We start from the raw sequence: 56,926 nt of genomic DNA, 5'->3' as shown, positions 1-56,926 counted from the left end.
GTGCTATACTTGATATTATGTCACATGACGATCTTGCGGAAGGGGTAACTACATTTGCAGATGTTGTACTGACACTCTCTGAAGATGGTGTGATTCGAGAATGTGTAGATACTGACCCATCGACACTTGAATACGAGACCGAGGAGTTAGTCAATTCCCCGGTAACAGCCTTGTTCGCTACGGACGCAGCCGTCACAAACAAGGCAGACTGCCACACAGCAACCGAGCTAAAAGTCAACATTCTTGAGAGCGAGCAAACGGAGTTCACCGCGCCAATCCAGACAGGTGACGGAGCTGTTGAATTACTGTCGTTCATCACTATCCCTCGTCAGTCAAACCCAGGAATGGTTTGTTTTGCACGAAGCAAAGAAGAGTTACCCGAACACACCCGCGCCCCGAGATTGATTGATTCGATTGCCGATCCATTGTATGTGGTTGATACAGACGGACAGCTAGAGACGGTAAACGAAGCAATGGTCGCATATACCGGCTACAAACGAGAAGAGTTGCGTGGCCGTGATATCGAGGAGTTGCTTCCAGCTGGCCACAAAGCCAAGAAGTTGCTACAGACCAACGAGTTTGAGAATGAGTCCAGTTCGTTTTCTCGGCAGGTCGAGGTAACAATAATCACAAAAGATGGTGATCGAATCCAGACAGAAGCACACGTCAGCAGTATAACTGGCGAAGATAGTGATACTGCGGGGTCTGTCGGTTTGTTACGTGATATTCGAGAACGTAATCGTCGCGAACAGAACCTGGATCTACTCAAGAAAATGTTCTCACGCGTATTTCGGCACAATATTCGAAATGAGTTATCTGTCATTACCTCACGGGCAGAGATTCTTGCCAATAACCACAGCAAGGAGATACAAACGGAGGCAACAGACATCATAGCATCAGCTGAACGTATCGAGAACCACAGCCAGAAAGCACGAACCATCCAGGGAATTGTCGAGACAACACAGTCTACGGAAGTCAATCTGGGAGAAGAGCTACAGCGTACTGTCGAACGAGCACAAGAAGACTACCCAGCTGCAGAGATTACTGTTGCGGAACCACCATTCACTGTATACGCTCATCCGAACATCGGGATGGCGTTCAAGGAACTTATCGAGAACGCGATTGTCCATGCGACCAATCAAGCAACCGTCGATATCTGGTTCGACAAAAAGGAGCAAGCACGAACTGTGTATGTTGAGGACGAGTCTGGTGGACTCTCTGAACACGAGATGACGATGCTGCAAAGAGGTGACGAGACTGAGTTGGAACATACGAGTGGTGTTGGTCTCTGGCTTGTCCGCTGGCTTACGGAATACTCGGATGCGGAGCTGATTATTCATCGAACAGGGTCGGGGACGCTAATGGGAATCCGGTTTCCAACCGACGAGACCGGAAGGCAGGGTCGGGCGACGGAGCTTGGCCAGCCACTCACAAAAGCGCCTGCCCATGTTCAGGACACTTCCGTTGAACGGGTTCACGATGAAACCGTTATCGGACGGGTAGAGCCACGACAACAACTCGAAGAGATATACGCTACGGTAGAGCGCACTGGCGGACAGACAGTGTTAATTACCGGGGAAGCCGGAATCGGCAAGACAACACTGGTCCGTCAGTTCAGAGAACAACTGTCCGAGAGCGGAGAACAGGTGGTCGCCACCGGTGTCTGTGATGAAGGCGACCAGCCGCCGTATCACGCCTTCAGACAGATGCTCGATGATTTGAACGATGTCGAGGAAATAGTTCAAACGCTCAACCAGCCGGTAGAAAGTCCGGTTGAGGATGCTGAGGACGTGACGGCAAAAAAACAGGCGATGTTTGCAGATGTCGCAGACGGGTTGCGAACGCTCGCAACAATGCAGCCAGTTGTACTGGTAATCGAAGATTTACAGTGGGCTGGTCAAGGAACAGTGGCCCTGTTCAAGCATCTTGTCGACGAAGTTGGAAGCTGGAGCTATCCGGTCATGTTTCTCAGTACATATCGGACTGGCAATATAGTGGCTAATACTCCTGCTCTCGAAATCGCTGAGTGGACATCTGAGGCAGGCCGTGGGACAGTTATCGAACTAGACCCATTAGAGCGAGAAGCCGTGCAGTCGTTGCTCGTAGATATTCTGGAGATACAAGACATGACAGAGTCGTTTGTCGAGTCAGTCTACAACCATACAGGCGGAACACCACTTTTCGTTAGCGAAATAGCGAGACACCTGCTGGAGACATTCGAGCCAGAGACCCACGCTGACCTTCCAGAGCATCTACACGAGATAGGAATCCCTGAAACGGTCGACCAAACAGTTACTGAACGACTTGAAAGGGTTCCCGACTCAGTGCAACCAGTACTGGAGACCGGTGCGGTTGCCGGAGGCGGGTTCAGATTTGATTTGCTTCAGGAGGTAACTGAGTTATCAACCGAGGGACTTGTCAGGGCAATCGAGACACTGGTGAGACGGCAGATTTGGACACAAAAAGCTGGCACAATCGAGTTCTCACATGGCGTCGTGCGCAACCAGGCTGTCGAACGAATTGACGACGGAGACCTGCCCGAAAAACATCGTCACGTTGCAGAAGCAATCGAGACTGTCAAGCAAGCAAATATCGATTCCCATGCTGGGCAGTTGGGGTATCACTACGAACAGGCTGGCCAGTATGAAACAGCTGTGTCGTATTACCGAGATGCTGGGGAATACGCTGCGGGGACCCATGCATATGACGAGGCAATCCAATACTATGAGCAGGCACGGGCACTCCTCAAGCAAGCTGATTCGACTGACAGGACCCAGCTGAAGCAGATATATATCTCCTTAGCAAACATCCATCATAGCCTGAGTGAGTATGACGCAGTCCTGGGACTGACAGATGTCGTCGACTATACTACCCCGTCACAGTCTGACTGTCAGCTAGTGTTTCGGCAGGCCACCGCCGAGGTGAGCCAAGGACAGTACGAACAGGCACAGAAAACAGCGAAGCAACTGCAGGAGTTAGCAAACGATTGTGATTCCGGGCGGTATCTGGCTGAATCGATCTATCTTCTTGGTCGGGTGAAATTTCATCAAGGTGATTTCACAATGGCCCGTGAACAGTATAAAAAGGCGCTACAGAGACTCCCAGAAGATAAGGATCAGTCGAGAAGACCCCAGATTGTCAACGATTTGGGCCTGAGTCTGTGGCGTCTCGGCGAGCTTGAGCAAGCAAAATCTCACTTCGACACCGCGCTTTCGATTGCACGAGAGAGCGACGACCGCATGCTGATTGCAGCAACACTAAACAACCAGGGAATCGTCGCGACAGAGAAATCTGAGTATGATCGCGCTCGGTCGATAATCGAAGAGAGCTTAGCTATCACCAAAGAGATACGCGATAAGCGTGGTACTGCATCACGACTGGGAAACCTTGGTCGGATTGCGTTCAAAATGGGGCGATATCAACGAAGCGAACAGTATTACGAGGAGAGCCTCACAGTCTCACGAGAGATTGGCAACCGGTTCTCCGAACTACTTAATCTCAACAATCTCGGAGATGTATATCGAAGACAAGGACGGTACGACCAAGCCAGAGAGTATTATGAAGCTGCCGAACCAATTGCCAAAGAGCTAGATAGTACTGGACAGAAAATCGAGAATCTACGTGGACGTGGGATATTAAAACAAAAGCGCGGAGAACACACAGCAGCAGTTCACTCTCTCAAAACGGCCCTTGATTGTGCCGAGGAGATTGACAACCCCACAGACGTATTTGAGGTCCGGATCGCACTGGCGAAACTCAAGCTGGATGAAGGCGAGACGAAGGCTGCACGACAACAGATTAGGACTGCCCGCCAACTCGCCGAAACGCTTGATAACCAACACAGTATTGCTCTTTGCGATGAAATTCGTGGGCGCATCGAACAGACCGACGGCAACACCGAATGTGCGGCCGAAAAGTGGACAGACGCAGTAGAACTATTTCACGAAACAGGAGTAAATAATGATGCACTCAGGACAATAAAACGGCTCGTTCGTCTACACAGTGAACAGGGGAACACGGACGCGATAGATTCCTGGTGTGACCGTGCGGAGACGCTGTTAGCGACTGCTCACGAAGAGATAAAAGCGAGACACACCGATTGGGTCGTTAGCTGTCCTAACAGAGCTGGGTAAAGGTGTAGCCAGAGTGTCCCGGTTGAACACGGCGTTCGTCCTCTCGTTTTGGCTCCCTTGCTATTTATTCATACACGACAGAGTTTCAGAGACGCGAGCTCGGGTACAGTTGAGTAGATTAGACGGGGAGTAGTCAATCGTCGGCCACTGACGATGACTCACCAGCAGTAATCTCAGTTCTTTCCCCGTACCGCCCACCAAGAAGCGTCGTTGCAAATAAAACGAGTGGTGAAAGGAACGCAAAGAAATAGTACGGGACGTATTCAACAGTTCCCACACCGAAGGCAGCAGACATGTAGACCGCGCCAGCGTGCCACGGGAAAAGCGCACCAGTTGGGGTCCCTGCAGCTTCAATTGCCTGTGATAGGTCGTCCCCGTTTAGCCCGTATTCGTCGTAGAGATTCCGAAGGGTGAGCCCCGGGACAACAATACTCATGTATTGCTGGGCAGAGAACGCGTTGACGAAGATTGCAGAGACGCCAGTTCCGACGACGAGACTACGCGGGCCTTGGATAGCCGATGCGAGCGCGTGTGCAAGTACTGCAAGAACACCAGTTCGCTCTAGAAGTCCGCCCAAAGAGAGTGCTGCAACCACGACCGAAATCGTCCAGGCCGACCCAGCAAGGCCATCGCTGTCCAGTAGATCTGTGACGAGCTTTACGTCAGTAACGGGACCCGTCCCGTTGAGGAAGATATCCCATGCAGCGGTGAACGTGGCACCCTGTACAAGGATTGTCGTAACGACCCCAGCGAAGACGCCAGCGACCAGCGTCGGAAGTGCGGGGACACCGTAAAGCGCCAGTCCGAAGGTAACAATTAGCGGGAGGAAAACTAGCCCCGAAAGGCCGTAGGTCCCGCTAAGGGCGGTCTGTATCTCAGCGACGCGCCCGGCTGGAATCGTTCCACCAGCCTGCAGACCCAGCCACGCATAGAGAAGCACTGACAGACCAAACGCCAATAGAGTCCCGTTACGCATCGCGCGGATGTGATCGTAGAGGTCAGTATTAGTAACTGCAGCCGCGAGGTTTGTCGTATCTGACAGGGGAGATTGCTTGTCCCCCGCGTAGGCACCCGAAAGGATTGCACCTGCCGTCATCGGTTCAGGTATACCGAGACCCGAGCCGATGCCGATAAATGCGACGCCAAGAGTTCCCGCTGCCGTCCATGACGATCCGACCGAAAACGCAACGGCCATCGAAAGCAGCGCTGTCGCTGGGAGAAAGACATTGGGAGTCAATACCTCCAGCCCGTAGTACATGAGCCCAGGAATTGTTCCGGCACTAATCCAAGTCGAGATGAGTGCGTAAATCACGAACAGAATAAGGATTGCTTGTAGTCCCATCAATAGGCTATCCGCGAGACCATTATAGAGATCATCCCACGAGTAGCCGAGCCAGTATTTACCGACCGCACCAGTCAGCACAATACTCCAAAGAAGCGGCCCATGTGGTGCTAGTTTCAGGTAGCCGGATCCGATTCCAAGGAACAAGATAACACCGAGGATAGGGACAAACGCCTGTAACAGACTCGGACGCTTTGCATCAGGAATGTCTTGGTACGTTAGCGGTTCGAAGTTTAGTGTTGGCATGCATCCTCTGTTATATTACTTTGGTGTATTAATGTTTTGCTTTATATTCGTGCAGTGCATGGAACTTGGTACCGAATCTCACAACAGCTCAGCTCTGTCTCATCCTTTAGTAGTCGCTGTCCGGGAGTATAGAGTCACTTCTTGACGTAGCACAGCCACGAGTATTTCCTGGATTTTGGTCGGTCACAGGGCGAGACAGCTGGGAGACAACCGTCGAAGAGCGTGTTCGCAGTATTCACCGCGACGAAACCGGGTTATCGTCGATACTCGTAACCGAGGAGGATATCGTAATCGAAAACCCAGAGCGTGCCGGCCAGATTCATCGCCGACTCGAAAACTCAGAGAGATAGTTTCCGAATTGGTGAAGGAGAACTGTTCCTGTGTGATATGCGTGCCATGACGCCCGCACAGCAGCCCACACGAGAGCGCACCAGACTAAAACGAACCTGACCGTGGTCCAGCCGAGGGCGAAAAGACGGGAGAAAGCAACGATATCCAGTACTGCTATAGATCTGTTCGTCGTCGAGAGCTTTGAACTGAGAACGTTAAGCCAGGGGTGGGATTTGAACCCACGTACTCCCGATTACAAGTCGGGTGCTTGAACCACCCAAGCTCCCCTGGCGCATTTTTCTGTTGAGGGTCGCCCTTTGAGTGTGTATCGCTTTTCGTCGGCTGTGTGAACTATTCACAAGAGCGTGGCGTTTGTTCCGTAATGAAGACTCCTATTGCCGTGATTATTGTCTCTCACCGTCTTTGATTGTCTTTTCGAGCTCTACGCGGTGTGGTTCGTAGTTCTGTTGTCGGTAGAACCGTCTCCCGGCTTCGTTTTTTGCCATAACCTCAAGTGCGATTACATCGACACCCTGTTGGCCAAGTTCTTGTTCTGCCTCGTGTAACAACCGCCCACCGACGCCCTCGTCTCGGTACGCTGGCTCAACGTAGATATTTTCGACGATGCCACGGCGAACATCCTGTTCGTATCCGCCAACCTCGACAGTAAACATGACAAACCCACAGATTTCGTCGGCTTGTGCGACCAGCAGCCGTTCGGTGGCGATATGGTTACAGACTGATTCACGGATTCGCGCCTGATTCTTGTCGACAAGAAGGTGCGATTCAAACCGACGTTGGCCCTCCGCCAGCGAGAGCCACATTTCCACGAGTTGGTCCGCCACAGAGAGTGAGGGATTGAATACGTCCATTGGGAACCTCTATTGCACTGTGGTCACTGCTACCCACCGCGAGTCCTTATATCGCTCGGCAGTCTGAGCACAGAAGCTGACCATTAAATACCGTAAGGTCGCTGGCAAATGTTCCACAACCTTCACAGATACTTTGGTCTTGAAACCCGCCGTTTGTGTCATCGGCAGTTTCTGGCTCTGTGTCACTCTCTCGTCCGACAAGCACTTGTGCTTCCTCAGTGTTCTCAGTTGCCGTATCCATGGTATGTGTCGCAAGCAGGTCGCGCTCAGAGACGATTCCAAGCGGTTCAGTACCGTTGGTTACGACAAGTCGACCAGACTCTTGTGTAGACATTCTGTCCGCTGCGACAGCGATGTCCACCCCCGGCGACACACTCGGGACGCTTTCAGTCATCGCATCGCTAACAGCCGCCTCCGCAGGGTCCGGCCCCTCTACGAGCAACGCAAGTACGTCTTCGTGAGTCAGGACACCGATGTGTTCGCTCCCCCGCTGGACGACGGCTGCATCCACGTCGTTTCGCAACAGTAACTCAACAGTCTCGACCAACCCATCTGACTCGCTAACCCCAACATATTCTCGGTCCATTACGTCCTGAACCGTCACATCCCTATTCATATATGGTACTATTTGACATACTGGGGCAAAAAGATACCTACAGTACGTTTATACCTATACCACACGTAGCATAGTAGTTGGAACCTGTATTTACTGTTTCTTGCGTTTAGGTTGCGATCGGGTAGTCACTAGAAATCTAGTTCAACTGTCTCCCCAGTTGCACGACAACTCTCTAGTGCGTGCTTTGCATCCATTCCTGCATCAGCAGGATTTTTGCCCTGACCGACGCCGACCTTGAGCTGTACATTGACTGTCTCACTGACGTGGTCTACAGCATCTTGATAGGCGTCGTTCCCAAGCTCAGGACAGACGGCAATGATGTTGTCACCGCCGACAAAAAACGAGAGCGAGTTATGTTCGTGGCGCATATACTTCATCAGTTCGGCGTAGCCTTGCTCAATGTTGATAAACGTATCAAACTCGTTGAGTTGGTCGGTGTATTTCTCGGTCGCGTTATCAACATCGAAATGAGCTAACTGCACGTCATCGGGCTGTCGAAACTCCTCGTCGATAACCCGCCCTTTGAGTATCTCCCGTCGGTGTTTGTCTTGTGCACTTCCTTCCTCCTGAAGCAGTTCCGTTGCTGTCCCAAGAGCAGTGACCGGACTCCGTCCGGTTGCAACACCGAGGCTCATCGTCACAGGATAACGGTTCGACACAGACTCCTGAATGAGCGCGTGGGCATCCATGTCAACGCCGTTCGAGACGGCAATCATGTTGTCGAACCGGGTGAAAAAGACGTAACCATTCCGGTTGCCAAAGAGTTGCGACAGGTCCGCGTATAGCCGAGACTGGAGCGTCTGAAGGTCAACTTCGCGTCGGGGCTCCGGTGTCACAGTCCATGGACCGTAGTTATCTATCTGGATATGGGTAACCTGCGTGTTCGTCACGGATACCCTACTGTTTGGCGTGGGCGAGTATCTTTCTTTGGAAACGGCCTAATATCATCGGTGGTTCGGTCAGGGTGGTTGCGAACAGCAGTGTCAGCGGGCCAAAAAGTGGAAGGCTATCACTTGGCGTCATGACTACGATACTTGGTGGTATCCACATACACTGGAATGTCATCGTAGTACTCGTACTCCTTGAGCCAGATTGTTGTCTTGACGAACGCAGGTGCGGTATTGACCACAGTATCGAAATGTACAGGGTCAGGAGTATCTTCCGCCGTTTCGCCGATGTACACAGTGAACTGAGCGCCTGTACGGGGACCCGGTCCCCCGATTCCGGATGCCAGCCCACTCGTATTGTCAAGCGTCGTACGTACGGTCTCGATAGCAGCCTGTCCACCGACATCCGCTGCGACCAATCGTCCCCAGTCTTCGAACGCGTGGGACTTGTACTTGGGTTCGCCTCCAACGTATCCGACAACAAAATCGACGGTTCCATTCTCGTTGACGCGCACTTCGTCATCATCGTCGAAACGCTCACTAGCAGAAATCGGAGCACCACCACCACATCGATATCCAACATCAGCATTCGGGTCAGGACACGACGACGGCAGAGTATCCTCGCCGGAAGTGGAGTTGTCAGTAAATCCGTCTCGGAGAACGGTCACACATCCCGAGCAAAAGGCAAGGGTCCCAACACCACACTTGCCAAGGTAACTGCGCCGGTCCATACGGCCACTATCGCCACATCACGTATTAACGATTTAGGTGGCACAAACAGGGGTTTAATCTAGTTACACAGGCAAGCCCCACGAGAAGATATTTCGGAACAGACAACTGCTGTGTTCCGAATCTGGCAACGGAGTCTGTGGTAGGCATCTGTTAGAAAGAACAGGAGAAATCGTCACTGCATACAACACGAGAAGGAGACAATCAGCGCGCAAGCGGCATCGAGTAGCTTCGCTCACGTTCTTGGACGGCTTCCCAAGTCGCCTCACAGTCACAAGAGACCTGCTCGAACACTGTGGGGTCCTGCCGGAGATTGAAGTCCTTGATTGCACGTTGGACGCGATCATCACACTCACCGCAGTTGTGCGGGCCACGGTCGCTTCCGTGGCCAACGGGGTCTGAAACGACAATTACGTCCTCTGTAGCCGTCCGATCAAGCACTTCGGCGACACTCCAGAGCCACGGTGGGCGGTAGCCATCACCGAAATAAAGGTCTTCAACCATCGTGTGGCGCTGGATGTTACAGGGATTCATCGAGACAGTATGACAGCCGTCGACAGCACCACAGCGCTTGACAGAGCTAACCATGTCTTCAAGCGCCTCCGACTCCGAGAGGAACGCAGGTTTCATCAGGAGATATGCTTTGATTCCAGCACCACAGGCAACGGCGGCTTCGGCTGCGCGCTCGAACTCAGCAAAGTCGAAGTACTTATTCACACAGTCATGCCGTACCCGGTCGGTGGCCGTCTCCAGTCCGATTGCGACGTCAGTTTCGACACCGTGGTCAGTGAAATCGGTAATCTTCTCGCGGTCGACAAAATCGGGTAATGACTCGACAACCATGCGGTCTCGGTCAGCAAATGTCTCAGCGATAGCCTTGCGTGTCTCTGCGGGCACCTCACGTTCGTCGAGGAACGAGCCGGATGTGTAGATTTTTATTTGGCCTGCTGGTTCATCGGCATTGTCTGCTTCGTGGTCGAGACACTTCTGGACCTGTGTCATAAGGTCTTCGTGGGCAACCGTACCACCCTCGACACTCTCGGCGACGTAGCCACACATCGTACAGCCACCCGCACGCGCCCACCGACAACCGCCAGTGTTGAGAATGATGGTAAGGGAATTGTAGACACCGTCAGGTGTGTTGTCCTCGTCGAGCCAGACCCGCGTGGGCTCAGTCGGGTCGTAGCTCTCGTCTTTGCGAGAGCGAATCTCTCGCATCGCTTGGTTGTGGGCGTCCATGCCCTTGCCCTCTTCGTAGACCTCGGGGCTTGGCTTGCTCATTACCGCCCGATAGCGGCCCAGGAACTAAACCCTCTGCGATTGACCGTTCAGGAGAGTGACCGAGTGGACGACGAGTACATTGGACGAATTGCTGAGACAGAACTGGGCGCGAGGCTAGCCAGTATCTCGACGGTTCCCGAGGGCTTGCTCCACGAGACGTACGAACTGGAATACGAGGATGAAGCCTACGTCCTGCAAGTTTCCCCTGCTGGGGAACGACGGAACGAGCTTCGTCGTGGCCTTCAACTCTACCAACATCTCCAGGACTCCAGGATACCCGTTCCGGATGTGGTGACCGAGCAAATCCGGGACCACGATAGTGACACCTACAGCATCGTGGAGAAACTCCCTGGCGAGTCGGCCAAAGACAACATTTCGCCGGAGCGAGTTCTCGCTGCAGGCCGATATCTGGCACGCATACACGACACTTGGACGTTCGAGACGACCGGATGGATAGGGTTCGAGGATGAGGACCTGACCGTTCGTCAGTTCGAAGAAGGTACTCAGAGGAGACAAATCGTCGAGAGAGTACGACAGTATTCGACACTCCTTGAACAGAACGGCCTTGAACCCGCGGGCAAACGCGTAGCAAATCTTGTCGATCCTCTGAAAGAGGATCTCCCGGGCGGGGGGTCGCCAGTGCTCTGTCACAACGACTACAGCCCCGATAACATCCTCTACCGGGACAACGAGATTACCGGCATCCTCGATTTCGATAGAGCAATCGCCGGGCACGGCCGCCGCGACCTTGTCAAAGCGGCAAACGCCTTCTGGATGCACGACCCCTGTGTCGACTGGGAAGTCCGGGAGAAATTCTACGACGGCTATCGTGAGATTCGTTCTCTTGACGACAGGTTTGCGGACAGCGAACCGCTCTTCAGGGTCGAGACACTGACAGAGATTGTCGGTGGCATGGTCGAGCTCGGAGAGCTCTCGGAGTACGAGGCAGAGTTCTATACGGAGCAGATTCTGGAAGCCGTCGGCCGACTCGACCTGTAAACCTACTCCGAGCGCACCGATACGACAGTGTGTTCAGGACCTGTCTCCCGGCCGACAATGCGGCCAGCCTGTTCCAGATACTCGTCAAGGTCCAGTGAGCGGTGGTGAACGGCCCAAAGAGTTCCGCCAGCCGCGAGAACTCGTTGCGCGCCAGCAAACAGGTCAGAAAGAACGCCGCTACCGGCGTGCGTCGGCGGGTTACACAGGATGCGGTCGACCGTGTCCTCGACGCCTCTGAGACAATCCGCGGTGACAACCCGACCGTCGACGCCAACGGAATCCAGTGTTGCTTCGGCACAATTAGTTGCTCGCAGGTTTTCGTCGGTGAGTATCACGTCGGCATCGGCAGTGACTGCGGCGTACGTGCCAACCGGACCGTAGCCGCAAGCGAGGTCCAGCACCGTCTCGCCGTCCTCGACGGTTGCTGTTTCAAGGAGGAGTCGCGTTCCGTCATCGAGTTTTCCTGTCGAGAACAGCCCCGCTTCGGTGACCATTGTCAGGTCGACACCGTCGACGCGGGAGGTGATTGTCCGAGACGTGACGAACTCGGGTGCGTCGACCTCTCCTGGTCTGGTCGCCTCGACAACGCGACAGCCCCCCTCCTGGCGCACTGTTCGGACCCGAGGCGCGTGTTCGTTCAGACACGTTTCGTACCGCTCGATGCCCGCCGACCTGTCCCCAGCGACGTAGATCCGTCCCCCATCTCGGAGGCACGAGAGCGCGTCGATGATGTTTTGTTTCCCAACTTCGAGGGGTGTGTAGGGTTTTGGTGCGTAGCAGACGGTATCAAACGTGGCGTCGATATCGGCGGGAGAAACGACCAGAGACACGTCAGCGGACGCACCGTTTCGGTCGATGTTCTTTTCGGCGAGACGGGCGGCCCGGGCACTCGTCTCGGTCATCGTAATGGTCGTCGCCGTGGCGCCGAGAACGCTCGGGATGACACCGTAGTTCCCCTGAACGACGAGCATGTCTCCGAGCGAACGCTCCCACAGCGTTTCGAGCAACAGGAGTTCGGGTTCACGAAACGAATCGGATGAGTGCAGTCCGTCGACAGTACTGAACTGGTATCTGTCTGGTCCCTCCGGAACCTTCGACTCTAGCGAGAGAGACCGCGGTACGTGAGTCATTGCTTCCACCCCCCATCCGAGGAGCAAAGCGGCAGTGGCGGTGTGTGTGTCCGTCTGCAAGTACTTGAGAGACGATACAATCGATGTCGTGTGATGAACTGCATTGATTTGGGGCGTACATGGCTGGACAGTCTGTATGCTGGACTTGCCTGCCCTCAGCAAAACGCCACGAATCACAGTCCCTAGATTGTGTTCTAGATTTGACTCGCGGCATAATAGCTACAGAAGGGCACGCGAGTCAGTGACCGAAAGCGTAATGTCACCCGGGAAACCGTTGCACGGCCCCCTTGGAGAGACACCCACAGCCGGCCAGCCGGTCGCCGCCGCTTAGATGTGGCCGGGCGACCTGGAGACCCTGTTCAACAGTGATTGCTGTTTTGGAGTGTGGGATATATGTATTGCGGTCACCGGCGGGCATTCAAGTAGCAAGATTCTTCCGGCTACGTATCGGACCAGAGAGTATGAGTGAATACACGGTCAGTGGGCGCTGGCAGGCCCGCGATGGCTGGCAGACTTTCGAGAAGGAACTTAACGCCGAGAACGAAGACGTCGCGGTCGAGCACGTCTACGCAGAGTTCGGCTCGAAACACGGCCTCAAACGCCCACAGGTCGAAGTCGAAGAGGTGGCACAATGAGCCTCGGTGGTGGCGGTGGCGGCGGTGGCGGCGGCCAGCTTCAAGAAATCGCACAGGCAATCGAAGAAATCGAGCAGGAGCAGGAAGTTATCCAGAATGAGATTTCCGACCTGCAGACCGAAAAAGGTGAAGTCGACGATGCTATCGAGGCAATCGAAGGCCTAGAGTCCGGCTCGACGGTGAAGGTACCCCTTGGCGGTGGCGCATTCGTCAGCGCAGAGATCGCGAACATCGACGAGATTATCGTTGACCTTGGTGCAGATTACTCCGCACAGCGCGACAGCGAAGGCGCAATCAGCTCGCTTGAGTCGAAAAAAGAGACTCTCGACGACCGTATCGAAGAGCTTCGGTCCGACATCTCCGAGCTAGAAAGCGAAGCTGATCAGCTTGAACAGCAAGCCCAGCAGATGCAACAACAACAGATGCAGCAGATGCAGCAACAGCAGCCCGACGAATAAGCTGTCGCCATGTTTGACGGACTCAAAAACAAACTGAGTAGTTTCACTGAAGACGCTGAGGATGATGTCGAGGCTGAGAGCGCGGCTGAAACCGAAGGTGAGAGCAATGCGGAGGCCGAAGACGAGGAACTCGGCGAGGACGACGCAGTCGAGTCCCAGACAGACGCAACTGAACAGCCTCCCGAACAACAAGAGCCAGACACCACGACCGAAGTGACAGAATCGGACGAGACAGAGCCAGAAGAATCCGATGTCAAATCCGAGGCCGATTCGAAGGACGAACAAAAAGAGTCGTCTGACGACGACGGTGGCCGTGGCCTAGGGCAGCGCGCAAAGCTACTGGCGACCGGGAAGACGGTCATCGACGAGAGTGATCTCGACTCACACCTCGAAGAGTTAGAGTTTGCACTGCTGGGCAGCGATGTTGAGATGGAAGTTGCTCAAGAGATTCTGGATGGCGTAAAAGAGAACCTCGTTGGGGATACCCGACGACGACTCTCTAGTACCGGGAACATGGTCCAAGATGCGCTAAGAGAGTCACTGTACGATGTCATCAGTGTCGGGCAGTTCAATTTCAACGAGCGCGTCCAGTCAGCCGACAAGCCAGTCGTTATCATCTTTACCGGTGTAAACGGTGTCGGAAAGACGACCACGATTGCGAAACTGTCGCAGTACTTTGAGGAGCAGGGGCTCTCATCTGTGCTGGCTAACGGAGATACGTTCCGGGCCGGCGCGAACGAGCAACTCGAACAGCACGCCGATAATCTTGACAAGAGAATTATTTCTCACGAGCAAGGGTCTGACCCCGCAGCAGTCATTTACGATGCAGTCGAGTACGCGAAGGCAAATGACGTGGATGTAGTGCTTGGCGACACAGCAGGCCGTCTCCACACCAACGAGGGACTGATGGACCAACTAGAGAAAATAGACCGCGTCATCGACCCTGATATGACGCTGTTCGTCGATGAAGCGGTAGCCGGGCAGGATGCCGTCAACCGCGCGAGAGAGTTCGATGACGCCGCGTCGGTTGATGGGAGCATCCTTACGAAAGCAGACGCCGACCAGCAAGGCGGTGCAGCTATCTCTGTTGCATACGTGACCGGTAAACCAATCCTCTTCCTCGGAACAGGACAAGACTACGACGATATCGACCGATTTGAGCCCGACGTTATTGTGGACGAACTGCTTGGTGAAGAGTAAAAACAGTAGTGGGCTTTTCCGCGGACGTGATATTTTAAAGCGAGCGTTCCCGAATATCAGCAAATGAACGGGAACAGCTTTGGTCGACTCTTCGAAGTAACGACGTACGGGGAGTCACACGGGGAGGCGATGGGCTGTACAGTATCCGGTTGTCCAGCAGGCGTCGAACTTGACGCAGATGCTATCCAAGCGGAACTCGATAGGCGAAAACCGGGGCAATCGATGATAACGACCTCGCGGGGGGAACCTGACAAAGTAACGATAAACTCCGGTCTACAAGACGGTTATACGACAGGGACGCCACTCGGGATGGTTATTCAAAACAAGGATGCTCGGTCGGGCAAGTACAAGCCCTTCGTTACGGCACCCCGGCCTTCACATGGCGATTTTACCTATTCAGCAAAGTTTGGAACACGTAACTGGGGCGGTGGTGGTCGCTCTTCGGCGCGGGAGACTGCCAATTGGGTTGCAGCAGGTGCTGTGGCAAAACAGGTACTCGACCAAAGTGAGTACGATGTGACAGTCAAAGCACACGTGAGCCAGGTTGGAGACATCAAGGCACCGGAAGTTAGCTTTGAGGAGATGCGTGAACACACTGAAGACAACGAGGTTCGGTGTGCCCATCCAGAGACAGCAGAAAAGATGCGCGAGCGAATCGACGAATACCAGGAAAATGGCGACTCCATCGGTGGCGCAGTCTACTTTGAGTGTCGTGGTGTCCCGCGGGGTCTGGGCGCACCACGGTTTGACTCGTTTCCAGCCCGGCTTGGGCAGGCACTCTTTTCGATTCCGGCGACCAGTGGGTTCCAGTTTGGTGTTGGCCGGGACACCCGAACGATGCGAGGAAGCGAGCGAAACGAAGATTGGGAGCTCGACGATGGCGAGTCACACCCTGAGACAGTCAGCGAGGAAGGCGACCCGGTACCCGAAGGGAACGACCACGGAGGACTACAAGGCGGAATTACGACGGGCGAACCGATATACGGCGAAGCGACCTGGCACGCACCGACGAGTATTCCCAAACAACAGACGACCGTGAACTGGGAAACCGGCAAACAGGAGGACATACAGGTTGTGGGGCGTCACGACCCGGTGCTGATGCCGCGCGCAGTTCCAGTAGTCGAGGCAATGCTTCGGCTTGTCATTCTTGATTTCATGTTGTTGAGCGGGCGAATCAATCCTGATAGACTCGACGGTCAGGTAGGGGAGTACGATACCGAGTATCACCCCTCAAACCCACAGCGCGATTCGTCGGTCGACCAGGCAGAAAAATAAGCAGGAACTAGCTTCCCAGGCCGGCAGACACCATTCTCATATCGCGAGGAAAACCGAAGCATTCAATCGGACCCCACAGTAATCTCGGAATGACCAGATAAATGACGGACTTTGATAGAGACAGACGAAAAATACTGAAAGCGGGCGCCGCAGGATTATCACTCGGCCTCGCAGGCTGTATCGGTCCATTTGCAGATACACAAGGAGTGCCCGGGACGACAGACCCGAGCGAAGAAAGCGAATCCAATGGCGAAGGGGATGACGGCGGGACTGACCCCGCCACCATGGTCGATGAGTACCTCACTGAGAATAGTGCTAACGGGTACGATGGATCGATCAAAGACATGACCGGACAGGATTCGATTACTATCGAAAATGGGGCTAATGAACCGGAATACGAGTTTGGCCCTGCCGCTGTCCGCGTTGATGTTGGGACAGAGATTACGTGGGAGTGGGCGTCAGACGGTCACAGTGTGAGAGCAGTCGAAGGCGGGGACTTCGACTCCGGTATCGAGAACGAAGGGTTCACGTGGAGCAACACGTTCGAGGAGTCCGGTGTTGTGCTCTATGAATGTCAGCCACACGCAGCAGTCGGGCAGATAGGAGCAATTATTGTCGGAGACGGTGGCAGTGGTGGTGGTGGTGGGAGCAACGGAGCTAAAAGTCAGGTTGATGAGTACCTCGCAGACGCTAACGGGTACGACGGCTCCATCAAAGATATGACTGGTCAGGGGTCAATTACTATCGAAAACGGGGCTAATGAACCGAATTACGAGTTTGGCCCTGCCGCTGTCCGCGTTGATGTTGGGACAGAGATTACGTGGGAGTGGGCGTCAGACGGTCACAGTGTAAGAGCAGTCGAAGGCGGAGACTTCGACTCCGGTATCGAGAACGAAGGGTTCACCTGGAGTTACACCTTCGACGAGCCCGGTGTTGTGCTCTATGAATGTCAGCCACACGCAGCAGTCGGGCAACTCGGTGCAGTTGTCGTCGAGGGTGAATCTGACTCGGGTGGAGACGGTGGCGAAGCTGCAAGCCAGGTTGATGAGTACCTCGCAGACGCTAACGGGTACGACGGCTCTATCAAAGATATGACTGGTCAGGGGTCAATTACTATCGAAAACGGGGCTAATGAACCGAATTACGAGTTTGGCCCTGCCGCTGTCCGCGTTGATGTTGGGACAGAGATTACGTGGGAGTGGGCGTCAGACGGTCACAGTGTAAGAGCAGTCGAAGGCGGAGACTTCGACTCCGGTATCGAGAACGAAGGGTTCACCTGGAGTTACACCTTCGACGAGCCCGGTGTTGTGCTCTATGAATGTCAGCCACACGCAGCACTCGGGCAACTCGGTGCAGTTGTTGTCGAAGGTGAGTCTGACTCGGGTGGTGACGGGAGTGACTCGGGTGGAGACGGTGGCGAAGCTGCAAGCCGGGTTGATGAGTACCTCGCAGACGCTAACGGGTACGATGGCTCCATCAAAGATATGACCGGACAAGATTCGGTTTCTGTTGAAAACGGTGTTAATGAACCCAATTACGCCTTTGGTCCAAGTGCAATACGTGTCGATTCGGGCACTGAAGTTACCTGGGAATGGGTCTCAGCCGGGCACTCCGTCGCGGCTACCGAGGGAGCCGATTTCGACTCCGGTATCGAGGGCGAAGGGTTCACCTGGAGTTATACCTTCGAGGAGTCGGGTGTTGTCCTCTATGAATGTCAGCCACATTCGGCAGTCGGACAGCTTGGCGCGGTTATCGTCGAATAGCGAAACAACAGTTTGCGTTCACTGAAAGATTCGGTTCTCGGTCGCGGTCTGTTATTATCAAAATAGTAGGCTTCAAGTCCCGACGGTCCAGAGTCGAAACTATGATACCGCCGATTGCAAATAACTTCGTTGCCGGGGAGACACCAACAGAGGCCCTTTCCCATATTGAGGAGATTAATGATGACGACGTAGCGGGTATTCTCAACTTGCTCGGTGAACACTACGAAGACCCTGCAGACGCAGAAGGTGACACCGATGAGTACGTCAGGCTCGCCCGGATGATTGACTCACGCGATGTCAATGCCTGTATCTCGGTCAAACCCAGCCAGCTCGGTATCGATATCAGTGCCGATGTGTTCGAGAGCAATCTCGAACGAATCATCAACGCAGCAGACTGTTTCGTCTGGATTGATATGGAAGACCACACGACGACCGACACGACACTCGATGCGTACGAGCGATTTGCTCACGAGACGGACGGAAACGTCGGCGTCTGTATCCAAGCAAACCTCAAGCGTACCGGAGACGACCTCAAACGACTGGCTGACTTGCCGGGAAAGGTCAGGCTAGTCAAAGGAGCCTACGACGAGCCGGCTGAGATTGCACACAAAGACAAAGAGACCGTCGACGCCGTCTACCGCGACCTGCTCGAATATATGTTCCAAGAGTTCGAAGGTGGTATCGGCGTCGGAAGCCACGACCCAGCAATGATTGCCCACGCTCGTGAGCTTCACGACGAGTACGAGACAGATTACGAGGTGCAAATGCTGATGGGCGTCCGCGAAAGTGCACAGGTTGACCTGTCAAAAGAAGACATCAGCGTCTATCAGTATATTCCGTACGGGAGCAAGTGGTTCTCGTACTTTTACCGGCGCGTCCGTGAGCGCAAAGAGAATATTCTATTTGCTGCCCGAGCGGTCATCTCAAGCTAACGACAGAGTGGACATTCTTCTATTTCTCAGCCGTATTGTGTGGATATTCTTGCGACTATAATAGGAAATATAAGGAACAATGTTATATCTTTCAAACTATTCAGAAGCAGTATGGCACAACATAGTCCAAGTCGAGGAATGATTTACCAAAGCCCACCAGACGACAGTCGAGTCAACCACGAGCAGACCGACGACGACTGACGCGGCTTTTCCTGACTGCGCCAAAGAGAACAAGAAACAGCAACTGGAGGCAGCTTTTCAGCCAACCGCGACGTTTTTTCCCCAGGTAGCACTTAGGATGGGTATGACTGTTACAGCAGGCGTCGTTGCAGTGCAGGGTGATGTCTCAGAGCATGCCCGGGCAATCGAGCGTGCAGCAGAGACCCACGGATTCGACACGAATATCAAGGAAGTTCGTACCGCCGGTATCGTTCCGGAGTGTGACGTGTTGCTCTTGCCGGGGGGCGAGTCAACGACGATATCACGGCTTGTCCATCGCGAGGGCATTGCAGAGGAACTGATAGCACACACGGAGGCTGGTAAGCCAATCTTGGCAACCTGTGCAGGACTGATTCTCGTCAGTAGTGACTCTGGCGATGACCGTGTTGAGACAGTTGACCTCCTCGATGTAGAAGTTGAACGCAATGCGTTTGGACGGCAGCGTGATAGTTTCGAGGCACCGCTTTCGGTGGCGGGTTTGGCAGAACCGTTTCCATCTGTCTTTATTCGTGCACCCGCAATCGAACGTGTCAGTGACGATGTCGAAATACTCGCAGAGTGGGACGGACGTCCAGTCGCCGTGCGTCAGGGTCCACTCGTCGGAACCGCGTTTCACCCAGAACTGACAGCGGACTCGCGCATTCACGACCTTGCGTTCTTTGAAGACGATACCGTTCTTTCGGTACCCTGATGCTGGTCATGGTCGGCAGCCACGTAACCGACGACATAAATGACTCCCACAGCAAACACGGTACATGAACAGCGACGATGATGTTCTCGATGAACTGTTTTCGGTTATCGAGGACCGGAAAGAGAACGTACCCGACGACTCCTACACGGCCTCACTGTTCACACACGAGAAAGGCGAAAACGCAGTGCTCGAAAAGCTGGGTGAAGAAAGTACGGAACTCGTACTCGCGGCCAAAGACGGCGACGACGACGAACTCGCTCACGAGGCAGCCGACATCGTCTATCATATGCTCGTTTTGCTCGCGATGCATGATATGACTGTCGCCGACCTTCGAGAAGAACTAGCCGAACGACGATAACAGAAGCCGAGGGCGTAGCGTTACTGGAATTCTTCAGTGAGTGCTGGCACAACGTCGAAGAGGTCGTCGACAATACCGTAATCAGCGAGGTCGTAAATCGGCGCGCTGGGGTCGTTGTTAACAGCAATAATTGTCTCTGCACTTTTCATGCCAGCAACGTGCTGGACTGCACCGGAGATACCGATTGCAAGATACACCTCAGGTGTTACGGACTTCCCGGACTGACCAACTTGTCGGTCCTGTGGAAGCCAGCCGTTGTCGACAATCGGACGAGACGACGACACGGTTGCATCAAGCGCATCGGCAAGGTCAAAGATGAGATCGAGGTTGTCTTCGTCCTCGATACCACGACCGACCGATACGAGTACATCCGCTTCCGAGATGTCAACATCACCGGATCCGACTTCCTCGAACCCAGTAACGGTCGAACCAACATCTGCCTCGTCGATAGCTGCATCAAACGCATCGATAGTTGCACTACCATCGCCCTCTGCAGGTTCCCACTCACCGGGCCGGATAGTCAGAAACGCGTTGTCCTCTGCTACGGAAACACCTGCTTCGGTCTTACCGTTGTACAGTTCCCTAGTGACTGTCAGGCTATCAGCAGCGTCAAAGCCAATTGCGTCAGTAATAAGTGGGTAATCGAGTCGCTGTGCGACCGCTGGGGCGTAGTCGAGACCATTGACGGAGTGTGGTGCAACGACGTACTTGGGGTCGATATCGGTTGAGAGTTGTTCTAGTGCCTGCGTGTACACGTTGTGGTTGAAGTCGTCACCGTGTTCAACCGTATGTATCACATCGACACCGTCTCGGTTGACCGACTCGGCAAACGACTCAACGTCGCCGTTGATGACTGCTAGATGGAGGTCCCCACCTGTGGTATCAGCCAACTCGCGGCCAGCTGTAATTGTCTCAAAACTCACCTCACGGAGATCACCACGGCGGTGATCCGTGACTGCAAGAATATCACTCATGCGTCTACCCCCTTCTCGCGGAGCAGATTAGCAAGCTGTCCGGCTGAATCTTCAGCTCCTCCCTCGAAAAGCTCCACGTTGCTCTCGGTTTCAGGTTCCTCAAGCGACGTAAGCGAGAGAACAGACTCGCCGAGTTCGACACCGAGGTCTTCGGGTGCCTTCACGTCGAGCGGTTTCGATTGGGCCTGTCGGATACCCCGAAGGCTGGCATACCGTGGTTCGTTGATACCTGTCTGGATAGTCAGTACAGCAGGCAACTCAACCTCGGTTAGTTCTTCGACCCCACCTTCGAGTTCACGGTGGACGTTTGCCATGTCCCCGTCAAGTTCGAGGTTGTTGACAACAGCACCCCACTCATACCCAAGCGTCGAAGCCAGAGCAACGCCCGTCGAGGCAAAGGCCATGTCACCACTCTGGACACCTGCGAGAATGAGGTCAGGTTCTTCTTCCTCGGCCACGGCCGCGAGGAGTTCGCCTTTCGTATTGGAATCGAGCAGGTCAGACCCCTCAATGGAATCGTCCCACACGCGGACCGCGCGGTCAGCCCCCTTTGCGAGTCCTTGCCTGATTGTCTCCTCGGCTCGTTCCGGACCAATAGTGACTGTGACAACCTCCACGTCGTCGCGGGATTCGCTAATCTGGACTGCCTCCTCGATGGCGTAGTCATCCCACTCGTTGAGATCGTAAGTCAGGTACCGGTCGTCGATGCTGAGGCCGTCAATTTCGAACTCGTCGTCGGCCTCTGCGACCTCGGATACTGTCACGAGGATTTTCATACATATAGTTATCGAACCCGGTTCGGGATAAACGTTATTGGTTCGCTCGTAAACAGTGGCGGTGTTTACCACATAACACACTCGGGTGTTTTAGACACTCAAAATCTGTTCTATCTCTCTCCAGTGTGATAAAACAAACAGTGTGTTTATTTTGCGTGTTAGCTATCGCCAATTTCAGTAACGTCTTCTTCGGGGAAAGAGATGAGATTCTCACGGCCGATACGAAGTTTATCGATGCGGTCATCCTCTTCCATAGCCGAAAGGAGTTGCGAGACCTTTGCGTTTGACCAGCCGGTTTCTTTGACAATCGACGCCTGCTTCATTCGACCCCCATTCTGTTCGAGTAATCGCTCGACGCGTTCTTCGTCGCTTAATAGTTCAACATCTGGCTCGGAGTCTGTTTCCGGTTCAGAGGCAGTCTCTGGTTCAGCTGATTGGCTTGTCTCCTGGGAGCCAGGAGCAGGCTCAGAGTCATCTGTTGTCTCATCATCGCTGGTTCTCGTACCCATGAGTATTGTCTTGAGGTGGTCATGTCCCCCCATCATCACCACAACAACGACAACAACGCCCAGTAGTCCAATGGCACCCATTACAAACAGGAACGAACCGAACGACGAGCTAGAATTGTTAGGAGGAGGCACTTCAGTCGGCGAAGGAGACGGCACTGGTGTCGTAGTGTCGACTCCAGTACCAATGAGGACAGCTTGTAGTGATTCAGCGGTGAACGTAGTCGGCCCCTGCCACTTGAGGGTCCCATTTTCGGGTAACACGTTTGCATCATCGAACCCAAACCCATCTGGTGCTTTGATCAGTAGTGTCTGGTCACCAGTCAGTTGCTCGAACCACAGAGTATCTCCACTCTCGAAGATATCATCAAGCACAAGTTGGTCTCCATCGACTCGGGCGAAATTCTCCCAGGTAAATGAGAGGGTAAGCGTTCCAGACGTAAGGTCCACAGAACTAGACCGTTCTTCATTGGTAACTGTGAGATCACGATCTACTTCTCCGTTAATCAACTCGGCCGCCCGCTGAAATGTTGCGAACCCGAGGTCAGCCCCGGCCACGCTCTTGGACTCAAAATTATCGGCGAGATCTTCAAACGCTTCTCTGTCTTCGTCGGAGGTAAGTTCGAAATGCTCGACAACTTGCCAGTGAGCATCACCATTCGGTTGCAACTCGACAATAAATGTGGTATTGGATTCAACTGTCTGTGTGCTGGCTTCCTGTGCAAAAAGAGAAGATGAGGTATCAGCAGTGGTCTCACCGGCGGAGGAGAAACCAAGTACCGTTCCTGGCGCGACAGCACCAAAAATCACCAGAACAGCAACCATACTCAGACAGAGTATGGGGAGGGTACCTCGAAGCGACGTAGGCATGTAGCCGATTTTACTCCGGCGGGGGAAAACCTTTTCCATAAAACGTTAGCCTGCTGTATAAACCGTTTCAGCCGTGCTCGTGCCCGGAGAGTTTGGCTATGAGTCGAAGAGTACCGTATGTCTGAGAGAGCCTGTCCGGGGACTTTTTATATAATCACAAGAAAGAATCTTGTAGAATGTCGTTTCCCTCCAGACGAATGCTTCCACTCCTGCTCTGTCTCGGAGTCCTGATAATCGCTGGGGGCAGCGTGGTAGCGGCGGCTGGTTCCGGATCGTTGGCGTGGAGTCAAGAGCAACAGTCAAACACCTCGATAATCGCCGTGGAGAACTCCAGCAACTATCTGTCGCCGCCAGTAGAGAACGTCACACAACAGACATACAAAACAGCAACGCTAGATGTGTCCGGTGCAGTGCAGGGAGATGCACTCCGACTACAAGGCGCCCAAGAAGTACGTCGACTCGGAAACAAGCTGGCGACAACAGATGACGCCGAAGGGGACGCCATGGAGATATTGCAGCGTCTCAAGCAGAATGCCCGTACCCTCGAACAACAAAAAAGGCAACTCTACAGGGAGTACGGTACGGGCGAGATGAAGACCGAACAGCTCTTTCGGGAAATAGTCCGGCTTGGCGTCACCGCCGACCAGTACGTGCGTCTAGCAGAAACTGTCAAATCCGGAACGCCAGCGTTAGACCGTGTCTCGAGCCAGTATTCGAGTCTGATGGGCGAGTTCGCATTGTTGCCGTCGCCTATCGTCTCACACCTCGAAAGCGGGTTCACAACCGGTGGGCAGACGCCTTTGTACGTTCAGGGAGGAAATGAATCGCTCGTTTTGGCGACAGTTCAGGGCGACACGTTCCTTCGGCAAGCAACTCTGCCTGAACAGCGAAAGTACGAAATCCCGCTACAGTTTGGAGATGGCGAACGCTCCGAAGCGGACGATGCGTTCGCGCGTGCTCAGGCATTGTACCCCTGGGCCGTCAGTGACGCCGCACAGTCCGAGGTGCGCGGATTCGGCGACACCGCAGTGTACCGTCTGCAGGCGAGTCACACACACGGAGAGCTACAGACGTATGTCGATGGTGGAACCACCAACCCATTCTACGAGTTACAGGAGAAAAACCCGTTCTCGGTCCCGGTAACTGACTTCACGCAGACCACCGAAAACGGGCTACGGCTTGACGTTCAGCTAACAAATCCGACAGGCCCGATGCGAGTCGAAATTATCGAAACTGCCGACCTTGATGCACAAAATATTACACTCTCTATTGACGACGAGGAGCTTACCACGCTGTCGTCCGGCGAAGATTTCTATACTATCCAGCCGCTTGGACCGTTCGAGATTACTGCACAGACAGACGCGGGCGATCAGGTCTCGGTTCTTGTCTTCCCCTAGCTAACGTGCCCACGTGGCGTTGATGAGCATGAGACCGGTGTTACAGTTCATATACGAAAAAGAACACAGAGCCGATTATGGACCGTGCTCTCTCGCCGGTAATTGGCGTCATTACGCTCGTAGCTCTTACCCTTCTGTTGTCGATGACAGTGCTTGGGACAGTTACGATAGATGTCTCAGAGCCGCCACCTCGTGCCACGTTTACTGTCTCAGCCGACGCCACAACCGACACGGTCACGCTGTCACACCGCGGTGGAGAATCTCTCGATGTGTCCCGGATAGATATTCACGTGACTGTCGATGATCAGCCTCTTGTCTATCAACCACCAGTCCCATTTTTTGCGTCAGATGGGTTCAAAAGCGGGCCAGACGGAGCGTTTAATACTGCGAGTCCAAACAGATTGCGGACAGGACAACAGACAAGCTTCCAACTTGCCACAACGAACAGCCCACTTATTGAGCGAGGCAGTACTGTTGCAGTACAGATAGTTGTCGACAACACAATTATTTTCGACACCAAAACAACAGCAAATTGAAGTGCGCATACGGCTGAGGCTTTGGACTTTATCTTGATACTGGTATAAAACACAGGTCATGCCGGGAGCCACAGGCCAGCGCGGGGTTCCCTACGGTGAGGGGTCAGGCACGTGAGCGATTGTTGTTATCGCCCGAGGACTGTTTGAACTAGCCTGCTGTATCGTGTGTCCGAACTCCTCGAACCCAGCCTCTCGGAACATCCTGTCGGCCTCGTTCTTGTCGTAGAAGAGCATAATCGCGTCAGCCGCCTTCTGGAAGACAGTCGAGTTCGGATAGTCAGGACCGACGACAAGAACCTGACTACCTGGTTTTCCAACCCGCCGCAGTTCCCTAAGTGCAGTTACCGGATTGGGCCAGTATTCGATTGAGCCAGATGACCAGACAACGTCGAACCTGTCGTCGGCAAAGGGCAATCGTTCGGCGTCGCCAAGATGGAACTGTACCTTGCCGTGCTTGCCGAACTTTTTGAATGCCTTATCAAGTTGATGCCGGCTTTGGTCAAGTCCGTAGATGTGTTCACTCTTCTGGAGCAGCCCCTCAGTAGCGAATCCGGTACCACACCCCACATCGAGCACTTCGTCTTCTGTCCCGATATCAAGCATCTCGATAGCTTCGTCGCGCATTTCTTCGTTCCAGATGAAGGGGTTGATGCGGTCGTACACCTTCGAGAGATATCGGTAAAAGAGCCGTGCCCGCTGTTTGTTTTCGAGGATACCCATCGCTGATATGTTGGCGTCCGAGTGCAATAATCTGGCGAATCTGTGGTGTCTTTACTTGGGATATGACAGCCCCATGTGAGTCAATAGCATCCAAAATCCATTTCGCAACTACCATATAGGCTTTCTTGTTACAACCAGACGATTGAGGAATGCCCAAGCAAGAGGTGTTACGACGAATCAAGGAGTCCGAAGCAGAGGCCGACGAGATAATCGAGGAGGCCGAAGCCAAGGCCCGTGAGCGTGTCACCGAGGCGCGTGAACGAGCCGAGGAGATTCGCGAAGAGGCCAAGACAGACGCTCAAGAAGAGGCCGACGAGCGAATCGAAACGGCCCGAGAAGACATCGAAAGCGAACGAGAAGAAATTATCGCTGACGGCGAGTCAGAACGCGATGAGTTAGAGGCAGCCGCAGACGAGCAAGTCGACGAGGTGATAGAACACACGGTCGAGCTGTTCACGGAGGCGGTACATGCTCAGACCTGAGCAAATGTCGAAAGTCTCGGTGACCGGCGCAAAGTCCGTCATGGACGAGGTTATCGAGACGATGCACGATCAGAACCTGGTCCACATCACGGACTACGACGGTTCCTGGGAGGGGTTCCAGCCTGGAGACTCCCTCGAAGGAGCCGACGAAACGTCGAGCATGCTCGTCACCGTGCGGGCAATCGAGAGTACGCTCGATATCAGCGAGGACGATGCTGGCTCGACTGCCACAGTCAGCCTCGACAATGCTGAAGAGAAACTCGAAGAGATTCGAACCGAAATTAACGAGCTCGACGATAGACGCGACGAGCTTCGGGGCAGACAACGCGAGATTCAGGAACAACTTGACCAAATGGAGTTGTTCGCTGACCTCGGAATGGACCTAGACCTTCTCTGGGGGTACGACTCCCTTGCGGTCCGTGTCGGTGAAGGTGACTCAACAGCCATCGAAAGCGCACTCGCAGAGAGCGAGGACATCGACGCCTATGATGTGTTCAGTGGCACTTACAGTGTCGCTGTCTTTGCACAGGAACAGGCAGATGGGGCACTTGAAGACGCAATGGTTGGCGTGCCGTTCAGTGCCTATGACGTGCCTGAGACGACAGGTAACCCAACCACGAACGTCCAAGAACTCAAACACGAGTACGAGGAAGTCCAGACGAAGCTCGAACGGACCGAAGCTGAGCTTGAAGAGATGAAAGTTGAGCACGCGGGCTTCTTGCTCGCGCTCGAGGAAAAGCTCTCTATCGAGGCTCAAAAGTACGAGGCACCGCTTAGGTTCGCCACGACAGAGCGTTCGTTCATCGTCGAAGGATGGGTGCCAACCGAGAAATACGTGGCATTCACCGAGGAACTTGACCAACAAGTCGGCGGACGCCTCGAAATCAAAGAGATCGAACGGGCACGGTATACCAACAGCCCTCATGACGGTCATCACAGTGAGGAGACAGAGCCACAGGATGCTGATACCGGCACTGAGGTTGCAACCGATGGCGGTACCGACAGCGGGGTTGTTACTGTCAAAGACAATCCCCCTGTCATCCAGCAAAATCCAAACATCATTGGGCCGTTCGAACTACTAGTAAAGGCCGTCAACCGGCCGAAATACTCGGAGCTCGACCCAACGATTGCGATGTTCCTTACGTTCCCACTGTTTTTCGGCTTCATGATCGGAGACGTGGGATACGGACTGCTCTACGTGACACTTGGCTACGGAGTAGTCAGCAAAGTCGAGTCAAAGGGACTTGTTGACTTCGGGAAGATCGTCATGTGGCTTGGCGTCTTCACTATGGCCTTTGGCGTCCTGTATGGTGAGATACTCGGATTACACTTCTTTGAGTGGTTCGGCGCGCATCCGCCACTCGAAAAGGGTATTTCCGACACAATGTGGGCCAAAGCGTGGCTAGTCGTTGCAGTCATCGCTGGCTGGATCCATCTTAACATCGGCTACATCTTCAACTTCGTTGAGGAGTTCCAACTGCACGGGGCGAAGGCAGCAGTCGTCGAAGTTGGCTCGTGGCTGTTGATGCTGAATGGCCTCTGGGTGTTCATCTTCAGCACCCTGTTTAACGGAAGCAAGCCATCGTTCCTTATCGGCACTAACGCAGCGCTCAACGGGAACCCATTCGGACTGGGCTTCACTGGCTTCCCCGAAATTGCAGGGATGCTCGGGCTTCTTGCCTTCGTGGCCGGTCTCGGGATACTGATTACCGGCCCGTGGTTCGAAGCGTTCGAGTTCCTTGCACCGCTTGCCCATACGCTGTCGTACACCCGACTAACGGCGGTACTGCTGGCAAAGGCCGGAATGGCTCTTGCCGTGAATCTGCTGTACTGGGGTGCGTACAGAGACGAAGAAGGCTTCCACTACATGTACGAGTATAAGCCAGGGTACGAGCCACACGGTGAAGAGGCGGAACTCGTCTTTGGCGGAATAGCCAATATGGGGTCGGAGTTTGCACTCGGGCCCCTCAGCCTCGGTCTCGAAGGTGCAATACTCGGATTACCAGTCCTGATTGTTGGACACATAGTTGTCTTGGCAGTCGGTGGCACAGCGGCGATACAGGCTATCAGGCTGGAATACTTCGAGTTCTTTGAGAAGTTTTATGAAGGCGGTGGAAAGAACTACCAACCGTTCGGATACGACAGAAGCTACACTACTGACAACTAACATCAAAAACCATGTTCGAAGCACTACCTGAACTGACGAATGCTGTACTGACGGCAGATGCGTCGTCTGCATCACCTGCACTGACCAAAGAAGCCGCAGCCGCCATCGCAGTTGGTCTGGCTGCAATTGCAACAGGATATGCACAGCGAGGGATAGGGTCCGCCGCAGTGGGTGCCGTCGCCGAGGACAGCGACAACCTAGTTTCGGGCCTGATTTTCACTGCGATTCCGGAGACGCTCATCATTATCGCGTTCGTCACCATCTTCGTGGTGTAACGTAACCCCACTACCCAACCTATGACTCTGGATACCGTCGTCGAAGACATTAGAGAGCAAGCCCGCGCGCGTGCGGAAGAGATCCGCGAAGAGGCAGAAGCCGAAGCCGATGAGATCATCGACAAAGCTGAAGCCGACGCGGATGAGATTCGCGCGGACATTCTGGCTGATGCGGAGAGCCAGATAGAACAGGAGCGCGAACAACGCATGTCCAGTGCCAAGCTGGAAGCCAAACAGAGCCGTCTCGAAGCCCGTCGTGATGTTCTCCAGTCGGTTCGTGCCGATGTCGAAGAGGAGATTGCGACGCTTGAAGACGACAAGCGCGAGGAGCTGACCCAGGCGTTGCTGGATGCGGCCGCCGCCGAGGTCGACGACGGTGCGGCTGTCGACGTCTACGGGACGGCCGATGACCAAGACCTACTGGAATCGCTTCTCGAGGAGTACGATGGCTTCGAGTATGCGGGCGAATACGACTGTCTCGGTGGTGTCGTCGTTGAAAGTAATGAGTCGCGTGTTCGTGTCAAGAACACGTTTGACTCGATTCTCGAGGAGGTTTGGGAGAACAACCTCCGCGAGATAAGCGATACGCTCTTCGAGCAATGAGCCAGGCTGGAACCTCAAATCCGGAGTACGTCAACTCTCGCGTGAGGGCGCGCCGAGCGGCGCTTTTCAACGAAGAAGACTATCGTAAACTCGTCCGGATGGGGACTGGTGAAATCGCTCGCTACATGGAAGAAACCGAGTACGAAGCGGAGATGAACTCGCTCGGTTCCCGCCACAAGGGCGTTGACCTCATCGAATACACGCTCAACGAGAATCTGGCGAAGCATTTCGACCAGTTGCTCGACTGGGCAGAAGGAACGCTGTACACGCAGATTGCGAACTACCTCCGGAAATTTGACGCCTGGAACGCCAAAACGGCAATCCGTGGTGTCTATTCCGGGGCAGACACAGACGAGATTTCGACGGACTTCATCCGTGCTGGCGAGTTCGGTGATACAGTACTCGACCAGATGGCAGCCGCAGGTTCCGTCGAAGAAGTTGTCGAGTTGCTCACAGGGACGTTCTTCGAGGAGGGACTCGAAGCTGCCTACGAGGAGTTCGACGAGCAGGGAGTGCTTGTGCCCCTAGAGAACGCTATCGATAAGACGTTCTACGAGAACCTGCTGGACGGAATCAACACGACGATAGTCGACCGGAACACGCCAGACGGACTCTACTTGGACGTGCTCCAGGCAGAAATTGACTTCCGGAACATCCGTAACGCACTCAGACTGTCGAGAACTGGGACGGATCTCAACCCGGATGAGTACTACATCGAAGGTGGAAAGTTGTTCGAGGAAGGACAGCTCCGCCAACTCGTAGGTAACTTCGAGGAATTTGTCGACTACATTCGTGAAAGCACATATGGTGATGAGCTTTCGAGTGCGCTGTCTGACCTAAATGAGGCAGAAAGTCTCATTCAGTTCGAACACGCACTGGACTCGGCACTGCTGGAGTACTCGGATGCGCTTTCGTATACCTATCCAGTCTCCATTTGCTCTGCACTCTCGTACATCCTCGCCAAGGAGCGCGAAATAGAGAATATTCGGGCAATCGCCCGCGGCCGAGAGGTCGGTCTCACGGTCGAAGAGGTTGAAGAGGAACTGGTGGTAACATGAGTGCAGGAAGTCAAGAAATCGCAGTCGTCGGAAGCCCGGAGTTTACAACGGGATTCCGGCTGGCTGGCGTACGAAAGTTCGAGAACGTGCCCGACGAAGAGAAAGACGACGCACTTGACGATGCTGTATCCGAGACGATGGAGGATGACAACATTGGCATCGTCGTGATGCACGATGACGACCTCGAACACCTCTCACGGGACGTGCGCGAGGCCGTCGAGACAAGCGTTGAACCCGTCGTCGTCACGCTCGGAGGCGGCACAGGCAGCGGCAATCTGCGTGAGCAGATAAAACGAGCAATCGGTATCGATCTGATGGAGGACGAAGACTAACATGAGTCAAGCAACAGAATCCGACGTCCGTGAAGACGGCGTCATCGAGAGCGTAAGCGGCCCCGTCGTGACTGCGGTCGACCTCGACGCGCGGATGAACGACGTTGTCTACGTCGGTCACGAGGGGCTGATGGGCGAAGTTATCGAAATCGAAGGGAACATTACGACAATCCAGGTGTACGAGGAAACATCGGGTGTATCGCCGGGTCAGCCGGTCGAGTCGACAGGTGCGCCCCTGTCAGTCGACCTTGGACCAGGTGTGCTGGATACGATTTACGACGGTGTCCAGCGCCCGCTGGATGTCCTCGAAGACAAGATGGACTCGGCGTTTCTCGACCGCGGTGTCGACTCGCCGGGTATCGACCTGGAAAAAAGTTGGGAGTTCACGCCTGAACTCGAAGAAGGAGACGAGGTAACACGTGGAGAGGTTATCGGTATCGTTCCCGAAACCGAGAGTATCGACCACAAAGTGATGGTGCCACCTGACGCTCTCGAGGAGGGTGAGACGGCAGAAATCGTCTCAATCGAGAGCGGTAATTTCACCGTTGAGCAACCAGTTGCAGAGCTCGACACCGGCGAAGAGATTTCGATGCGCCAGGAGTGGCCGGTCCGCAAACAGCGCCCGGCTGCTGAAAAGTATACGCCAAAAAAGCCACTCGTGAGTGGCCAGCGTATCCTCGATGGACTCTTCCCGATTGCTAAAGGCGGAACGGCTGCTATTCCGGGGCCGTTTGGCTCTGGAAAAACGGTTGCACAGCAGTCGCTTGCGAAGTTCGCAGATGCCGACATCGTTGTCTACATTGGCTGTGGCGAACGTGGCAACGAGATGACCGAGGTCATCGACGACTTCCCGGAACTCCCAGACCCACAGACAGGGAACCCACTGATGGCCCGTACCTGTCTAATCGCAAACACGTCGAATATGCCCGTTGCGGCTCGCGAGTCTTGTATCTATACGGGAATCACCATCGCGGAGTACTACCGTGATATGGGATACGACGTGGCGCTAATGGCAGACTCCACCTCTCGGTGGGCAGAAGCCATGCGTGAGATCTCTTCGCGGCTTGAAGAGATGCCAGGTGAGGAAGGGTATCCCGCATACCTCGCAGCTCGGCTCGCCGAGTTCTACGAGCGGGCGGGTTACTATCAGACAATCAATGGTAAAGAGGGGTCGGTGACGGCAATCGGTGCTGTCTCGCCGCCAGGTGGTGACTTCTCAGAGCCAGTCACGCAGAATACACTGCGTATTGTCAAAGCCTTCTGGGCTCTTGACTCAGACCTTGCAGAGCGTCGCCACTTCCCGGCTATTAATTGGAACGACTCCTACTCGCTGTACCGAGATCAGCTTGACGAGTGGTTCGAGAGTAACGTTGACCAAGAATGGTCAAGTCAGCGCCAGTGGGCAATCGACGTGCTTGACGAGGAAAGCGAGCTACAGGAGATTGTTCAACTGGTCGGGAAAGATGCACTCCCAGACGACCAGCAGCTTACGCTGGAAGTTGCGCGTTACCTCCGTGAAGCGTGGCTCCAACAGAACGCGCTACACGGTGTCGACCGCTACTCGCCGCCAGAAAAGACCTTCCGAATTCTTCAAGGAATCAAGACGTTCAACGATGAGGCCTTCGAGGCTCTTGAGGCGGGCGTTCCGGTCGACGAGATACAAAACATCGACGCGACGCCACAGCTGAACCGTATTGGCACGACGCCCGACGACGAGGCAGACGAATTTGTCTCCGGAATTGAGGAAGACATCACCGAGCAACTCCGGGAGCTGTACTAACAATGAAAGAATACAAAACGATTACCGAAATCAGCGGTCCGCTGGTCTTTGCCGAGGTTGACGAACCGGTCGGCTACGACGAGATTGTTGAGATCGAGACACCCGACGGAGAGACCAAGCGTGGACAGGTACTCGAAACGAGCGATGGGCTCGTCTCGATTCAGGTTTTCGAGGGGACTGATGGCATCGACCGCAACGCGTCGGTTCGATTCATCGGCGAGACACTGAAAATGCCCGTGACGGAGGACCTCCTTGGTCGCGTTCTCGACGGTTCCGGTCGACCTATCGATGACGGTCCCGATATCGTCCCCGAAGAACGACAAGACATCGTTGGTGAAGCAATCAACCCCTTCTCACGAGAGTATCCAGAAGAGTTTATCCAGACGGGTGTCTCCGCCATCGACGGCATGAATACGCTCGTTCGGGGGCAAAAGCTCCCGATTTTCTCCTCAGCAGGGCTACCACACAACGACCTCGCACTGCAGATTGCCCGACAGGCAACTGTCCCTGAAGAAGCAGAAGATGAAGGCGACGACGATGACTCCGAGTTCGCAGTTATCTTTGGCGCGATGGGGATTACACAGGAAGAGGCAAACGAGTTCATGGACGACTTCGAGCGAACCGGTGCACTTGAGCGCTCAGTTGTCTTCATGAACCTCGCGGACGACCCAGCAGTCGAACGGACAGTTACGCCGCGACTGGCGCTGACCACCGCGGAATATCTTGCCTTTGAGAAAGACTATCATGTTCTGGTTATCCTGACGGACATGACCAACTACTGTGAGGCACTGCGGGAAATCGGTGCAGCACGCGAGGAAGTCCCTGGCCGTCGTGGCTACCCCGGATACATGTACACCGACCTGGCACAGATCTACGAACGGGCCGGTCGTATCAAGGGCGAAGAGGGGTCAATTACGCAGATCCCCATCCTGACAATGCCCAGCAACGACATTACACACCCGATTCCGGACCTTACTGGATACATTACGGAGGGACAGATAATCGTCGACCCAGACCTAAACTCTCAGGGAGTTACACCGCCAGTCAATGTCCTGCCAAGTCTCTCCCGGCTGATGGACGACGGTATCGGCGAGGGGCTTACGCGTGAAGACCACGGCGATGTTTCCGACCAGCTGTATGCAGCGTACGCAGAGGGCGAAGACAAGCGTGACCTCGTGAACATTGTCGGTCGGGAGGCACTGTCGGACCTAGACAACAAATATCTCGACTTCGCGGACCGCTTCGAAGACGAGTTCATTGAACAAGGCTTCAAGCAGAACCGCGATATCGACGGGACACTCGACATTGGTTGGGACCTACTGTCTATGCTTCCGAAAGATGTCCTCAGCCGTATCGACGAAGACCTCATCGACGAGCACTACGATGAGGACGCCGAAGCTGAAGAAGTTACTGCTGACTGATACTGTCATTCGCTTTTATTGATTTTGATATCAGTGCCCAGCCACGGTGAGGCTGTGGTGAACACTGATAAGTGAAGCGACAGTAGTTATTATATGTCGTCTCAACGGGGAAGAAAGCTGAGGGTACTGTACGTCGACCCGGACGAGGGGACACGAGAGCGGGTAAGAGACGCGTTCGAAGAGCTATCAGTAACAGTCGATGTGACCCCAGACAGCGAAGATGCACTAGAACACCTCGCTGCTTGTCGCCCTGCTTGCATCGTTAGCGAACACGACCTTCCACTCGAAACAGGCATCTCCTTTCTCAAGTCTGTTCGCGAAACGTACGGTGAGATTCCGTTCGTCCTCTTTACAGGTGATGGGAACGAGCGAATAGCCAGTGATGCGGTAACTGCCGGTGTTTCAGAGTATATTCCAAAGACACCCCACAATAGCCAGCTAAATCAACTGGTCGAACGGGTATTAGATGTCGCTGAGACACAGAGAACAAAGGACCACCTAATCGAGGAGTCGCTCAAGGACACGGCAATGGACCGGGCGCCTGCAGGCATTACGATTGCCGATATGCGGGTGACAGGCGAGCCGCTTGTCTACGTCAACAATGCGTTCGAGCGACTGACTGGCTACTCGGCGTCAGAGGCACTGGGCCAGAACTGTCGATTTCTACAAAACGGGAAGTCTGACCAGCAAAAAGTCGACCAGATGCGGGAGGCAATAGAGAACGACGCGGAAACTGCCGTAGAGCTACGTAACTACACGAAAGATGGAGCCAAATTCTGGAATCGGGTCGAAATTGCACCGATTCGGTGGGAGGATGGGGAAGCAACACATTATGTCGGCTATCAGACCGATGTAACAGAACGCAAGGAAGCCGAGATTAGAGCACAGTCCCGCGCCGAACAGTTAGAACAAAAACAGGCCGAATTCGAGTCGTTACTTGAGAGAATCGAGGGATTACTTCAGGATGTCTCGGAACAAGTAATTCATGCACGAACGGAGTCAACAATCAAGCAACAGGTCTGTGATGCATTTGTTCAGGCAAACGGCTACACGCTGACTTGGATTGGCAAGCAGGAACCGGTAGAGCAAGAAATTACAGTAGATGCACAGGCACAATCCGGGTGTGAAACAGGTCAGGGACAGGTGACACCACCAACACCACTTGTCGAGCGGGCACTTTCAACCGAACAGGTTGTATTAGATAGTGACAACTCCGATATCAGGCCTGAAACGAGCGCCGCAGTAGCGGTACAAAACGATACTGAGTTGCCAAACAGTTCATTACCAACCCACGCGGTCGTCCCCGTCACATATCGAGAGGCAACGTACGGCGTCGTTGGTATCTGTGCAGAGGAAGACCATCAGTTCGATGAACACGAGACTATCGTGCTCTCAACTATCGGTCGTATCATTGGGACAGCGCTGAACGCGGTCCAAACGCAGTCAATGGTACAGGGAGATGCCGTAATGGAACTGAGACTGACAGTCGGTCCCGAAGAGAGTTTCGTCGGGGTTACCTCATCACTTGATTGTCGTCTTGAACATGTCGGGACCATCTCTCGGACCGAAGATTCGTGTACTGTGTTATTTTTCGACGTTGAGGGAGCCCCACCGACTGAAATAGTTGTTGCCGCCGAACGTCGCCAAGAGGTAAAGAAAGCGTCAGTAATCCGGAGTGGGAGAGAAAACAGGGGCCTGATTCGGCTGTCTGTTAGCTCCTCACCGCTCGTCGATGTCGTGGTTGAGCGAGGAGGGACAATCACCGACGCAGTCGCAGAAGGGAGAACCGGGACAGTGACTGTCCAGTTGCCAAAAGACACCGACCCCAGGCAGTTCGTCGAGGAGTTTAAGATGCGAGTCCCAAACGCCGTTTTGGAATCGTACCTCGAAAACCAGCGACCGCAACGGACCAATCAGGAGTTCGTGAGTGAAGTCAACGCTGCACTGACAGACCGACAGCGCGATGCCCTCAAGACGGCATATGTGAGTGGATTCTTCGACTGGCCACGACGGGCAAACGGTGAGGATGTTGCCGGAGGCATGGGAATTAGTCAATCAACGTTCCATCAACATCTCCGCAGTGCCAAACGAAAGCTCCTCGAAGCATTCTACGATAAACAGTAACTAGAACATATTTATTCGCTGTAAGTACCACCTAATCAACCAATTATATTGGGTATGGAATGTAATACCTATAACAACTAATTGGAATGTGTAACCATGGCACAACCAGGAAGTGAAGCGTTATGGCTCTGGCTAGGAACCGCAGGCATGTTCCTCGGGATGTTGTACTTCATCATCCGGGGATGGAACGTAAACGACTCTCGTCGCGAGAAGTTCTATATCGCGACGATAATGATAACTGCGATTGCCTTCGTAAACTACCTCTCAATGGCAACCGGATTTGGGTTAATAGAAATAACATACGAAGGTGAAACGTACGCGATATACTGGGCTCGATACACAGATTGGTTGATAACAACACCACTGCTGTTGTATGACCTCGCGTTGCTCGCAGGCGCTGATCGTAACACTATCGGGACGCTCATCGGGCTTGACGTGCTGATGATTGGTACTGGCGCTATCGCGACGCTAGCGACTGCACCGCTACTCGACGAAGTTGTTGCTAACCGCCTCGTCTGGTGGGGTGTCAGTACTGGACTCTTGCTCGTGTTGCTGTATTTCTTATTTACATCGTTGACCGAGCGAGTCAAGGACCTTCCAGCGAGTACACAGAGTACGTTCAGTACGCTGCGTAATCTGATACTCGTTCTGTGGCTGGTCTACCCGGTCTGGTGGCTTGTCGGCACAGAAGGTGTTGGTGTTCTTCCCGGTCCCGAAGACGGACTATACTTCGAGACTGCAGGATTCATGGTGCTCGACCTCGCCGCAAAGGTCGGCTTCGGTATCATCCTGCTCCGGAGTCATCAGGTGCTTGATGCGGTCAAAGAACGGACAACAAGCACGACTGGGGAAACGGGTGATACGCCACCTGCGCCCTGACACCTTACCAGTAGTTCCTGTCACCCACCAGTACTAGTACAAACGACTACCGTCTTTTTTCGCAAGGCCCCAAACAGTGCAAGGAATGCGTCTAAATAGAAGCGACGGCTACTACCAGCCAATGAACAACACCGACCCCATACTGCGGGCAGCGAGGAATGGTTTTGGCGTGTTGATGGTTGCGTTGCTTAGTCTCTGGGCCTATCAGTTCACCACAGACAGTGGGCCAAATCAACTCCTGTTTGACTTGCTGTTGCTTGGAGGGCTTATCTACTGGGCGTCACAGCTGTATTACAGCCGAAACACGCCGACAGAAGGTGAAGTAGTGGCTGATACCGACGACAGTGAATCGACCAACGGTAGCGATAACTGAAAACGGTTAACTGCCTCGGTGTACAAACCCTTCCCAAATGGCCAAGGACGTTAAACCCACGCGGAAAAACCTGATGGAGATCGAGGAGCGTATCGAGCTATCCGAGCGTGGGCACGACACGCTAGAGAAAAAGCGTGACGGCCTCATTATGGAGTTCCAAGAGATTCTTGACCAAGCACAAGACGTTCGCTCGGGTCTCGAAGCCGACTATCAGGACGCCCAGCGCGCCATCGACATGGCACGCGCAATGGAAGGTGACGTTGCTGTCCGGGGCGCTGCATCCGCACTGAAAGAACACCCCGAGATAACCACCCAATCCAAGAATATCATGGGTGTCGTGGTACCACAGATTGAGTCAACGAAAGTCCAGAAGGATCTACAGGAACGCGGGTACGGTGTACTCGGGACGAGTGCCCGTATCGACGAGGCTGCCGAAGCGTACGAGGAGTTGATTGAGTCGATTATTCTCGCTGCCGAGGTCGAAACTGCGATGAAAAAGATGCTCGACGAGATTGAAACAACCAAACGTCGCGTTAATGCACTTGAGTTCAAGCTCCTTCCCGAACTTCGTGAAAATCAGGAGTATATCGAGCAAAAGCTCGAAGAACAAGAACGCGAAGAGATTTTCCGGCTGAAAAAGATTAAAGATAAGAAAGAACAAGAAGCAAAAGAAGAGCGCGAGGCTGAAGCCGAAGGGGAGACTGAACAGGTTGCTGTCCAGTCCGGCGACTGAGTAGCTGCAGTTGTGTTTCTCGTGACCGAGAAGTGATGAAGCGAAAAGAAAAACAGTACCTGTAGTGATTACAGCAGCCGATACTGCTCGTTATTTTTCGTCACCTCACCACTTCTTCGGAGTTTCTCTAATAGCTGTTCAGTATCGGCAGCAGGAACACCACGCTCACTGGCGTAGGCTGTTATCGTCTCGGTGGTGGGCTCAGGGAGCGTTTCAAGTGCCTCCCGAATTATTGCTTTAGGACTGCTTGTACTCGTCGAATCGTCCTCAGCCGCCTCCTGCACTTCAGACACATTTAGACCTGATTCCCGCAGGTACGTTTCGTCGTCGATACCGCTTTCCTCAACGACAGCATCCAACTCGGCAAACGAATCCAGTTCAGCAAAGGCGTCGCTATGGCCCTGTCTTGAAGCAAGCATCGACGACCGCACTTCGCGTGCGTGGTCTTCGTCATCAGTAGTTATGAACTTACGGCGCTTGTGATGGCCACGAGTTTTTCCACAGCGGGGACACTGACTGGTTTCAGGTTCCCCATCGACAATCCACAGGGCACTACACGCGTCACAGCCAACGACTGCATACATAGCTGCTATTTATTCCCCAGCGTAAACAAACGGTTCGGTCAACGGTGAGTGAGACAAACTGGCAAACAACGAGCCGACCAGCACCCTCATACGCTTCGGTGCTGAATGGCAGGTAGATGGTCGGATTTGGCGGAGTCGTTACACTCGCAGTGGCCGGCGTTGCAAGCATGTTCATGTCCTGGGCTATCGGCGCGGGTTCATCAGGCTCGACCCCGTTTGCGCCCGCGGTTGGAGCGAACGCTATCTCGGTCATGCGCGCTGGCTTTCTGGTTGGAATTCTTGGTCTCTCCGGTGCCGTGCTTCAGGGTAAAAACGTAACTGAAGCCGTCGGGACGGAGCTGATAGCCGGGAACGCTGAACTTTCGGCGCTCGCCGCGACTATTGCACTGTTGCTCGCGGCGGGGCTTGTTGCCATCGGTATTTTCACCGGTTACCCGATAGCAACGGCCTTTACCGTTACTGGAGCCGTTATCGGCGTCGGACTGGCGATGGGTGGTGACCCTGCATGGGGGAAATACAGCGAAATTGCGACACTCTGGATTGGCACGCCCTTTGTCGGTGGGGGAGTTGCATACACAGTAGCTCGGATACTCCGAACCGATACCGTCCCGAACCCGGCTGCGATTCCACTTTTTGGCGCAGTTATCGGTCTTTTGCTCGCAAACATCCAGTTTGTCTTCTTTGCACCGGGAGATCAACAGTCCTCTCTTGCTCAGACAATCACTGAAGTGGTCGGCGGTGGACTGGTCGTCTCGGTTGGCGCAACCGTTGCAGTCGGCTGTCTGACTGGTGGGCTTCTCTTTTCGCAGATGCAACAAAATGAAACAGTCGCACAGCGCCGATTCCTGCTGGTACTCGGTGGTCTAGTGGCGTTTTCGGCAGGTGGGAGTCAGGTGGGGCTGGCGCTTGGACCGCTGGTGCCACTGCTTGGCGACTTCGATGTGCCAATTATCGCAGTGCTTTTAGGAGGTGGTCTGGGGCTGCTCGTTGGTTCTTGGACAGGCGCGCCTCGAATGATTAAGGCAATTTCACAGGATTACGCAGCTCTGGGCCCAAACAGATCTATCGCTGCGCTTATTCCGTCCTTCGCGCTGGCTCAGACGGCTGTCTTCTTTGGAATTCCCGTCTCGTTCAACCAGATTATCGTTTCAGCTATCGTCGGAAGCGGGTTCGCAGCGCGTGATGGGACGGGTGAAATCAGTGCCAGAAAAATCGCCTACACTATCTTTGCGTGGATTGCTTCACTTGCCGTTGCACTCGTGCTTGGCTACGTCCTGTTCACGCTCACAACAGTGTTTTAGATATCTTCTTGCTCAACGGGTTCTTCTGTGTCTTGCTGTTCGTATTCAGCCAGTCCGCTGATTCGTGCTTTCATAATACGTGTGTTCTCGACTTGTTCGACGAGGATATCTAGCCCTTCGTACTCGATTATCTCGCCTTGCTCGACAAGTCTCCCAGCTCTGTTGAACACGAATCCTGCAATTGTTTCGAACTCTTCACCCTCGGGAAGGTAGATATCCAACGCCTCGTTTACTTCGTCGATATTCACCTCACCTTTGACTTTTACCGTATCGTCGTCGACGAACTCAAATGGCTGGTCTTCACCACCTTCGAGGATTTCTCCAACAATCTCTTCGACGAGGTCTTCCATTGTGGCCAGACCTTCGGTCGTTCCGAACTCGTCGATGACGATGACCATGTTGATACGATTATCTCGCATCTCATGAAGCAGGTCGTCGACGTTTTTTGATTCAGGGACGTGGAGCGTCGGCTCGATAACGTCTTCAAGATCGACGCCTCCGTTGCTGTAGTGTTTGTTTCGAACGAGCTCGTTGATATGAACGACACCGAGCACGTTATCGAGTTCACCGTCGTAGACGGGCAATCGTTCATGACCGCTCTGGATACACGTCTCGATGGCCTCGTCAATATCTGCTTCTTTTGGAACGGCCGTCATGTCCAGTCGTGGCGTCATTACCTCTTTGACGATGGTGCGGTTGAATCGAAGCGTTCGCTCAAGCATCTGTCGCTCTTCTTCATTGAGGACGCCCTCGCGCTCGCCAGTTTCGATGATTTCTCGAATCTCGTCACGTGTCACATATCCTTCTTCGATAGCAGACCGCCCCCCTGTGAGCTTGTTGACTACTCGCGTCAAGTAATCAAACGTAATGACCAGTGGTAACAGCAGTATCTCCGCAAGCTTGAGCGGTCGAGCTGTCTTGAGCGCATACGGTTCGGTATTATCAATTGCGTATGATTTTGGCGCACTCTCACCGAAAAGCAAGACTAGCGCAGTGATGCCAAGCGTAGAGACGAAGACGGCCAGACTCTGACTTGCAAGGAAGTAACTCAAGAACCCGGTCGCAATCGAAGACATGGCGATATTGACAAGGTTGTTTCCGACAAGAATTGTCACGAGCAGCCGATGTGGGTCTGATTTTAAATCTTGCAGCGTTGTTGCTCCCCGTTTTCCCTCATCGACTGCCGGTTCTATGCGGTGATTGGGGAAAGCAAACATCGCAATCTCGGACGAGGAGAAAAACGCCGACAGCCCGAGGAGGATGATAATTATTAACACACCGGTTGCGGCAAAGTATGTGTTCGGAATTTCGGCTCCGAATACAGAGACAGATTGGATTGCCGCTTCCACGGTAGACTGGACGGCCAGACTCGGATACTCGACGAGACGGAGGCTATCCATTGGACCAAACGTTGACAGGGGCCGGGATTAAGTCTTATCGTCTCCATAGAGATGTCCGGTAAATGACTGGGTGCAAAGAATTTAGACTGTTGACCCCCCAACAACAGTACATGAGTGAGCCAGTAATCACACTGTATCGACTGCAGGCCTGCCCGTACTGCGAACGAGTCGTTACCGTTCTCTCGGATCTTGGCGTGGAGTACCAGTCTCGGTTTGTCGAGCCGATGCACTCAGACCGTGATGCAGTAAAACGTCTTACCGGGAAACGAACGGTGCCAGCAATTGTTGACGAAAACACCGGCGTCACCATGGCCGAAAGTGCAAATATTGTCGAGTATCTCGAAGGAATGTACGGCGAAGATGGCCCGCTTGCTGACAACGGGCAGCCTGCTGTTTCGGAGGGAGGAGCCTAACTTCAATGGAGTTCGATGTTGTCGACCTGCCAGAGACAGAACATCCGACTGCCGGCGACGAGGTACCAGTGTTTACTCGCCCGTTAGTCAATGCTGAGTACTGGGACGATGTTTCGCTGGCGGACCTGTACGAGGACGAACCCGTTTTGCTCGTCTTCTATCCGATGGACGGCGCGTTCCCGGCGACATATATCTGGAACGAACTCCGCGACCGCAAGTTCGACGAGTACGACCTGACGGTTGTCGGTCTCTCGATTTCGACGCCATACGAGCACGAATCGTTCATCGAGGACCGTACCCTCGAAGAGACGGGATTCCGGTTGTTCTCTGACCCGACAAATGGTGTAGCCAAGCAGTACGATATCGCTCACAGCCTCGATGGGATGGCAGGTATCAGCGAGCCTCGTCCCGCAACGTTCATTATCGACACTGACGGTATTGTCCAGTACAGTTGGGTGGCCAAGGAGTGGCCAGCGTTCCCTGACTACGACGACCTAGAGTCGGCAGTTGCGACGGAGCTTACAGCGTGAGTGGAATGTCTGATACTGAACTGACACAGGCACACGAAGCGATAGCCAGCGGAGATCTCATCGTTTATCCGACGGAAACGGTGTATGGGCTTGGTGCCGATGCACTTGACCCTGACGCCGTCGAGCAGGTCTTCAGCATAAAAGGCCGTGACCGCTCGAAGCCACTCTCGATGGCAGTTCCCGACCTCGAAACTGGTCGGGAGTACGTCTCACTGACCGAGCGTGAAGCGGCGTTTGCAGAACAGTTCTTGCCAGGACCGATAACACTAGTCGTCGAGCGACGCTCGATGGTGCCTAACGTGTTGACGGCCGGGCGTGAACGGGTTGGCCTTCGAATTCCAGACCACGAGCTGTCCCGGTCACTCGCCGACGGTCCAGGGCCGATTACGGCGACAAGCGCTAACGTGAGCGGAACCGGTAGTGCCCACCGCGTTAGCGAGGTCGACCAATCAATCCGAGACGACGCCGCGGTCGTTATCGACGGCGGGGAAACGCCTGGTGGTGGCTCCACAGTTGTTGATGTATCAGAGCGAATAGTTCACCGCCGTGGGGCAAACGCTGACAGTGTCGAACGCTGGCTTGCTGACGAAGCATAGCTCAGCCCCCAAGCAAGCTCCCAAGTGAGCGAGTTTTTACGCCACAGTCTTCCTGATACTCACAGGCTGAACACTTGGAGCGGTTCTTTGCTTTTGCTGGTGGGCCGTCGATTGCCTTGGCAGTTCTAAGCGCACTGCGGTAGGTTGCAGTCCGGCGCGAGTCGACGTCGATTTCTCTGACAAGACCATATGCAGGATACTCCGCAAAAGCGCGTTCAACGGAGCGTTCCAGCTCCCAAGAAAGGGCTTTTGCAGCGGCAACTAGCCGAACACTCTGGGACTCCCAGACACCACATTCTGCCGGCCTGCCAGTAAAAACCAACGACAGTGTTGGGCTCTCTGTGTCGAGTATCTTGTGTACAATACCGTGGCAGTCCTGCCCGCGGATATAGACGTTACGTCGCGATGGATTTACGAGTTCATCCCAACAACCGAGTCGTGCTCGCACACATCCCAAATTCGACCGATACTGTGTCGGGGTAACCTCGATGGAAGCATCTTCGAGTGCCGCTCTTTCAGCCAGCAACTGGTCGTATTCGAATGCGAGAGTCCGACGCTGTTGGACCTCTGGTGGCGTCTGTTCGTTATTTGTCGACTGTTGCCGATAGTAGAGTTTACGTGGGCAGTAAGCAGCTGTCTCGACCGCACGAAACGAGTTCATGACACGGGCTGGGCCCGTACTGAGATATAAACGTCAGGACTGGTCTATCGGTTCGACCTCGAATCTCTTGGCATCGGCGACAAGTGACGCTACATTCTCACGAGCCTCGGGTTGGGAGGACGCGACTACGACGAGCCCATCAACAGCTGGGTCGCCACTCGCACGGTACGCCCGTGCCTCAGGTTGGAACTCCGTGGCATAGGTTCTGAGAACACCACGTACGTCACGTTCGAGTTCTGGGAGTGTTAGTTCATCCTCTTCGTACCGAGTGAGTGCATTCTCGATGTTACGTAACGTCGAAATACGGTCCATCTCTGAAATCAGGTCGTCCGGAGGTGGTCGGTCCGTGGCTCGTAGACCTCGCCTTTCTGTTTGAGCTTTTCAATTTCGTGTTCGGCTTTGCTCGTCTTGATTCCTTCTTCCTCGGCACGCTCGACAATCACATCAACTGGCGCACCTTCGTCGTACTCATCCTCGATACTCGAGATGAGTTGCTTGATATTTTTGATGCGGTCGCGCTGGCTTTTGGATGTCCCTGTCTCAATAACATCAGCGTCGAACTCTCCCGTCTCGGGATCCATCCCGATCTCCTCAAGACAATACCGCGCAATCGCGGTTCCCCGCTCGGCATCCTCTTTCTCGACTGTATCGGAGAGGCGTACACGGGCACTTGCTTCGGCCAACCGGACCAACGCCTCCAACTTCCGGGCAGTAACGGGCACTGGTGCATCCTCATCAGCTCCCTGCGCACGAAGTTGCACGTAGAACTCCTGTATCACGCTCTTTGCCTCTTCGGTCATCGTCGGATAACACTCTCGTTTGGCGTACGCGATATACTTTCGTAGCAGTTCCGCATCGATTTCGGGCGACACCTCGTCGGTGACGTTTTTGACTTCTTCGACCGTATAATCGGAGTTGTTCATATGTTCACGATGAGTATTCAACTCACCGGCGTAGTTGGTCGTGAGGATGTGTTCAGCAAGTTCGGCGTCTTTCTCCTCGTTTGGGTTATCCGTGACCGTAAAGATGAGGTCAAACCGTGAGATGAGTGGGGGATCAAGGTCAATCTGCTCGCCGATAGGTTCATACTGGTCAAACCGCCCGTAGGTGGGGTTGGCCGCACCAAGCAAAGAACAGCGGGATTTCAGCGTCGCATTTATTCCAGCTTTGCTCACACTGATACTTTGTTGCTCTAAAGCCTCGTGCATCGCGCTCTGGTCTTCACTTCTCATCTTGTCCAACTCGTCGACTGCCGCGATTCCCTGGTCTGCGAGGACGAGCGCGCCGGCTTCAAGCGTCCACTGCTGACCATCGCCGAAATCATCACGCACTGCTGCTGCAGTCAGACCAGCCGAAGAACTCCCTTTTCCGGACGTATAGACCGAGCGTGGCGCAATCTCTTTGACGTACTGGAGCATCTGACTCTTTCCTGTTCCGGGATCCCCGATAAGCAACATATGGAGATCACCACGAGTCCGTGACCCATCGGGAAGATGTTTGGTCACACCCGAAAATAGCTGGAAAATCATCGCTCGCTTCTCTTTTTGATAGCCATAAATAGAGGGTGCAATCGACGCCTCCATTTTTTCGTAGATGTCCGGCTCGTTCGAAAGTTCGATTATTTCTTTTTTATCCTCGTCGGTGATATCCATCTCCTCGAACTGCTCGTCTTCAATTTCGACAGTCGTCCCTTCCATATAGAAGTCAAACATCGGTGACTTCTCACGTTCGGAGCCTTGTTGGTCGAGTTTGAGCATTCCCGTCACCTGGACATGGTCACCAGCAGTTACTTCACCGGTAATATCGTCCTCAATGTTGATATCGACGCTCTGTGGTGTCTCACCACCTCGCAGTCCCTCCGGTGACTCTTGTACGCGGAGTTTCTGGGCATCAATAAACTCTGACTGGTCGTAGTTGATACGGAACGGTCCCTGCCGCTCACAGCCCTGACACTCGTGGGGTTCCTGGAAATCACCACCCTCCTGTGGAATCCGTGAAAGGGTTCCACATCGTTGGCATTCGAATGCTGCGGTCGTGATTTTGGGGCGAACATCAGTTGCTTTTCGGACAATTCCCTGCACAGCGATGAGCATCCCTCGGTGGTCAGAACGAATTTCACGGATATCCGTTTGAGTGGGCAGTCCACGCGCCCGCACGTGTGCTTGACCGAGAGACACGTCTACCGGTAGGTCGTACAGCCGGAGGGCTTCTTCGGCATACTCTTTGAGTTGCTCTGGCTTGTTTCGAAAGTCGTCTGCAAGATTGGGGTCAAATCGGTAGAGGTCATCCCAGTCGACGTACAGCGACTTCTGCTCGTTAGGGTACTTTTGGGCGAGTTCCCCGATTTCGTTACGGTAGTAACTCCGGTAGAACTCTTCGAACGTATCGATGAGTTCGGTATCGTCCGCTCGTGCCATTTACTGAGACGGTAATTGTGCTCGCTCACCTATCAAGGTTCGCAAACTCAAGACGGAATTTATCAAAAAGGGAGTTCAGTCGTTTTTATTCCATCGACGCAAGCTTGCCAATGTAGACGAGGCTGAGCAGGTGGTCGTCAATATCAAGTTCAGTCCCCTCCGTGTTGGCTGTCTCGCCGAGCCCGAGCATGTAGTCGTTCAGCGTGGAGGCACAGTCATCGGTAATCCATTCAACAGACGAGTAGTAGTCAAGTGCTTCTATCGCTCCCTGATAGCCTGCGTGAAGGATGAGAAATTCGAGCCATTCGAAGATAAGATTCTCTGCAGCGTAATGCTCGGGGAGACCGTTGAGGTACGGTTTCGATGCATCATTCTGGGCCTCAAGCGGGAGTAACTCACGGTAGAGTCCTGCTCTAAATGAACTGGTCGCGTCTCCGGGAGAAGACGTACCGGAATCGACTCCACTGGACAGCCCGATATCGGATTCATCGACATCACGGGTTCCTTCGCCCGCCTCGCCGCCACGCTCACGGGCCATCTTCCGGAGTTCATTTAAATCGTAATCGCTCGGGTTGATGCTCATTGTCGATACTATTGTATCCTAGTTGTTGTAAATGTTGTTAGTCCGTCAGACAGAGGGCTGACGCGAAATGGGGAAATGGCTGTGTGGCTTTCTTTTGTATGAAAATTGGGAACGTATTTTTATTACATCCCATCCCGTCGTTACCCACAGGAGATGATGACAGGTGACGATAACGGGCCATCCCGTATCTGTGTGACGAATGCCAAGGGCGGGACTGGCAAGACAACCATCGCCATTAACGTCGCCGGGGCACTGAACCAACGCGGTCGAGACGTGTTGTTCGTCGACATTGATCCGCAAGGGAACGCAACTGAAGGACTAGGACTGTTGGATGCGTACGATGCTTCGCCACCGACGCTGTTCGACGTTCTTACTGACGCTGACCAACGGGCGAGTGTCTCAGACCTTATTGTTGAACATGAGGAGATGGACGTGTTACCGTCCAATATCGACCTACTACATGCGGAGCACGAACTCACACTGGCCGACGTAATTGCACGGTTACAGAACAGCGGAGAGACAGCGGCAATTGATGCGCTTGAGGATTTGACACTCAATATAACAGCTTCGGATATCGAAGGACCCCACGCTCTCGACGTGTTATCAAATACACTTGCACACGTCGAGGACGAATATGAGTATGTTGTCGTCGATTCGCCCCCGTTTTACGGCAAGCTTACCGATGCAAGCATCTACGCGACCGGCAACGTGTTGGTTCCGGCGCTGACTGAGGCGACATCTGAACGGGCAATCGAGTTGCTGATGCAGCAAGTGGCTGCTCTCGAAGACCACGTTGACACGACAGTGAACACAGTCGGTGTCGTGGCCAACCGTGTTGAACAAACAAATGAAGATGAAATGATGCTTGAGTGGCTCAACGAGGTATACCCTGACACGCCTGTCTGGGAGGTCCGCAAGCGTGTCGCATTACAGCGAGCGTTCTCGTCAGGGAACTCAGTGTTCGAGTATGACCCCTCTGTCGATATGGCCGACGTATTTGCGGAAATCGCGGAGACACTCGATACCAGGTTCGACCGACCCGAGGTAAAACCATGACTGATAACGAAGATGAGCGACTGGACCGGGCGAAACGGATCAGAAAGATGCGCGAAGGCGACGACAACCGGGAAGAAAAAACGGAGGACACCCAACCAACACAACAAGACGAGCCCAGCGAGGACAATACCGGTGGAGACGCCGGTAACGATGAACAGAGTGGAAACGACAACAGTGAATCCGGGGAAATGGACAACCCAGAGCAAGACAACTCGGCTGAATCCACAGAGACTGCCCCAACAGAGACAGAGCACGAACAGACAGCCAAAGCAGATGACGATATCAGGGCCCCCCTGCCCGAGACCGAAGAGCTCGAAGACGCGCTTGAAACGTCGGAAGCAAACGCTGAAACAGCAACGCCCGAAGAGGTTGCAGGTACTGGGACCGCCGCGTCATCGGGGATGCTTGATGAGCAAGAAGAACACGAGGAAGAAACGCGTGTCCTCGAGTTCCAACTCGGAGACGAGTTTTACTGTCTTGATATTGATTATATCGAAGAGATTGTCAAAGAGGAGACAATCACACGCGTCCCGAATACACCAAAGTACGTAGAGGGAGTCGTCGACTTGCGGGGCCAGATAACGACGATTCTCAACCCAAAGGTAACAATCGAAAAAGAGGACACAACCCCGGGTGGACTCATCGTCGTCTTCGACTCAGAGTCCTTCGAAGATCAAGGTCACATCGGTTGGGTTGTCGACGATGTTCGGCAGGTGTCACCGATAACAGATGAGGAGGTAAGCGAGCCGCCGGTTCAGGAGGCGTATATCAACGGTGTCATCGACCGGGACGACGAAGAGCAGTTTGTCATCTGGACAAATCCCGAGATGGCGATGAAAGAAGCCGAGTGAGGCTTCTCGCCGGAGACCGTAACCGTTTGGCGTGCTGACTACCAATGTATCTGTCATGGCCGAGTTTAATCTTCAAATAAGCGTTGCCCCCGACGAAATCGACGACTCTCTCGAGGAGTACCTCTCCCCGCATATCAAGGGAAACGAGGATGTACAGCTTGAAGAATCCGAGTCGTCGCTTGACTCAGAGTCCGAGGCCGAAGCCGTCCTCGAAATCGAGGATGTGAATCTATTTGGGCGACTGTACGAGAAACTACGGGATAACGATGACCCCCTTGAAATCGGTCTCTGGGGGCCAACAGCCCAGCGGTACCCGGTACCAGTCCAACATTACGCACTCCAGCAGATACCGAACCCTGATGCCTTCGATTTTCATGCAATCGACAGCAAAGTCACACTCGTTATTGCTGACTCCCAACAACTTGTTCAACAGCTCCGACAGGAAGTACCGCCGCCAGCACTCGGCTAACTGAGTACGGAGGCAAGTAGTTACAACCAGTTCTCGGGCAGTTCGTTTTCATGGTCGGTTACAGGTTCTAGTCGTGACCTGATTTCGTCAACTTTCGGTCTCTTTTGGACCTTGTTCAATGTTCTATATTACTCAATAACGCGGGTTTAGCTAGCTACGGGAGTTGAGTCCCTCAGCTAACCGCCTTTCTTTAAAAACTTGATTCGCCATGTTCAAACAGACGATGGGTTCAGAAAGATGCGAAAATCATTGATAATTTGGCCATTTGGGCAAGTGAGTGAACGTCAGCTGAGAGAGTAACAGAACACACAAGACATATCCACGAGACATCAGAATTATCCTGCAATGATAGGCGTCGTTGGCGGCGGTATTGCCGGACTGACAGCGGCTCATAGACTCCAAAAACAGGGGTACGATGTAACTGTCTTTGAAGCGAGCGAACAGGTGGGTGGGCTCGCTGCAGTGTATGAGACGGCAGGTGATCCAATCGAGAAATTCTATCACCATCTCTCAAAATCTGAAGAGACAATCGTCGAGTTAGCAGAGGAAATTGGACTCGGCGAGGACATCGAGTGGCGGATTGGAAAAAATGCTTACTACGCCGACGGAACCGTTCACCCGATGGATACACCCTGGCAGATTCTCGCATACCCGCATCTGAGTCTCTACGATAAGTTCCGTCTTGGGATGCTGGTGCTAGGTATCGACGTTCGGGGTGGACGACCGACACGTAAAACGTACGAAGAGTTCACTGATTTCGACGACGTGCCGATCAAACAGTTCCTACTTGAACATACAAGCAAAGGCGTCTTCCAGAACTTCTTTTTGCCACTGCTTGAAGCAAAGTTCGGCAATCGCTGGGAAGATGTCAGTGCTGCGTGGTTGCTCGGACGGGTACAGTTCCGGGGCGAACGAGACATATTACGCGGAGAGATTCTTGGGTATCTCGACGGTGGATTCGGCCGTCTCCTCGATGCGCTGGTCGACTCGGTTGGACAAGAGAATATCCAGACTGGCACTCGGGTGACCGGGTTAGATGTACCAGACGGCGCAGTCGAGACGCTTACGACACAACAGAAAAATAGCGGGGAGACACAGCACGACGTTGACGATGTTGTCGTGGCGGCGATGCCGAACGTACTGGAGCAGTTAACTGGCTATCCCTGCGATATCGAGTTCCAGGGCACAATCTGCTCGGTCCTAAGCCTCTCGGAGCCGTTGACAGATACGTACTGGGTCAACATTGCTGACGACGCGCCATTTGGCGCGCTCATCGAACACACGAATTTTGTTCCGACCGAGCGCTACGGTGGCGAGCACCTCCTCTATGTTGCCCGTTACATCCAAGACCTCGACTCGGAGCTGTGGAATGAAACCGATGAAGCTGTCGAACAGCGGTGGCTCAACGGAATTGAAGAGTTGTTCCCCGAATTCAATCGCGATACAGTCAACTGGATTCAGACAGCGCGAAATCCTCGAACAGCGCCGGTGTACGAGCGAGGCTATCTCGATATGGTTGTCCCCTATGACCTGAGCGAGGCAGTTGGAGACGGACTCTACTACGCTGGCATGGCGAGCCGTGCACAGTACCCGGAACGGTCACTCAATGGTGGTATTGTTGCTGGCTATGAGTGCGCCGCGCGGATAGCGGAGTAGCAGTAGAGATGACTCAGATGTGGGACGAACCTCATAATTGATGAGAAAGATATAGCAATCCACATTAAGCCCCACCCGTTAGCTCCGAGTATATGAGTACGTCGCACGTGATCGTCGGCGACGGGATTGCCGGAAGTTCGGCCGCAGAAACACTCCGGGAAGAAGACCCCGACGCGGAGATTACCGTCCTCACGGACGAGGGAGAAGCGCTATACAACCGCATTTTGATCAAGGAGTTTGCAAAAGGGAAACTGCCCGAAGCACCGATTTCGATTCATGAGCCTGAGTGGTACGAGGAGCGTGACATCGAGCTTGCGTTGAACACCTACGTAGAAACGGTTGACCCCGATACGAACTGTATCGAGACTCATGAGGGAGAAACGTACGAGTATGATACGCTCCTCATCGCAACGGGCGGAACCCCCGCTCAGCTCCCTGTCGAAAACTCGGATGCTGATGGTCTCGACCACTTCTGGACGTTCCAAGATGCTCGGCGGATACGTGAACATGCCGACAACGCCGAGACCGGAATTGTTGTCGGTGCCGGGCTGCTCGGAATCGACCTCGCCGCAATCTCTGGTGCACAGGGTGTCGAAGCAAAATACCTCATGCGTGGAAACCGGTGGTGGCGGTACGCATTATCGCTTGAAGGGGCCGAGATTATTCACGATGCACTCGAAGAGAAAGGCGTGACGCCGGTATTTGACTCCGGTGTTGACCGGTTCGAACTCGACGATGAGGGTGCAATTGAGGCGGCAATCACACCCGATGGCGACCGCTACGAGGGCGATTGGGCTGGCGTTGCTATTGGTCTCAATTTCAACACTGAATGGCTCCAAGGCTCAGGTGTCGAGTGTGACAATGGTATTATCGTCGACGAGCATATGCAAACGAACGTCGATGATATCTACGCTGCAGGAGACATCACGCAGTTCTATGATGTAATTCTTGACGACCGTACCCAGAATGGTGCGTGGGGATCGGCCAAAGAGCAGGGAAGCGTCGCAGCACAGAATATGGTTGCCGACAGCGAGCAAGAAGAATTCCGCTGGGTGCCAACCTACTCGATTACTCACTTTGATTTCCCATTCCTCTCGTTTGGCCACCCGACAATCGGCGAGGAAGACGCAGAACAAAAGTATTCGGAGACTGAATGGCGGCGGCTGGCATTCAAAGACGGCAAGCTGGTGGGAGGTGTTCTCATCGGCGATCTGTCCCAGCAATCGACGTTCAAGAAACTCATCCGTGAAGAGTGGGTCGTCGCAGACAAAAAAGAACTCCTCCTTGAGGAGGATGTCGACCTCGACAAAGTGGAAGGCACGATTCAGGCAGACTAGCCAAGACTCCCGAAATCGCGTTCTACGTGCCGACAGACCGACGGCCTTTTTTCACCGCGAAGCCGATATATGTCCATGAACAGCGGCAATGGCGATATGACCCTCGCATTCGAGTTGGAGGCACTCAAGAAGCTACGAAACCCTGACAGTGTGTTTACAGACTCGCGCCAGTGGACCGAGTATGTGGGTGTCATATCGGACAAACCAACCTACGTCGTGACGAACTTTACCCGAAAGCACCGTATTCGACAAGACTTCTTTTCGGGACCTCGCACCCGTGAGGAGAGCCTGAACAATATCAAAGCACAGTTCGACAGCGACCGACACGTCTTCGTCGGTACCACTGATGAGGACGAACAACTTGCCGAAGAGACAGACTGGGAGTATGTCGATGTCGAGGCAGCAGCACAGGCCGCAGACTGGCAACTCTCGCTTGAAGAAGCGACAACTGAAGTCGAAGAAGAATCTCACGACGATTGGCCATAAGCCTTATTTTCGACAGTGTCTCGTTGTTATTCGGTTCCCGATTCTGGTTTGTACTGTTCTCGATGAATCACAACTTCTTCGTTCTCGTTTAGCCGAAGTGTGACCACGATTTCGTCTCCAGTTGGGTCAAATATTGTTGTGAAATAATTCACCGATGGAAGCGTGTCAGATTCCTTTGACCAGACCGTGCTCTCTTCTTGAAGACTTGCCGAGTATGCGACTAGTTCTTTGGCTTCAATGTCACCAGCACCTGAGATATTGATTCTTGCTCTTTCGGCTTCTCGGTCGAATTCGACCCCGTCAATAATCTGGTACTTTTCGTTGTCAACTGGCTTGCCTCCAGGTACGTCCGCTGGCTTCTGATACGGGAGAAATATTTTCCAGTCACCATCTTCAGTTAGCACAAGATTTTGGAATGTTGTTTCGTTTGTCTCGCCGTTCGTCGTTGTCTCCATGGTTATCTCGACGAGAGTCACTTCCTCACCTTCGAGGACTTCTGACAGAGTCTTATCGGTGTTCTGGAACCAGAACTCAATGGTGTCTGTCTTTGTGATATCTTCGGTATCAAAGGAGGAGTCTACAATCTCGCTGTCGTATGACTCAAGGTTCTGGTCAAGCTGTGCCTCCATATCCTCATCAGAGAGGTTGTACGGGTGGGAGGCGTGCAAGTACTTCGTGGCCTCCTCTATGTTTTTTTGCTTGATTGCATTCAGATAGCTGTCGACGACAGCAAGAACCTGCTCTTGTTCGCTCAGCTTTGTTTCGTCGTCGCTTCCACTTGCGTCATCAGGTTCGTTGTTATCTGGCGTCTCTGTTGGCTCAGCAGTTTCGGTCGGCTCCGGCGTCGGTGTGTTTTCCGTGGGTGCCTCGGTTGGGGTGTCATCATCCTCTGATTCCGAACCGTTACTGTCGTCGTTACTATCGTCACCGCCAATACAACCTGCGAACAAACCAGTGCTTGCCGCGGTTAGCGCTGCCAAATACTGTCTCCGTTGCATAGCAATGCGTATTGCCTGGATACGGTTAATAGCGGTTTGCTGTTTCAGACGTAGAAACGCTTGGTCGTGGGCGTGAGGTTGTCAAAAGCGATACAGAGGTGTCGAATGCATGCGGGACGGTCATTGTAAAGCGTTAACAGGCAAATCAATTCACTGGCTTTATTCGCGGCTAGCCTGTAGCGTGAGTCATGCCAGAACCAGGAATTCCGGGCGAGTCGGGGGACCAGATGGAACTTCCCTGCGGAGAGGTCGTCCACCCGACAGATTTCGATATTGGGATGCGAGAGTTCCACTGTCCCTGTGGTGACATCCACGCACTCGTCACAGACGTACACCCACTTGCACGGTTCGTCCCCGAGTTCCTCGTAGGGACGCTGCGGGAAACAATTTCGACCGACGATGATTTCGAGGAGTTTGGAACACCACACGCACTGGCAATGGCCGCCGAAGAGTTCCCTGATAAAGTTGAAAGCGCCGACTGCTCAACGGAGGGCAGTGTCGGATACGCCCTCATCTGGATTTCAACGTTCAATTCACGCCGCCTTCACGAGGTCGTCGTCGAGTTACTTCTCGAATTGATGGAACATGCAGTCAGTCACACAGAAAACGAGCAAATCAGCGATGAGTTTGAGGCATACATGGCTGATTTCGAACTCGAAACCTTTGTTGAGCTTTATCGAGAAGAACGAGAGTTCGAAACGGAACACGATACGGCCATCTAATACCGAGAATAAACCGCGTTACTCAAGACAGATATAGGTCCGCGTATCAGCGACCCCATCAAGTTCGTTTAAATCGGTTGCAACCGCGTGGATAACCTCATAGACCTCTTCTCCCTCGGCTTCGACGATGATGTCGTACTGCCCTGCAACGACGTGGGCGTCAAGTACAGCGTCCATCTCGCGGATGCGGTTCTGCAGGTCAGCTGACTTTCCAGCTGCCGTTTTTGCCATAATAAATGCCCGGACCATACTACCTTTATCGTTTGTCGTACCGTTTCAAAAGTGTTCCCCCGTTCGTGACACCATGAGACAGTTGAAATGGAGGATAGCTTTATTCCCCCGGTCGTTGTACACAGAGATATGCGATTCGTTATTGTTGGCGCAGGGCGTGTAGGTCTCCGGACCGCCCGTGCAATCCGCGAGAGTGACCACGAGGTCGTCATCGTCGAGGCGGACGCAGAGATGGCAGGCCAGGCTCAGAGAAACAGCTTCGACGTTATCGAGGGGGATGGTGCTATCGAGGAAACACTCGTAGATGCCGGTATCGCCGAAGCCGACGCGCTTGGAGCGTTGACCGGCGACCTCAACACCAACTTCGCCGCCTGCACAATTGCCAACCATCACGACTGTAGAACCGTGATGCGAATCGATGAGGACTACAGAGAAGACATTTACCGCACGTATGTCAACGAAGTGGACGAGGTAATTTACCCTGAACGGCTGGGCGCAATCGTCGCAAAGAACGCATTGATTGGTGGAAATATCCGCGCTATTGCCGACATCGAGCAAAACCTGCAGCTTGTGGAGTTCACGATTAACGACTCCTCACCAATGCATGGCTACTCGCTGTCGGAACTAGAGTTGCCGGGAAAAGCTGAACTTCTAGCCATCGGAACGAACGGTGACCCACTCCGCGTTCCAACAGCAGATGATACGCTAGAGGTTGGGACGCAGCTTGTCATCCTCTCAGATTCGGACAAAATGGATGACGTCAGAAGTATTATTGTCGGAGAAGGCGGGCAGACAGCGCTTGGAGGTGCATAAACATGGTCACAGCCTACATTATGGTGAAAGCCCACACAGGAGAGGCGGACAGACTCAAAACAGATATCGAGGCGGTTGACGGTGTCGAGCGAAGCCACATTGTCGCTGGCGATGTCGACCTTATCGCCGTTGCAGATGTCGGGTCGCCAGCCGCAGTCAAAGATATCGCAGCCACAGAGGTTCAGTCTATTGAGGGTGTGAGTAGTACACAAACCTATATTGCGATGGATTAGCGATTGAAGTTGTCATCGAGCACGGCACTACCGTCCTGTTACAACGGTGTTCCGCTGTTTTCTCCTTGACTCGCGTTCGAAAGGAGGTTTGAGACGGGCGAGACATACTCATACCCCGGCACAATTCCTTCAACGTACGTGCCCTCGACGTACTCGGCAAACGTTTTGCAGATGTCAGGCCCCACAGTAGGGTCCGGGCGTGTAAACCGATATTGGATTGAAACTGTCTCACCTTGGTCAGTGACCTGTATCTCGTCAAGCTCGACGGACGTGCGGGTTGCGTTGGGTGCATCAGCGAGTCGCCGTTCGAGCGTTTCGAACCAATCTGTCTGGACAGTTTGCCCAACATCGTCTGCAGTCGCAGCCGAGAGACTCGGTGCCACAATATCAACGGTGTACTGAAAACCATCTGGTTGTTCCGTTGTTGTTACTGTAACATCGAACACGACGGTCGAAAGTCGATAGCCGGTATCTGCTTGTTCAAATGCATTGTGGTGTGATAGATTTCGGTCCGCGGATGAGCGTTCTGCGTCGGTCATCAGTGGAGTAATCGGGCCGAACCTGCAAAAATGTGCTGAAAAACCGATAAAAACCATACTTCAGGGAGAAACATCTGTGTGCGTACCCAAAGGAATAACCGTTATAAATATGAGTAAAAATTGATTTTGAGTATTGATAGACCGCCCGAACGCACAGTTCTGTAAGGGTTTTGCATAGAGAGATACCCTTTAACATGGGAGAAGGAGTCACAAGGTTTTTTTACATGGTCGATTACTCGGGTAACATGCGTCCAAATGACAAAGACAAGAATCGGTACCTCAATCGACGCCAGTGGATGGCAATGGTCGGTATTGGCGGAGCCACCGGCCTGGCCGGCTGTCTAGGCGATGGAGATGACGGGGAAGATGGCGACGACGGGGAAAATAACGAAAATACTGGAGATAACAACGACGGTGAGAGCGAAGACGGAAACGACGGCGACGACGAACAGGGAGTCGACACTGGTGACGAAGACGAAGGGTCAAGCGGCGAAAATGTCGACGAGTTGCCAGAGCCATCCGGAAGCTACGTGACTGCACAGGGAACTACGTTCTCAACGCTAAACCCACTGTACAACACAGAAGACGGTGCTGGCACCGCAATCGCCCGTGCCCTCGACCAAGGATACTACTTTGCTCCAGACGGGAGCCGTAAACCACACCATTACGAACTGAACACCGATGATGGTGGAAAGGTCTGGACGTTCAAACTCCGAGAGAATCTGCAGTTCAGTGACCCGTACGGACAGGTCACCGCCGAGGACTACGTCTACCAGATTCAGGAACTCCACCAGTCCAGCTGGGCAGCAACCGCAGACTCAACGTCGTGGCCCAGTGAGATTACCGTTGAGCAGACCGGTGAATTCGAGTTCCAGGCCGAGCTACCGAGTGCACAGTTGCTCTGGCCCGAATCGTTCGACCCATTGCTGTACCCTGTACCAAAGGCCC

The 56,926-nt window shown here is 53.7% G+C and carries 58 protein-coding genes and 1 tRNA gene (2 of these 59 cut by a window edge); 38 read left to right on the top strand and 21 right to left on the bottom strand.

From position 1 onward, the window contains the following. Window positions 1-4,133, top strand: partial view of a tetratricopeptide repeat protein gene (locus N5098_RS04040; RefSeq protein WP_267636411.1) — the 3' portion only. It extends 40 nt beyond the left edge of the window; only the last 4,133 of its 4,173 coding nucleotides appear in the window; its start codon lies beyond the left edge, outside the window; it ends in the stop codon at window positions 4,131-4,133. Between the two features lie 133 nt (window positions 4,134-4,266). Here N5098_RS04040 and arcD read toward each other — a convergent pair whose 3' ends face one another. The 7 genes from arcD to N5098_RS04005 all read right to left on the bottom strand — a co-directional run bounded on the left by arcD (window position 4,267) and on the right by N5098_RS04005 (window position 10,436). Beyond that, the gene (arcD, locus tag N5098_RS04035; RefSeq protein ID WP_267636410.1) at window positions 4,267-5,721 is read right to left on the bottom strand and encodes an arginine/ornithine antiporter ArcD; all 1,455 of its coding nucleotides are present in this window, start codon (window positions 5,719-5,721) and stop codon (window positions 4,267-4,269) included. 548 nt (window positions 5,722-6,269) lie between these two features. Continuing rightward, window positions 6,270-6,343 (bottom strand) — tRNA-Thr (locus N5098_RS04030). 112 nt (window positions 6,344-6,455) lie between these two features. Next, window positions 6,456-6,923: a GNAT family N-acetyltransferase gene (locus N5098_RS04025; protein WP_267636409.1), complete on the bottom strand. Its 468-nt coding sequence runs from the start codon at window positions 6,921-6,923 to the stop codon at window positions 6,456-6,458. A 46-nt stretch (window positions 6,924-6,969) separates the two neighbouring features. After that, a complete protein-coding gene (locus N5098_RS04020; RefSeq protein WP_267636408.1) occupies window positions 6,970-7,539 on the bottom strand; it encodes a CBS domain-containing protein in 570 nt (189 codons plus the stop codon). Between the two features lie 128 nt (window positions 7,540-7,667). Beyond that, complete coding sequence (locus N5098_RS04015; RefSeq protein ID WP_267636407.1) at window positions 7,668-8,429, bottom strand: GTP cyclohydrolase III; 762 nt, start codon at window positions 8,427-8,429, stop codon at window positions 7,668-7,670. Window positions 8,430-8,548: 119 nt separating this feature from the next. Continuing rightward, window positions 8,549-9,157 (bottom strand): hypothetical protein, encoded by a 609-nt coding sequence (locus N5098_RS04010; RefSeq protein ID WP_267636406.1) that lies wholly within the window; start codon window positions 9,155-9,157, stop codon window positions 8,549-8,551. A gap of 202 nt (window positions 9,158-9,359) precedes the next feature. Then, a complete protein-coding gene (locus N5098_RS04005; protein WP_267636405.1) occupies window positions 9,360-10,436 on the bottom strand; it encodes an archaeosine biosynthesis radical SAM protein RaSEA in 1,077 nt (358 codons plus the stop codon). Window positions 10,437-10,499: 63 nt separating this feature from the next. Here N5098_RS04005 and N5098_RS04000 point away from each other — a divergent pair, with 63 nt between their 5' ends. Beyond that, entirely contained in the window at window positions 10,500-11,435 is a 936-nt protein-coding gene (locus N5098_RS04000) for a phosphotransferase (RefSeq protein ID WP_267636404.1), read from the top strand. 2 nt (window positions 11,436-11,437) lie between these two features. Here the strand turns inward: N5098_RS04000 and N5098_RS03995 are convergent, their stop codons facing one another. Then, a complete protein-coding gene (locus N5098_RS03995; RefSeq protein ID WP_267636403.1) occupies window positions 11,438-12,565 on the bottom strand; it encodes a methyltransferase in 1,128 nt (375 codons plus the stop codon). A 461-nt stretch (window positions 12,566-13,026) separates the two neighbouring features. Here N5098_RS03995 and rpl18a point away from each other — a divergent pair, with 461 nt between their 5' ends. The 8 genes from rpl18a (at window position 13,027) to hisE (ending at window position 20,096) form a co-directional block, all read left to right on the top strand. Further along, window positions 13,027-13,200: a 50S ribosomal protein L18Ae gene (gene rpl18a / locus N5098_RS03990; RefSeq protein WP_267636402.1), complete on the top strand. Its 174-nt coding sequence runs from the start codon at window positions 13,027-13,029 to the stop codon at window positions 13,198-13,200. Next, window positions 13,197-13,658, top strand: a complete 462-nt coding sequence (gene pfdA / locus N5098_RS03985) for a prefoldin subunit alpha (protein WP_267636401.1) — start codon at window positions 13,197-13,199, stop codon at window positions 13,656-13,658. Before rpl18a ends, pfdA begins: the two co-directional genes overlap by 4 nt. A gap of 9 nt (window positions 13,659-13,667) precedes the next feature. After that, window positions 13,668-14,858, top strand: a complete 1,191-nt coding sequence (gene ftsY / locus N5098_RS03980; protein WP_267636400.1) for a signal recognition particle-docking protein FtsY — start codon at window positions 13,668-13,670, stop codon at window positions 14,856-14,858. A gap of 63 nt (window positions 14,859-14,921) precedes the next feature. Continuing rightward, window positions 14,922-16,133, top strand: coding sequence for a chorismate synthase (aroC, locus tag N5098_RS03975; protein WP_267636399.1), 1,212 nt, complete (start codon window positions 14,922-14,924; stop codon window positions 16,131-16,133). A 101-nt stretch (window positions 16,134-16,234) separates the two neighbouring features. Continuing rightward, complete coding sequence (locus N5098_RS03970) at window positions 16,235-17,896, top strand: halocyanin domain-containing protein (RefSeq protein ID WP_267636398.1); 1,662 nt, start codon at window positions 16,235-16,237, stop codon at window positions 17,894-17,896. Window positions 17,897-17,997: 101 nt separating this feature from the next. Then, a complete protein-coding gene (locus tag N5098_RS03965) occupies window positions 17,998-18,828 on the top strand; it encodes a proline dehydrogenase family protein (protein ID WP_267636397.1) in 831 nt (276 codons plus the stop codon). A gap of 304 nt (window positions 18,829-19,132) precedes the next feature. Further along, entirely contained in the window at window positions 19,133-19,738 is a 606-nt protein-coding gene (pdxT, locus tag N5098_RS03960; protein WP_267636396.1) for a pyridoxal 5'-phosphate synthase glutaminase subunit PdxT, read from the top strand. A 64-nt stretch (window positions 19,739-19,802) separates the two neighbouring features. Next, window positions 19,803-20,096 carry a phosphoribosyl-ATP diphosphatase gene (hisE, locus tag N5098_RS03955; RefSeq protein ID WP_267636395.1) on the top strand — a complete coding sequence of 98 codons (294 nt, stop codon included), beginning with the start codon at window positions 19,803-19,805 and terminating at the stop codon, window positions 20,094-20,096. Between the two features lie 20 nt (window positions 20,097-20,116). On the opposite strand, the gene N5098_RS03950 is transcribed toward hisE, so the two are convergent. The 3 genes from N5098_RS03950 to N5098_RS03940 form a co-directional block, all read right to left on the bottom strand. Next, the gene (locus tag N5098_RS03950) at window positions 20,117-21,070 is read right to left on the bottom strand and encodes an electron transfer flavoprotein subunit alpha/FixB family protein (protein ID WP_267636394.1); all 954 of its coding nucleotides are present in this window, start codon (window positions 21,068-21,070) and stop codon (window positions 20,117-20,119) included. After that, window positions 21,067-21,846 carry an electron transfer flavoprotein subunit beta/FixA family protein gene (locus N5098_RS03945; RefSeq protein WP_267636392.1) on the bottom strand — a complete coding sequence of 260 codons (780 nt, stop codon included), beginning with the start codon at window positions 21,844-21,846 and terminating at the stop codon, window positions 21,067-21,069. The genes N5098_RS03950 and N5098_RS03945 overlap by 4 nt, the downstream gene beginning before the upstream one ends. 158 nt (window positions 21,847-22,004) lie before the next feature. Then, on the bottom strand, window positions 22,005-23,222 hold the full coding sequence (locus N5098_RS03940; RefSeq protein ID WP_267636391.1) for a helix-turn-helix transcriptional regulator: 1,218 nt from the start codon (window positions 23,220-23,222) through the stop codon (window positions 22,005-22,007). 197 nt (window positions 23,223-23,419) lie between these two features. Here N5098_RS03940 and N5098_RS03935 point away from each other — a divergent pair, with 197 nt between their 5' ends. After that, complete coding sequence (locus N5098_RS03935) at window positions 23,420-24,619, top strand: DUF7094 domain-containing protein (protein ID WP_267636390.1); 1,200 nt, start codon at window positions 23,420-23,422, stop codon at window positions 24,617-24,619. A 77-nt stretch (window positions 24,620-24,696) separates the two neighbouring features. After that, complete coding sequence (locus tag N5098_RS03930; RefSeq protein ID WP_267636389.1) at window positions 24,697-25,155, top strand: archaellin/type IV pilin N-terminal domain-containing protein; 459 nt, start codon at window positions 24,697-24,699, stop codon at window positions 25,153-25,155. Between the two features lie 90 nt (window positions 25,156-25,245). Here the strand turns inward: N5098_RS03930 and N5098_RS03925 are convergent, their stop codons facing one another. After that, entirely contained in the window at window positions 25,246-25,875 is a 630-nt protein-coding gene (locus tag N5098_RS03925; protein ID WP_267636388.1) for a methyltransferase domain-containing protein, read from the bottom strand. A gap of 149 nt (window positions 25,876-26,024) precedes the next feature. On the opposite strand from N5098_RS03925, the gene ahaH reads away from it, so the two are divergent. From ahaH to N5098_RS03865, 12 genes are all read left to right on the top strand, one after another. After that, entirely contained in the window at window positions 26,025-26,357 is a 333-nt protein-coding gene (gene ahaH / locus N5098_RS03920; RefSeq protein WP_267636387.1) for an ATP synthase archaeal subunit H, read from the top strand. Continuing rightward, the gene (locus tag N5098_RS03915) at window positions 26,344-28,524 is read left to right on the top strand and encodes a V-type ATP synthase subunit I (RefSeq protein ID WP_267636386.1); all 2,181 of its coding nucleotides are present in this window, start codon (window positions 26,344-26,346) and stop codon (window positions 28,522-28,524) included. Before ahaH ends, N5098_RS03915 begins: the two co-directional genes overlap by 14 nt. Window positions 28,525-28,535: 11 nt before the next feature. Beyond that, entirely contained in the window at window positions 28,536-28,799 is a 264-nt protein-coding gene (locus N5098_RS03910; RefSeq protein WP_267636385.1) for an ATP synthase subunit C-like protein, read from the top strand. Between the two features lie 21 nt (window positions 28,800-28,820). Beyond that, a complete protein-coding gene (locus N5098_RS03905; RefSeq protein WP_267636384.1) occupies window positions 28,821-29,402 on the top strand; it encodes a V-type ATP synthase subunit E in 582 nt (193 codons plus the stop codon). After that, the gene (locus N5098_RS03900; protein WP_267636383.1) at window positions 29,399-30,460 is read left to right on the top strand and encodes a V-type ATP synthase subunit C; all 1,062 of its coding nucleotides are present in this window, start codon (window positions 29,399-29,401) and stop codon (window positions 30,458-30,460) included. The genes N5098_RS03905 and N5098_RS03900 overlap by 4 nt, the downstream gene beginning before the upstream one ends. Then, the gene (locus tag N5098_RS03895; RefSeq protein ID WP_267636382.1) at window positions 30,457-30,792 is read left to right on the top strand and encodes a V-type ATP synthase subunit F; all 336 of its coding nucleotides are present in this window, start codon (window positions 30,457-30,459) and stop codon (window positions 30,790-30,792) included. Before N5098_RS03900 ends, N5098_RS03895 begins: the two co-directional genes overlap by 4 nt. Window position 30,793: 1 nt before the next feature. Next, window positions 30,794-32,572 carry an ATP synthase subunit A gene (locus N5098_RS03890; RefSeq protein WP_267636381.1) on the top strand — a complete coding sequence of 593 codons (1,779 nt, stop codon included), beginning with the start codon at window positions 30,794-30,796 and terminating at the stop codon, window positions 32,570-32,572. Window positions 32,573-32,574: 2 nt separating this feature from the next. After that, the gene (locus tag N5098_RS03885) at window positions 32,575-33,993 is read left to right on the top strand and encodes a V-type ATP synthase subunit B (RefSeq protein WP_267636380.1); all 1,419 of its coding nucleotides are present in this window, start codon (window positions 32,575-32,577) and stop codon (window positions 33,991-33,993) included. Window positions 33,994-34,086: 93 nt separating this feature from the next. Next, complete coding sequence (locus N5098_RS03880) at window positions 34,087-36,117, top strand: bacterio-opsin activator domain-containing protein (RefSeq protein ID WP_267636379.1); 2,031 nt, start codon at window positions 34,087-34,089, stop codon at window positions 36,115-36,117. A gap of 96 nt (window positions 36,118-36,213) precedes the next feature. After that, on the top strand, window positions 36,214-36,996 hold the full coding sequence (locus N5098_RS03875) for a bacteriorhodopsin (RefSeq protein ID WP_267636378.1): 783 nt from the start codon (window positions 36,214-36,216) through the stop codon (window positions 36,994-36,996). An 85-nt stretch (window positions 36,997-37,081) separates the two neighbouring features. After that, on the top strand, window positions 37,082-37,369 hold the full coding sequence (locus N5098_RS03870) for a hypothetical protein (RefSeq protein WP_267636377.1): 288 nt from the start codon (window positions 37,082-37,084) through the stop codon (window positions 37,367-37,369). A gap of 37 nt (window positions 37,370-37,406) precedes the next feature. Beyond that, entirely contained in the window at window positions 37,407-38,102 is a 696-nt protein-coding gene (locus N5098_RS03865) for a V-type ATP synthase subunit D (protein WP_267636376.1), read from the top strand. A gap of 68 nt (window positions 38,103-38,170) precedes the next feature. On the opposite strand, the gene N5098_RS03860 is transcribed toward N5098_RS03865, so the two are convergent. Further along, complete coding sequence (locus N5098_RS03860) at window positions 38,171-38,686, bottom strand: DUF5817 domain-containing protein (protein WP_267636375.1); 516 nt, start codon at window positions 38,684-38,686, stop codon at window positions 38,171-38,173. A 116-nt stretch (window positions 38,687-38,802) separates the two neighbouring features. Here N5098_RS03860 and N5098_RS03855 point away from each other — a divergent pair, with 116 nt between their 5' ends. After that, the gene (locus tag N5098_RS03855) at window positions 38,803-39,987 is read left to right on the top strand and encodes an inorganic phosphate transporter (protein ID WP_267636374.1); all 1,185 of its coding nucleotides are present in this window, start codon (window positions 38,803-38,805) and stop codon (window positions 39,985-39,987) included. Here N5098_RS03855 and N5098_RS03850 read toward each other — a convergent pair. After that, window positions 39,984-41,387, bottom strand: a complete 1,404-nt coding sequence (locus N5098_RS03850) for a hemolysin family protein (RefSeq protein WP_267636373.1) — start codon at window positions 41,385-41,387, stop codon at window positions 39,984-39,986. The two genes, N5098_RS03855 and N5098_RS03850, sit on opposite strands and share 4 nt — an antisense overlap. A gap of 110 nt (window positions 41,388-41,497) precedes the next feature. On the opposite strand from N5098_RS03850, the gene N5098_RS03845 reads away from it, so the two are divergent. The 3 genes from N5098_RS03845 to N5098_RS03835 are packed head-to-tail and all read left to right on the top strand — an operon-like array spanning window position 41,498 to window position 42,926. Beyond that, window positions 41,498-41,800 (top strand): glutaredoxin family protein, encoded by a 303-nt coding sequence (locus tag N5098_RS03845; protein WP_267636372.1) that lies wholly within the window; start codon window positions 41,498-41,500, stop codon window positions 41,798-41,800. 5 nt (window positions 41,801-41,805) lie between these two features. Then, entirely contained in the window at window positions 41,806-42,330 is a 525-nt protein-coding gene (locus N5098_RS03840) for a peroxiredoxin family protein (protein WP_267636371.1), read from the top strand. Window positions 42,331-42,335: 5 nt separating this feature from the next. Next, window positions 42,336-42,926 carry an L-threonylcarbamoyladenylate synthase gene (locus tag N5098_RS03835; RefSeq protein ID WP_267636524.1) on the top strand — a complete coding sequence of 197 codons (591 nt, stop codon included), beginning with the start codon at window positions 42,336-42,338 and terminating at the stop codon, window positions 42,924-42,926. 1 nt (window position 42,927) lies between these two features. Here the strand turns inward: N5098_RS03835 and N5098_RS03830 are convergent, their stop codons facing one another. The 4 genes from N5098_RS03830 to N5098_RS03815 form a co-directional block, all read right to left on the bottom strand. After that, window positions 42,928-43,587 (bottom strand): CRISPR-associated protein Cas4, encoded by a 660-nt coding sequence (locus N5098_RS03830; RefSeq protein WP_267636370.1) that lies wholly within the window; start codon window positions 43,585-43,587, stop codon window positions 42,928-42,930. 33 nt (window positions 43,588-43,620) lie between these two features. Continuing rightward, window positions 43,621-43,899, bottom strand: a complete 279-nt coding sequence (locus N5098_RS03825) for a DUF7854 family protein (protein WP_267636369.1) — start codon at window positions 43,897-43,899, stop codon at window positions 43,621-43,623. Between the two features lie 8 nt (window positions 43,900-43,907). Then, window positions 43,908-46,004, bottom strand: a complete 2,097-nt coding sequence (locus N5098_RS03820; protein ID WP_267636368.1) for a minichromosome maintenance protein MCM — start codon at window positions 46,002-46,004, stop codon at window positions 43,908-43,910. An 85-nt stretch (window positions 46,005-46,089) separates the two neighbouring features. Next, window positions 46,090-46,587, bottom strand: a complete 498-nt coding sequence (locus N5098_RS03815; protein WP_267636367.1) for a FlaD/FlaE family flagellar protein — start codon at window positions 46,585-46,587, stop codon at window positions 46,090-46,092. Window positions 46,588-46,740: 153 nt separating this feature from the next. Here N5098_RS03815 and N5098_RS03810 point away from each other — a divergent pair, with 153 nt between their 5' ends. The 6 genes from N5098_RS03810 (at window position 46,741) to N5098_RS03785 (ending at window position 52,442) form a co-directional block, all read left to right on the top strand. Next, entirely contained in the window at window positions 46,741-47,643 is a 903-nt protein-coding gene (locus tag N5098_RS03810) for a ParA family protein (protein ID WP_267636366.1), read from the top strand. Continuing rightward, a complete protein-coding gene (locus tag N5098_RS03805) occupies window positions 47,640-48,494 on the top strand; it encodes a chemotaxis protein CheW (protein ID WP_267636365.1) in 855 nt (284 codons plus the stop codon). Before N5098_RS03810 ends, N5098_RS03805 begins: the two co-directional genes overlap by 4 nt. Before the next feature lie 55 nt (window positions 48,495-48,549). Continuing rightward, entirely contained in the window at window positions 48,550-48,963 is a 414-nt protein-coding gene (locus tag N5098_RS03800) for a hypothetical protein (RefSeq protein ID WP_267636364.1), read from the top strand. A 345-nt stretch (window positions 48,964-49,308) separates the two neighbouring features. Next, window positions 49,309-50,619 carry an NAD(P)/FAD-dependent oxidoreductase gene (locus N5098_RS03795; RefSeq protein WP_267636363.1) on the top strand — a complete coding sequence of 437 codons (1,311 nt, stop codon included), beginning with the start codon at window positions 49,309-49,311 and terminating at the stop codon, window positions 50,617-50,619. A gap of 92 nt (window positions 50,620-50,711) precedes the next feature. Then, window positions 50,712-51,956 carry an NAD(P)/FAD-dependent oxidoreductase gene (locus N5098_RS03790; RefSeq protein WP_267636362.1) on the top strand — a complete coding sequence of 415 codons (1,245 nt, stop codon included), beginning with the start codon at window positions 50,712-50,714 and terminating at the stop codon, window positions 51,954-51,956. A gap of 75 nt (window positions 51,957-52,031) precedes the next feature. Beyond that, entirely contained in the window at window positions 52,032-52,442 is a 411-nt protein-coding gene (locus N5098_RS03785) for a DUF7124 domain-containing protein (protein ID WP_267636361.1), read from the top strand. Between the two features lie 26 nt (window positions 52,443-52,468). Here the strand turns inward: N5098_RS03785 and N5098_RS03780 are convergent, their stop codons facing one another. Continuing rightward, window positions 52,469-53,440: an alpha/beta hydrolase family protein gene (locus tag N5098_RS03780; RefSeq protein WP_267636360.1), complete on the bottom strand. Its 972-nt coding sequence runs from the start codon at window positions 53,438-53,440 to the stop codon at window positions 52,469-52,471. Between the two features lie 188 nt (window positions 53,441-53,628). Between N5098_RS03780 and N5098_RS03775 the strand changes: the two genes are divergently transcribed. Next, a complete protein-coding gene (locus tag N5098_RS03775; protein ID WP_267636359.1) occupies window positions 53,629-54,162 on the top strand; it encodes a DUF5815 family protein in 534 nt (177 codons plus the stop codon). A gap of 18 nt (window positions 54,163-54,180) precedes the next feature. Here N5098_RS03775 and N5098_RS03770 read toward each other — a convergent pair whose 3' ends face one another. Then, window positions 54,181-54,411 (bottom strand): Lrp/AsnC ligand binding domain-containing protein, encoded by a 231-nt coding sequence (locus N5098_RS03770; protein ID WP_267636358.1) that lies wholly within the window; start codon window positions 54,409-54,411, stop codon window positions 54,181-54,183. Between the two features lie 111 nt (window positions 54,412-54,522). On the opposite strand from N5098_RS03770, the gene N5098_RS03765 reads away from it, so the two are divergent. Both N5098_RS03765 and N5098_RS03760 read left to right on the top strand, forming a co-directional pair. Beyond that, complete coding sequence (locus N5098_RS03765; RefSeq protein WP_267636357.1) at window positions 54,523-55,206, top strand: potassium channel family protein; 684 nt, start codon at window positions 54,523-54,525, stop codon at window positions 55,204-55,206. A gap of 2 nt (window positions 55,207-55,208) precedes the next feature. Continuing rightward, entirely contained in the window at window positions 55,209-55,439 is a 231-nt protein-coding gene (locus N5098_RS03760) for an Lrp/AsnC ligand binding domain-containing protein (protein WP_267636356.1), read from the top strand. A gap of 38 nt (window positions 55,440-55,477) precedes the next feature. Here N5098_RS03760 and N5098_RS03755 read toward each other — a convergent pair whose 3' ends face one another. Next, window positions 55,478-55,978, bottom strand: coding sequence for a DUF5813 family protein (locus tag N5098_RS03755; protein WP_267636355.1), 501 nt, complete (start codon window positions 55,976-55,978; stop codon window positions 55,478-55,480). 245 nt (window positions 55,979-56,223) lie between these two features. Here N5098_RS03755 and N5098_RS03750 point away from each other — a divergent pair, with 245 nt between their 5' ends. Next, on the top strand, window positions 56,224-56,926 hold the start of the coding sequence (locus N5098_RS03750) for an ABC transporter substrate-binding protein (protein WP_267636354.1). The gene runs 1,271 nt beyond the window's last position; the window shows 703 of its 1,974 coding nt (coding positions 1-703); it begins with the start codon at window positions 56,224-56,226; its stop codon lies beyond the right edge, outside the window.

It is taken from the genome of Halovenus rubra (assembly GCF_026586665.1).
Lineage (GTDB): Archaea > Halobacteriota > Halobacteria > Halobacteriales > Haloarculaceae > Halovenus > Halovenus rubra.
Note: the sequence above shows the minus strand (reverse complement) of the source record. Positions and strands in the feature narration are given on the sequence as shown.

Excerpts from the sequence above, each read along its gene's own strand:
- arcD (WP_267636410.1), bottom strand. The coding sequence starts at position 5,721 with ATGCCAACACTAAACTTCGAACCGCTAACGTACCAAGACATTCCTGAT.
- N5098_RS04025 (WP_267636409.1), bottom strand. The coding sequence starts at position 6,923 with ATGGACGTATTCAATCCCTCACTCTCTGTGGCGGACCAACTCGTGGAA.
- N5098_RS04020 (WP_267636408.1), bottom strand. The coding sequence starts at position 7,539 with ATGAATAGGGATGTGACGGTTCAGGACGTAATGGACCGAGAATATGTT.
- N5098_RS04010 (WP_267636406.1), bottom strand. The coding sequence starts at position 9,157 with ATGGACCGGCGCAGTTACCTTGGCAAGTGTGGTGTTGGGACCCTTGCC.
- N5098_RS04005 (WP_267636405.1), bottom strand. The coding sequence starts at position 10,436 with ATGAGCAAGCCAAGCCCCGAGGTCTACGAAGAGGGCAAGGGCATGGAC.
- N5098_RS03995 (WP_267636403.1), bottom strand. The coding sequence starts at position 12,565 with ATGACTCACGTACCGCGGTCTCTCTCGCTAGAGTCGAAGGTTCCGGAG.
- rpl18a (WP_267636402.1), top strand. The coding sequence starts at position 13,027 with ATGAGTGAATACACGGTCAGTGGGCGCTGGCAGGCCCGCGATGGCTGG.
- pfdA (WP_267636401.1), top strand. The coding sequence starts at position 13,197 with ATGAGCCTCGGTGGTGGCGGTGGCGGCGGTGGCGGCGGCCAGCTTCAA.
- ftsY (WP_267636400.1), top strand. The coding sequence starts at position 13,668 with ATGTTTGACGGACTCAAAAACAAACTGAGTAGTTTCACTGAAGACGCT.
- aroC (WP_267636399.1), top strand. The coding sequence starts at position 14,922 with ATGAACGGGAACAGCTTTGGTCGACTCTTCGAAGTAACGACGTACGGG.
- N5098_RS03970 (WP_267636398.1), top strand. The coding sequence starts at position 16,235 with ATGACGGACTTTGATAGAGACAGACGAAAAATACTGAAAGCGGGCGCC.
- N5098_RS03965 (WP_267636397.1), top strand. The coding sequence starts at position 17,998 with ATGATACCGCCGATTGCAAATAACTTCGTTGCCGGGGAGACACCAACA.
- pdxT (WP_267636396.1), top strand. The coding sequence starts at position 19,133 with ATGACTGTTACAGCAGGCGTCGTTGCAGTGCAGGGTGATGTCTCAGAG.
- hisE (WP_267636395.1), top strand. The coding sequence starts at position 19,803 with ATGAACAGCGACGATGATGTTCTCGATGAACTGTTTTCGGTTATCGAG.
- N5098_RS03950 (WP_267636394.1), bottom strand. The coding sequence starts at position 21,070 with ATGAGTGATATTCTTGCAGTCACGGATCACCGCCGTGGTGATCTCCGT.
- N5098_RS03945 (WP_267636392.1), bottom strand. The coding sequence starts at position 21,846 with ATGAAAATCCTCGTGACAGTATCCGAGGTCGCAGAGGCCGACGACGAG.
- N5098_RS03940 (WP_267636391.1), bottom strand. The coding sequence starts at position 23,222 with ATGCCTACGTCGCTTCGAGGTACCCTCCCCATACTCTGTCTGAGTATG.
- N5098_RS03935 (WP_267636390.1), top strand. The coding sequence starts at position 23,420 with ATGCTTCCACTCCTGCTCTGTCTCGGAGTCCTGATAATCGCTGGGGGC.
- N5098_RS03930 (WP_267636389.1), top strand. The coding sequence starts at position 24,697 with ATGGACCGTGCTCTCTCGCCGGTAATTGGCGTCATTACGCTCGTAGCT.
- N5098_RS03925 (WP_267636388.1), bottom strand. The coding sequence starts at position 25,875 with ATGGGTATCCTCGAAAACAAACAGCGGGCACGGCTCTTTTACCGATAT.
- ahaH (WP_267636387.1), top strand. The coding sequence starts at position 26,025 with ATGCCCAAGCAAGAGGTGTTACGACGAATCAAGGAGTCCGAAGCAGAG.
- N5098_RS03915 (WP_267636386.1), top strand. The coding sequence starts at position 26,344 with ATGCTCAGACCTGAGCAAATGTCGAAAGTCTCGGTGACCGGCGCAAAG.
- N5098_RS03910 (WP_267636385.1), top strand. The coding sequence starts at position 28,536 with ATGTTCGAAGCACTACCTGAACTGACGAATGCTGTACTGACGGCAGAT.
- N5098_RS03905 (WP_267636384.1), top strand. The coding sequence starts at position 28,821 with ATGACTCTGGATACCGTCGTCGAAGACATTAGAGAGCAAGCCCGCGCG.
- N5098_RS03900 (WP_267636383.1), top strand. The coding sequence starts at position 29,399 with ATGAGCCAGGCTGGAACCTCAAATCCGGAGTACGTCAACTCTCGCGTG.
- N5098_RS03895 (WP_267636382.1), top strand. The coding sequence starts at position 30,457 with ATGAGTGCAGGAAGTCAAGAAATCGCAGTCGTCGGAAGCCCGGAGTTT.
- N5098_RS03890 (WP_267636381.1), top strand. The coding sequence starts at position 30,794 with ATGAGTCAAGCAACAGAATCCGACGTCCGTGAAGACGGCGTCATCGAG.
- N5098_RS03885 (WP_267636380.1), top strand. The coding sequence starts at position 32,575 with ATGAAAGAATACAAAACGATTACCGAAATCAGCGGTCCGCTGGTCTTT.
- N5098_RS03880 (WP_267636379.1), top strand. The coding sequence starts at position 34,087 with ATGTCGTCTCAACGGGGAAGAAAGCTGAGGGTACTGTACGTCGACCCG.
- N5098_RS03875 (WP_267636378.1), top strand. The coding sequence starts at position 36,214 with ATGGCACAACCAGGAAGTGAAGCGTTATGGCTCTGGCTAGGAACCGCA.
- N5098_RS03870 (WP_267636377.1), top strand. The coding sequence starts at position 37,082 with ATGCGTCTAAATAGAAGCGACGGCTACTACCAGCCAATGAACAACACC.
- N5098_RS03865 (WP_267636376.1), top strand. The coding sequence starts at position 37,407 with ATGGCCAAGGACGTTAAACCCACGCGGAAAAACCTGATGGAGATCGAG.
- N5098_RS03860 (WP_267636375.1), bottom strand. The coding sequence starts at position 38,686 with ATGTATGCAGTCGTTGGCTGTGACGCGTGTAGTGCCCTGTGGATTGTC.
- N5098_RS03855 (WP_267636374.1), top strand. The coding sequence starts at position 38,803 with ATGGTCGGATTTGGCGGAGTCGTTACACTCGCAGTGGCCGGCGTTGCA.
- N5098_RS03850 (WP_267636373.1), bottom strand. The coding sequence starts at position 41,387 with ATGGATAGCCTCCGTCTCGTCGAGTATCCGAGTCTGGCCGTCCAGTCT.
- N5098_RS03845 (WP_267636372.1), top strand. The coding sequence starts at position 41,498 with ATGAGTGAGCCAGTAATCACACTGTATCGACTGCAGGCCTGCCCGTAC.
- N5098_RS03840 (WP_267636371.1), top strand. The coding sequence starts at position 41,806 with ATGGAGTTCGATGTTGTCGACCTGCCAGAGACAGAACATCCGACTGCC.
- N5098_RS03835 (WP_267636524.1), top strand. The coding sequence starts at position 42,336 with ATGTCTGATACTGAACTGACACAGGCACACGAAGCGATAGCCAGCGGA.
- N5098_RS03830 (WP_267636370.1), bottom strand. The coding sequence starts at position 43,587 with ATGAACTCGTTTCGTGCGGTCGAGACAGCTGCTTACTGCCCACGTAAA.
- N5098_RS03825 (WP_267636369.1), bottom strand. The coding sequence starts at position 43,899 with ATGGACCGTATTTCGACGTTACGTAACATCGAGAATGCACTCACTCGG.
- N5098_RS03820 (WP_267636368.1), bottom strand. The coding sequence starts at position 46,004 with ATGGCACGAGCGGACGATACCGAACTCATCGATACGTTCGAAGAGTTC.
- N5098_RS03815 (WP_267636367.1), bottom strand. The coding sequence starts at position 46,587 with ATGAGCATCAACCCGAGCGATTACGATTTAAATGAACTCCGGAAGATG.
- N5098_RS03810 (WP_267636366.1), top strand. The coding sequence starts at position 46,741 with ATGATGACAGGTGACGATAACGGGCCATCCCGTATCTGTGTGACGAAT.
- N5098_RS03805 (WP_267636365.1), top strand. The coding sequence starts at position 47,640 with ATGACTGATAACGAAGATGAGCGACTGGACCGGGCGAAACGGATCAGA.
- N5098_RS03800 (WP_267636364.1), top strand. The coding sequence starts at position 48,550 with ATGGCCGAGTTTAATCTTCAAATAAGCGTTGCCCCCGACGAAATCGAC.
- N5098_RS03795 (WP_267636363.1), top strand. The coding sequence starts at position 49,309 with ATGATAGGCGTCGTTGGCGGCGGTATTGCCGGACTGACAGCGGCTCAT.
- N5098_RS03790 (WP_267636362.1), top strand. The coding sequence starts at position 50,712 with ATGAGTACGTCGCACGTGATCGTCGGCGACGGGATTGCCGGAAGTTCG.
- N5098_RS03785 (WP_267636361.1), top strand. The coding sequence starts at position 52,032 with ATGAACAGCGGCAATGGCGATATGACCCTCGCATTCGAGTTGGAGGCA.
- N5098_RS03780 (WP_267636360.1), bottom strand. The coding sequence starts at position 53,440 with ATGCAACGGAGACAGTATTTGGCAGCGCTAACCGCGGCAAGCACTGGT.
- N5098_RS03775 (WP_267636359.1), top strand. The coding sequence starts at position 53,629 with ATGCCAGAACCAGGAATTCCGGGCGAGTCGGGGGACCAGATGGAACTT.
- N5098_RS03770 (WP_267636358.1), bottom strand. The coding sequence starts at position 54,411 with ATGGTCCGGGCATTTATTATGGCAAAAACGGCAGCTGGAAAGTCAGCT.
- N5098_RS03765 (WP_267636357.1), top strand. The coding sequence starts at position 54,523 with ATGCGATTCGTTATTGTTGGCGCAGGGCGTGTAGGTCTCCGGACCGCC.
- N5098_RS03760 (WP_267636356.1), top strand. The coding sequence starts at position 55,209 with ATGGTCACAGCCTACATTATGGTGAAAGCCCACACAGGAGAGGCGGAC.
- N5098_RS03755 (WP_267636355.1), bottom strand. The coding sequence starts at position 55,978 with ATGACCGACGCAGAACGCTCATCCGCGGACCGAAATCTATCACACCAC.